The organism is Halorarius halobius, assembly GCF_024298865.1.
In the GTDB taxonomy this organism is placed as follows: Archaea; Halobacteriota; Halobacteria; order Halobacteriales; family Haloarculaceae; genus Halorarius; species Halorarius halobius.
This window is the reverse complement of record NZ_CP101163.1, coordinates 1-57,671: the sequence shown is the minus strand read 5'-3', so window position 1 is coordinate 57,671 and position 57,671 is coordinate 1. Positions and strand designations below refer to the sequence as shown.

General features: G+C 54.8%; 52 protein-coding genes and 7 pseudogenes (1 of these 59 running past the window's edge). 24 read left to right on the top strand and 35 right to left on the bottom strand.

Going from position 1 to position 57,671, the window contains the following annotated elements; translation table 11 throughout:
* The 11 genes from NL112_RS21470 to NL112_RS21420 all read right to left on the bottom strand — a co-directional run.
* On the bottom strand, positions 1-316 hold the 5' portion of the coding sequence (locus tag NL112_RS21470) for a hypothetical protein (RefSeq protein ID WP_254841544.1). The gene continues 197 nt to the left of window position 1, outside the view; the window shows 316 of its 513 coding nt (coding positions 1-316); it begins with the start codon at positions 314-316; the stop codon falls past the left edge of the window.
* A gap of 87 nt (positions 317-403) precedes the next feature.
* Positions 404-1,168 carry a CPBP family intramembrane glutamic endopeptidase gene (locus NL112_RS21465; RefSeq protein WP_254841543.1) on the bottom strand — a complete coding sequence of 255 codons (765 nt, stop codon included), beginning with the start codon at positions 1,166-1,168 and terminating at the stop codon, positions 404-406.
* Positions 1,169-1,224: 56 nt separating this feature from the next.
* Complete coding sequence (locus NL112_RS21460) at positions 1,225-2,310, bottom strand: hypothetical protein (RefSeq protein WP_254841542.1); 1,086 nt, start codon at positions 2,308-2,310, stop codon at positions 1,225-1,227.
* A 59-nt stretch (positions 2,311-2,369) separates the two neighbouring features.
* Positions 2,370-3,053: a hypothetical protein gene (locus NL112_RS21455; protein WP_254841541.1), complete on the bottom strand. Its 684-nt coding sequence runs from the start codon at positions 3,051-3,053 to the stop codon at positions 2,370-2,372.
* Positions 3,050-3,490 (bottom strand): N-acetyltransferase, encoded by a 441-nt coding sequence (locus tag NL112_RS21450; protein ID WP_254841540.1) that lies wholly within the window; start codon positions 3,488-3,490, stop codon positions 3,050-3,052. The genes NL112_RS21455 and NL112_RS21450 overlap by 4 nt, the downstream gene beginning before the upstream one ends.
* Positions 3,491-3,555: 65 nt before the next feature.
* On the bottom strand, positions 3,556-3,954 hold the full coding sequence (locus NL112_RS21445; RefSeq protein ID WP_254841539.1) for a hypothetical protein: 399 nt from the start codon (positions 3,952-3,954) through the stop codon (positions 3,556-3,558).
* Between the two features lie 70 nt (positions 3,955-4,024).
* A complete protein-coding gene (locus NL112_RS21440; RefSeq protein ID WP_254841538.1) occupies positions 4,025-4,411 on the bottom strand; it encodes a hypothetical protein in 387 nt (128 codons plus the stop codon).
* Between the two features lie 12 nt (positions 4,412-4,423).
* Positions 4,424-4,903: a hypothetical protein gene (locus NL112_RS21435; protein WP_254841537.1), complete on the bottom strand. Its 480-nt coding sequence runs from the start codon at positions 4,901-4,903 to the stop codon at positions 4,424-4,426.
* Positions 4,904-4,951: 48 nt separating this feature from the next.
* Complete coding sequence (locus NL112_RS21430; RefSeq protein WP_254841536.1) at positions 4,952-5,494, bottom strand: hypothetical protein; 543 nt, start codon at positions 5,492-5,494, stop codon at positions 4,952-4,954.
* Between the two features lie 79 nt (positions 5,495-5,573).
* Complete coding sequence (locus NL112_RS21425; protein WP_211087428.1) at positions 5,574-5,843, bottom strand: hypothetical protein; 270 nt, start codon at positions 5,841-5,843, stop codon at positions 5,574-5,576.
* Entirely contained in the window at positions 5,840-6,064 is a 225-nt protein-coding gene (locus tag NL112_RS21420; RefSeq protein WP_254841535.1) for a hypothetical protein, read from the bottom strand. Before NL112_RS21420 ends, NL112_RS21425 begins: the two co-directional genes overlap by 4 nt.
* A 330-nt stretch (positions 6,065-6,394) precedes the next feature.
* Between NL112_RS21420 and NL112_RS21415 the strand changes: the two genes are divergently transcribed.
* Positions 6,395-6,535, top strand: a complete 141-nt coding sequence (locus NL112_RS21415) for a hypothetical protein (protein ID WP_254841534.1) — start codon at positions 6,395-6,397, stop codon at positions 6,533-6,535.
* Positions 6,536-6,637: 102 nt separating this feature from the next.
* Here NL112_RS21415 and NL112_RS21410 read toward each other — a convergent pair whose 3' ends face one another.
* The 4 genes from NL112_RS21410 to NL112_RS21395 all read right to left on the bottom strand — a co-directional run bounded on the left by NL112_RS21410 (position 6,638) and on the right by NL112_RS21395 (position 10,316).
* Entirely contained in the window at positions 6,638-7,072 is a 435-nt protein-coding gene (locus tag NL112_RS21410; RefSeq protein ID WP_049984721.1) for a hypothetical protein, read from the bottom strand.
* Between the two features lie 217 nt (positions 7,073-7,289).
* Positions 7,290-7,643, bottom strand: coding sequence for a hypothetical protein (locus tag NL112_RS21405; RefSeq protein ID WP_254841533.1), 354 nt, complete (start codon positions 7,641-7,643; stop codon positions 7,290-7,292).
* A 155-nt stretch (positions 7,644-7,798) separates the two neighbouring features.
* Positions 7,799-8,278: a hypothetical protein gene (locus NL112_RS21400; RefSeq protein WP_254841532.1), complete on the bottom strand. Its 480-nt coding sequence runs from the start codon at positions 8,276-8,278 to the stop codon at positions 7,799-7,801.
* A 466-nt stretch (positions 8,279-8,744) separates the two neighbouring features.
* Positions 8,745-10,316: a PAS domain S-box protein gene (locus tag NL112_RS21395; RefSeq protein ID WP_254841531.1), complete on the bottom strand. Its 1,572-nt coding sequence runs from the start codon at positions 10,314-10,316 to the stop codon at positions 8,745-8,747.
* A gap of 841 nt (positions 10,317-11,157) precedes the next feature.
* Here NL112_RS21395 and NL112_RS21385 point away from each other — a divergent pair.
* Entirely contained in the window at positions 11,158-11,418 is a 261-nt protein-coding gene (locus NL112_RS21385) for a MarR family transcriptional regulator (protein WP_254841529.1), read from the top strand.
* A 7-nt stretch (positions 11,419-11,425) separates the two neighbouring features.
* Here NL112_RS21385 and NL112_RS21380 read toward each other — a convergent pair whose 3' ends face one another.
* Positions 11,426-13,195, bottom strand: a complete 1,770-nt coding sequence (locus NL112_RS21380) for a DUF262 domain-containing protein (protein WP_254841528.1) — start codon at positions 13,193-13,195, stop codon at positions 11,426-11,428.
* Positions 13,196-13,285: 90 nt separating this feature from the next.
* Between NL112_RS21380 and NL112_RS21375 the strand changes: the two genes are divergently transcribed.
* Complete coding sequence (locus NL112_RS21375) at positions 13,286-14,341, top strand: GNAT family N-acetyltransferase (protein WP_254841527.1); 1,056 nt, start codon at positions 13,286-13,288, stop codon at positions 14,339-14,341.
* 21 nt (positions 14,342-14,362) lie between these two features.
* Here NL112_RS21375 and NL112_RS21370 read toward each other — a convergent pair whose 3' ends face one another.
* Positions 14,363-14,800 (bottom strand): TIR domain-containing protein, encoded by a 438-nt coding sequence (locus NL112_RS21370; protein ID WP_254841526.1) that lies wholly within the window; start codon positions 14,798-14,800, stop codon positions 14,363-14,365.
* 128 nt (positions 14,801-14,928) lie between these two features.
* Between NL112_RS21370 and NL112_RS21365 the strand changes: the two genes are divergently transcribed.
* From NL112_RS21365 to NL112_RS21335, 7 genes are all read left to right on the top strand, one after another.
* Complete coding sequence (locus NL112_RS21365) at positions 14,929-15,870, top strand: TIR domain-containing protein (protein WP_254841525.1); 942 nt, start codon at positions 14,929-14,931, stop codon at positions 15,868-15,870.
* Positions 15,863-16,633 (top strand): RipA family octameric membrane protein, encoded by a 771-nt coding sequence (locus NL112_RS21360; RefSeq protein ID WP_144050371.1) that lies wholly within the window; start codon positions 15,863-15,865, stop codon positions 16,631-16,633. The genes NL112_RS21365 and NL112_RS21360 overlap by 8 nt, the downstream gene beginning before the upstream one ends.
* A 7-nt stretch (positions 16,634-16,640) precedes the next feature.
* The gene (locus NL112_RS21355) at positions 16,641-16,862 is read left to right on the top strand and encodes a DUF8139 family protein (protein ID WP_082226615.1); all 222 of its coding nucleotides are present in this window, start codon (positions 16,641-16,643) and stop codon (positions 16,860-16,862) included.
* Between the two features lie 91 nt (positions 16,863-16,953).
* The gene (locus NL112_RS21350) at positions 16,954-17,145 is read left to right on the top strand and encodes a hypothetical protein (protein ID WP_049908457.1); all 192 of its coding nucleotides are present in this window, start codon (positions 16,954-16,956) and stop codon (positions 17,143-17,145) included.
* Between the two features lie 3 nt (positions 17,146-17,148).
* Positions 17,149-21,450: an Eco57I restriction-modification methylase domain-containing protein gene (locus NL112_RS21345; protein ID WP_254841524.1), complete on the top strand. Its 4,302-nt coding sequence runs from the start codon at positions 17,149-17,151 to the stop codon at positions 21,448-21,450.
* Positions 21,443-24,412: a DEAD/DEAH box helicase gene (locus NL112_RS21340; protein WP_254841523.1), complete on the top strand. Its 2,970-nt coding sequence runs from the start codon at positions 21,443-21,445 to the stop codon at positions 24,410-24,412. Before NL112_RS21345 ends, NL112_RS21340 begins: the two co-directional genes overlap by 8 nt.
* Positions 24,409-24,957 (top strand): TATA-box-binding protein, encoded by a 549-nt coding sequence (locus NL112_RS21335; RefSeq protein WP_254841522.1) that lies wholly within the window; start codon positions 24,409-24,411, stop codon positions 24,955-24,957. The genes NL112_RS21340 and NL112_RS21335 overlap by 4 nt, the downstream gene beginning before the upstream one ends.
* A gap of 33 nt (positions 24,958-24,990) precedes the next feature.
* Here the strand turns inward: NL112_RS21335 and NL112_RS21330 are convergent, their stop codons facing one another.
* Positions 24,991-26,412: an argonaute/piwi family protein gene (locus tag NL112_RS21330; protein WP_254841521.1), complete on the bottom strand. Its 1,422-nt coding sequence runs from the start codon at positions 26,410-26,412 to the stop codon at positions 24,991-24,993.
* Positions 26,409-26,765, bottom strand: a complete 357-nt coding sequence (locus NL112_RS21325) for a hypothetical protein (RefSeq protein WP_254841520.1) — start codon at positions 26,763-26,765, stop codon at positions 26,409-26,411. Before NL112_RS21325 ends, NL112_RS21330 begins: the two co-directional genes overlap by 4 nt.
* A gap of 1 nt (position 26,766) precedes the next feature.
* On the opposite strand from NL112_RS21325, the pseudogene NL112_RS21320 reads away from it, so the two are divergent.
* Positions 26,767-27,027: pseudogene (locus NL112_RS21320) on the top strand (IS701 family transposase); the annotation flags it as partial.
* Between the two features lie 214 nt (positions 27,028-27,241).
* On the opposite strand, the gene NL112_RS21315 reads toward NL112_RS21320, so the two are convergent.
* From NL112_RS21315 to NL112_RS21285, 7 genes are all read right to left on the bottom strand, one after another.
* Positions 27,242-27,685 carry a MaoC family dehydratase gene (locus NL112_RS21315; protein ID WP_246989449.1) on the bottom strand — a complete coding sequence of 148 codons (444 nt, stop codon included), beginning with the start codon at positions 27,683-27,685 and terminating at the stop codon, positions 27,242-27,244.
* Positions 27,686-27,695: 10 nt separating this feature from the next.
* A complete protein-coding gene (locus tag NL112_RS21310; protein WP_246989448.1) occupies positions 27,696-28,901 on the bottom strand; it encodes an acyl-CoA dehydrogenase family protein in 1,206 nt (401 codons plus the stop codon).
* Positions 28,902-28,931: 30 nt separating this feature from the next.
* Complete coding sequence (locus NL112_RS21305; protein WP_246989447.1) at positions 28,932-30,581, bottom strand: long-chain-fatty-acid--CoA ligase; 1,650 nt, start codon at positions 30,579-30,581, stop codon at positions 28,932-28,934.
* A gap of 148 nt (positions 30,582-30,729) precedes the next feature.
* Positions 30,730-31,902 carry a thiolase C-terminal domain-containing protein gene (locus NL112_RS21300; RefSeq protein WP_246989446.1) on the bottom strand — a complete coding sequence of 391 codons (1,173 nt, stop codon included), beginning with the start codon at positions 31,900-31,902 and terminating at the stop codon, positions 30,730-30,732.
* Positions 31,899-32,333 (bottom strand): Zn-ribbon domain-containing OB-fold protein, encoded by a 435-nt coding sequence (locus NL112_RS21295; protein WP_246989445.1) that lies wholly within the window; start codon positions 32,331-32,333, stop codon positions 31,899-31,901. The genes NL112_RS21300 and NL112_RS21295 overlap by 4 nt, the downstream gene beginning before the upstream one ends.
* 110 nt (positions 32,334-32,443) lie before the next feature.
* A complete protein-coding gene (locus NL112_RS21290; protein WP_049987710.1) occupies positions 32,444-33,769 on the bottom strand; it encodes a hypothetical protein in 1,326 nt (441 codons plus the stop codon).
* Between the two features lie 689 nt (positions 33,770-34,458).
* Positions 34,459-34,638, bottom strand: a complete 180-nt coding sequence (locus NL112_RS21285; protein WP_246989444.1) for a hypothetical protein — start codon at positions 34,636-34,638, stop codon at positions 34,459-34,461.
* A 225-nt stretch (positions 34,639-34,863) separates the two neighbouring features.
* Between NL112_RS21285 and NL112_RS21280 the strand changes: the two genes are divergently transcribed.
* Positions 34,864-35,160, top strand: a complete 297-nt coding sequence (locus NL112_RS21280) for a hypothetical protein (protein WP_246989443.1) — start codon at positions 34,864-34,866, stop codon at positions 35,158-35,160.
* 370 nt (positions 35,161-35,530) lie between these two features.
* Entirely contained in the window at positions 35,531-37,504 is a 1,974-nt protein-coding gene (locus NL112_RS21275) for a 3-hydroxyacyl-CoA dehydrogenase/enoyl-CoA hydratase family protein (protein WP_255152960.1), read from the top strand.
* A 542-nt stretch (positions 37,505-38,046) separates the two neighbouring features.
* On the opposite strand, the pseudogene NL112_RS21270 reads toward NL112_RS21275, so the two are convergent.
* A pseudogene (locus NL112_RS21270) lies at positions 38,047-39,025 on the bottom strand (transposase).
* Positions 39,026-39,338: 313 nt separating this feature from the next.
* Between NL112_RS21270 and NL112_RS21265 the strand changes: the two are divergent.
* The 3 genes and pseudogenes from NL112_RS21265 (at position 39,339) to NL112_RS21255 (ending at position 42,653) form a co-directional block, all read left to right on the top strand.
* Complete coding sequence (locus tag NL112_RS21265; protein ID WP_246989507.1) at positions 39,339-40,481, top strand: acyl-CoA dehydrogenase; 1,143 nt, start codon at positions 39,339-39,341, stop codon at positions 40,479-40,481.
* 576 nt (positions 40,482-41,057) lie between these two features.
* Positions 41,058-41,692: pseudogene (locus NL112_RS21260) on the top strand (IS6 family transposase).
* Positions 41,693-41,903: 211 nt separating this feature from the next.
* A complete protein-coding gene (locus NL112_RS21255) occupies positions 41,904-42,653 on the top strand; it encodes an IclR family transcriptional regulator (RefSeq protein WP_246989506.1) in 750 nt (249 codons plus the stop codon).
* A gap of 416 nt (positions 42,654-43,069) precedes the next feature.
* Here NL112_RS21255 and NL112_RS21250 read toward each other — a convergent pair.
* The 3 pseudogenes from NL112_RS21250 to NL112_RS23005 all read right to left on the bottom strand — a co-directional run.
* A pseudogene (locus tag NL112_RS21250) lies at positions 43,070-43,398 on the bottom strand (transposase); the annotation flags it as partial.
* Between the two features lie 37 nt (positions 43,399-43,435).
* Positions 43,436-43,909, bottom strand: a pseudogene (locus NL112_RS21245) (IS1595 family transposase); the annotation flags it as partial.
* A gap of 1,216 nt (positions 43,910-45,125) precedes the next feature.
* Positions 45,126-45,719: pseudogene (locus tag NL112_RS23005) on the bottom strand (M48 family metalloprotease); the annotation flags it as partial.
* A 99-nt stretch (positions 45,720-45,818) separates the two neighbouring features.
* On the opposite strand from NL112_RS23005, the pseudogene NL112_RS21235 reads away from it, so the two are divergent.
* Positions 45,819-45,953, top strand: a pseudogene (locus NL112_RS21235) (DUF7567 family protein); the annotation flags it as partial.
* Positions 45,954-46,019: 66 nt separating this feature from the next.
* The gene (locus NL112_RS21230) at positions 46,020-46,307 is read left to right on the top strand and encodes an amphi-Trp domain-containing protein (protein WP_049987556.1); all 288 of its coding nucleotides are present in this window, start codon (positions 46,020-46,022) and stop codon (positions 46,305-46,307) included.
* Between the two features lie 47 nt (positions 46,308-46,354).
* On the opposite strand, the gene NL112_RS21225 is transcribed toward NL112_RS21230, so the two are convergent.
* Positions 46,355-47,419, bottom strand: coding sequence for a CNNM domain-containing protein (locus NL112_RS21225; protein ID WP_049987555.1), 1,065 nt, complete (start codon positions 47,417-47,419; stop codon positions 46,355-46,357).
* A gap of 221 nt (positions 47,420-47,640) precedes the next feature.
* On the opposite strand from NL112_RS21225, the gene NL112_RS21220 reads away from it, so the two are divergent.
* Positions 47,641-48,969 (top strand): hemolysin family protein, encoded by a 1,329-nt coding sequence (locus NL112_RS21220; RefSeq protein ID WP_255152963.1) that lies wholly within the window; start codon positions 47,641-47,643, stop codon positions 48,967-48,969.
* Entirely contained in the window at positions 48,962-49,570 is a 609-nt protein-coding gene (locus NL112_RS21215; RefSeq protein ID WP_254841518.1) for a YqaA family protein, read from the top strand. Before NL112_RS21220 ends, NL112_RS21215 begins: the two co-directional genes overlap by 8 nt.
* A gap of 238 nt (positions 49,571-49,808) precedes the next feature.
* Here NL112_RS21215 and NL112_RS21210 read toward each other — a convergent pair whose 3' ends face one another.
* Complete coding sequence (locus NL112_RS21210; protein WP_254841517.1) at positions 49,809-50,678, bottom strand: universal stress protein; 870 nt, start codon at positions 50,676-50,678, stop codon at positions 49,809-49,811.
* A gap of 759 nt (positions 50,679-51,437) precedes the next feature.
* Between NL112_RS21210 and NL112_RS21205 the strand changes: the two genes are divergently transcribed.
* The 4 genes from NL112_RS21205 (at position 51,438) to NL112_RS21190 (ending at position 55,483) form a co-directional block, all read left to right on the top strand.
* The gene (locus NL112_RS21205) at positions 51,438-53,021 is read left to right on the top strand and encodes a transposase (RefSeq protein ID WP_254841516.1); all 1,584 of its coding nucleotides are present in this window, start codon (positions 51,438-51,440) and stop codon (positions 53,019-53,021) included.
* Positions 53,022-53,496: 475 nt separating this feature from the next.
* Complete coding sequence (locus NL112_RS21200) at positions 53,497-53,766, top strand: AbrB/MazE/SpoVT family DNA-binding domain-containing protein (protein WP_254841515.1); 270 nt, start codon at positions 53,497-53,499, stop codon at positions 53,764-53,766.
* Positions 53,766-54,167 (top strand): PIN domain-containing protein, encoded by a 402-nt coding sequence (locus tag NL112_RS21195; protein ID WP_254841514.1) that lies wholly within the window; start codon positions 53,766-53,768, stop codon positions 54,165-54,167. The genes NL112_RS21200 and NL112_RS21195 overlap by 1 nt, the downstream gene beginning before the upstream one ends.
* A 26-nt stretch (positions 54,168-54,193) precedes the next feature.
* Positions 54,194-55,483 carry a tyrosine-type recombinase/integrase gene (locus tag NL112_RS21190; protein WP_254841513.1) on the top strand — a complete coding sequence of 430 codons (1,290 nt, stop codon included), beginning with the start codon at positions 54,194-54,196 and terminating at the stop codon, positions 55,481-55,483.
* A gap of 146 nt (positions 55,484-55,629) precedes the next feature.
* Here the strand turns inward: NL112_RS21190 and NL112_RS21185 are convergent, their stop codons facing one another.
* From NL112_RS21185 to NL112_RS21175, 3 genes are all read right to left on the bottom strand, one after another.
* A complete protein-coding gene (locus NL112_RS21185; protein ID WP_254841556.1) occupies positions 55,630-55,785 on the bottom strand; it encodes a DUF1931 domain-containing protein in 156 nt (51 codons plus the stop codon).
* Positions 55,786-56,301: 516 nt separating this feature from the next.
* Positions 56,302-56,874 carry a DUF8160 family protein gene (locus tag NL112_RS21180; protein WP_254841512.1) on the bottom strand — a complete coding sequence of 191 codons (573 nt, stop codon included), beginning with the start codon at positions 56,872-56,874 and terminating at the stop codon, positions 56,302-56,304.
* The gene (locus tag NL112_RS21175; RefSeq protein ID WP_123538933.1) at positions 56,871-57,671 is read right to left on the bottom strand and encodes a ParA family protein; all 801 of its coding nucleotides are present in this window, start codon (positions 57,669-57,671) and stop codon (positions 56,871-56,873) included. The genes NL112_RS21180 and NL112_RS21175 overlap by 4 nt, the downstream gene beginning before the upstream one ends.

Genomic DNA, 57,671 nt, shown 5'->3' with positions numbered 1-57,671 from the left:
CCTCCTGGTTGTCAGCCCAATCGGCGAGAACATCGAAGTTCGCGGGTGAGAATGGATCAACGGGGAGCGTATTCCGGACTTCCGTAATGATGTCGCGGAGTTCGTTGGGGTAGAAGACGACGGGAGTCGGATCGGGGTGGTCGTTGACGGTTGGATCGTATGTGGAGTCGAATTCGTAGCCGATTTCAGCGGTTTGATAGCCCGTTGCGGCCCGGCCGTACTCTGAGGGCCGATCGAGGTCTGTTGGTGTCACGATTGCGAGCGACGTGGTGCCGTCGTCGTCTCCCCAGTTCGCTTCTGCTAATGCGAAACGCATAGCCCACTCGTCGTATATCCGATATTAAAAAATACCGGTAGAATAGGTGTGAACAGCGGGATGGCTTGGGTGAGACCGGGACGGCCGTTAGTAGAGGTTACTGAGGCCGAGATTGGCGAAGAGGATAGCGTTATAGCTACCGTGAATGAGGATCGGGACGAAGAGTGAGTCGGTACGCTCGTAGGCGAAGCCGAGGATGAGTGATAGCGCAAAGAGTGAGAGGAGGACATTTCGGATGCCGCTCAAAGATCCCTGCAAGGCGAAGAGATGCACGCTCGCGAAAAAGAGGCTGGCGAGGAGTATTGCTCCGATGGCAGAGAAGTGCCTGCGGAGATACCCTTGAATGAGGCCGCGAAACAGGATTTCCTCGCAGGGTCCAGTGATAAGAAGGGATAGGACGATGAGCCCGCCGAACATCGAAAGGGAGGCGTGTTTGGTGGCCTCGATCGCAGCCGCGTTCTGTGCAGTTGGAGCGTTGAAAAACGTGAAGAGGGACGTGAGTACGTATTCTGTGACAATCATCACGAGAATGCCGCCGAGTATCCAGCGGGCGTCGCGGTGGGTCGGACGACGGAAGCGAAGGCCTGCGGGGAGGAGGTCCGTTTTCCAGTAGAGGAGACCACTGACAAAGATCGCATATCCGAGTTCACTAAACGCGGCGGAGGCGAGGAAGCGTGCCGTCTCTGACTGCTGGGCAACTGGGGAGGCCTGATCGAGAACGACGATGCCCACATAGCCGACGATGAGACTGGTAATGATCGCGCCGAAGATGAAGACGAGTACGAGGACGATGGAGCGAAGCGTTCGCCAGAGGTAGATGACGTCCTCTTCGAATGTACTATCTGTGGCCATCGCTATTCGCGTCGTGTGTATCGGTTGCAGGCTCGCTGGTATTAACGGTCGGTGATTCAGGCAGTTGTGTAATCGTTGGGTTCGCTCTGTTGAGAGGAAATGTCAGGATACGTGTCGGAACAGGTTGGGCCAGTCTGGTCGACAATTGCGGTGAACGCGTCTCGGTTGAGGCTCCAGCCGAGAGCGCGGTCGTAGTCCGGCGTGGGCGAGCCCGTTCCGCCGACGAGCTCCTGAAACTCGACGGTCATCCTCGCTTGACTCCCTGGTGCGTCGCGCCATCGGATGACTGTTCCCCCAGTGCGGTCGTTGGTGTCGACGGTGACGGTACCGAAGCGGTTGTCGGGATCGTCGTGATCGAGCTTTGGGTTGCAGAACGCGGCGACTTCAGAGGCTGAGTAAAAGCCGTCGTCGCGACCACGGTTCGTCTCGACGGGAAACTTGAAATCGTCCTGCTCGGTACAGCGGAAGACTCCTGAGAGTTCATACTCGTCGACGGTTTCACTCGTGGTGTATCCCGATCCGAGCGCGGGAGAGTCCACTGTGCCCGTAGAAATGAGGAGGGCTGCGGTATCCGGTTCCGGGAAGGGTCGAACGTACCGATAGATGTGTTGGCAGTCGGTGTTCGTACACTGTCGGAGTTCGACGGCCTTTCCGGCCTGCTGTTCGATACGTATCGGTTCGCCACTGCGTTCTTCACACGCGGGGCAGACGCGATGATCGCTATCGGGCGTCCAGGTGTGGAGACAGTCGAGGCGGTCTTCCTCGAGGCGGTAGACGCGGTCAAACCGCGCAAGCAAGTCACTCGGCTGCGGGGCGCGATCGTCGTCGTCTTCGGGGAGGTCGTGTGTCCACGCGATGCCGGCTATCGACGACTGCTGGTTGATGGTGCCCCCGATGAGCCGCCCTTGTGTGCCGTCTTCGGCGACGACTGAGAGCGGGCTGTGGAAGATCCCGAAGTTTCGCTTGACGACCGCGTATTCGGTGCCATCGATCCAGAGAAGGTCGCCTTCGTCTGCCGCGTAGAGGTCTTCGGCTGTCTCCACGGAAGCCGTTACTCGCTCCGCAGGAGGTTGTTCGAGGACGTGTCCCTTGTAGTCGAGCCCCGTGAGCTGCGCTTGAGGAGTTCTGGTTGAGTCGGTCATAAGAGGCGCTCGCTGTCTATCGGCGACGAAAAAACTCCACCTCCCGGCAGTGCCAAACGTCAGTTGTCTCCGCGAACGTGGTCACGGAACGCAGTTCGAGTCTGTCCCTTCTCGAGCATCTTCCGAGTGAACGCGCGATACTCACAGCGTGCGTGGCCGAGGACTTGCGGATCGAGTGATCCGTCCCACTTAACGAGTTCGCGGATGTCGACACCACTTCCCATCGAGAGAAAGACTGTGACCATATTTTCGGGCCCCCAGAGTTCATCTCCAGCAAGGATGGCGTTCGCCTCCCAAGGGACGCCTGTGATCTTTTCGGAGAGTTCACGGGGGTTCCAGGGTATCCCGTCGTCGGCCGACGAGACGTCCGTAACCTCGGGATTCGACATCGTGCGATCCTCTTCGAGGGTGAAGAACACTCGGGCCTCGTTGAAGCCCTCACACGGAAAGTAGAGGCGGCGCGCGGCGCAGTCCTCGCAGTAGGTCGCGAGTGGCGTGAGCGGGCGCTTCCCAGGATGCTCGCGTATTTTGGACTGCCAGACGGGATGGTCGGGATTGAGGACGCGGTCGGTAACGTACTGTGCGACACGGGGAGTGCTCGAATAGGCGACGCCAGCGGCGCAAAAGTCGCAGATGAAGCGGTCGGGATGGTCGTGCTTCGTCTCGTACGTATGGCCGTCGTAGAGATCGAGGAGCTGTGCAACGGTCCAATCGGGGTTGATACGGGTGTCGTGGTCGATCATCGGTTACCTCCTGATCGGGACGCCGTTGAAGCGGACGTTGAGGATACTGCGGTAGTGTCGCTCTCCATGTCGAATTGGTCTCCCTCCCCGACGTCGTTGACCTGTATATCGTACCACCGAAGCTCGCCGTGGCGACCCTCCTGTTTCCGGTGGAACGCGGTGGATTCGACGAGTCTGATACCTGCCAGATTTTCCTTGTGAACGCGACAGTGGAGGCGCGAATACTCGTCTTGGAATCTGTCCAGAATTGCGGTCGCGATGCCTACCCGTCGTGCGATCGGTGTGACGGCGAGTCGACTCACGAACGACATCTCGACGGTATCGACGACTGCCATTCCGAGTCGGTCGTCGTCGAGAAGGGCCTCCCACGCCTCTCCCTGTTCTTCGGCGGCGGCCAGATTTGGGACATCGTCTATCTCGTCGAAGAAGCACCACACGGCGTTTGGCGAGGGCCGTGAGTATCCGACAGCAAGTCGGGATCGGTGTCGATGGATGCCATCGGTCAGGTGGTCAGATTTTGGTACGGGACGTGCGAGAGGTACGTCCGGCACTCGGGGCAGATCACCGAGAGGACGGGACCGTTCGCGTCGCCAGTCTTGACGTACTCGAACTCGCCGTGACTCGAGTTATAAATGTCTTCACTGACCGTCATGGCGCTCAGGGCTTCGGTCCCACAGATGGGACAGGGCTCTCCGAATCCCCACTCTGGTTCGTGAATTGATTGCCGGATTTTGAGTGCGTCGGACGGAAGCTGACGGAGGAGTTTCTGGACGTATTCGGGACAGACAGTATCATCGTCCGGCGATTTGGTGGGGATGAGGAGTGACTTAAGAACGTCTGAGGGGGATTGATCTTCGGAGTCGATTCGCTCTTCTTTGATGTTGATGACGATGACTGTCATGGAGGGCTTGAGAAGAGAGCTGCCTGGTTTGACACCCCGCGGGGCTACTAGCGGATTTGGACGTGGTGGGTTAGTCCACGTCGATAGGCGTGTCGAGACGGGCGGCGGCGACGCGATACGCGGCGACAATCTCGTCGACGGTGATGTCGTCGTCTGCCTCGCGCTCGATGGTGATCTCGATCTCGCGGCGGACGGTGTCTGCGTCGTGGCTGTATCGCCAGATACCTTGTTCGATGCGGGGGTGGGTTAGGATGTTGTTCGGAACTCCGAGGTCGTCGACGTCGCGGAGGACTTCGGCGGTTGCGTGAACCCGGTCCCCGTAGCCATCGATCCCTTCGCGGAGTGCCTCGATGGCGTCTTGGAAGGTGAGGTCACTGGCCTCTTCACTGGCGGCGATGTGTGCGGAGACGGCGTCGGACGTTTCGGTGGGAAGCTGGCGCTGGGGTTCTGAGGTCATACTCACTTTTAGTTAGTGCGAGAGACTTTGATCGAGCGGAATACTCGTGACCTCGACGAGTTCGAGGTGGCTGTCCGCTTGTGCCTGCTTGGCCGCCTTCTCACGGTTCGTTGTGAGTGTCGGGCCGAACTGACCGAGCTTGAGGAGGATGTCTCGTTCCGTGTTGAGCACACCGTATTGGGTGATTTCGTCTCCTGCTTCGGGCTCGCCGGGGCGATCGATGACATTGATGTTGAGCGACTGCCACGGCTTCCCGGTGTACTCGACGTGGACGTCCTCGCCGTGTTGGCGGGCGATGTAGTCCCACGCTTGGACGAGTCCCTTCAGGGCATCGTGGCGTTCGCCTTGATCACGACCGAGTATGTCGACCGTGAGAGCTGTCGTCGCAAACGCCATATGGACTCCTTGTCGGTTCTTGAGCTGCTGTTCGACATCGAGTCTCTCAGGCAGGTCCGAGAGAGCGAATTCTGACGGTGGAAGGAACGATCGCATTTTGTGCACCTCACTTCAGATGGAGGTGAAAAACAACAGGTGGTGCGGCTACTCGTGCCAGATTCGAGCATCGAGGAACGGGCCTTCGCGATAGATCTCGGCGTCGTCGAAGACGCGGTCAAGCTGGCGCTTGACCCGGCGGAGGCTCGGGGCACGCTCCGGGGGACGGAATTGGAACGCGGAGTACCAGGTTGCTTGGTCTTCTTCGATACCTTTCGGGAGGAGGACGGGTGTAAGTGCATCCGACCAGAGATTCCGATCATCAAGGATGGCTTCGAGTGTATCGTGGGAGAGGGATTCACCGGAGGCATCCTCGGCGTAAACGAAGACTGTCTTTGGATATGAGCTACCGACCTTGTAGTCGCGGTTGTACTGATGGTTGAGGCCACCGAGAGCGCGGTATTCAGCCCCGGTCTTGGGGTCGATCGGGCCGAATTCGCCGGGTTCGCCGACAGCCTCGAAGTTGCCCGAGGGCATATAGCGTTCGTGGAGCGGGGAGTGCGTCACGTGGGCGTACGCAAGCCGGCTGAGAGTGGTGAACGGTGCGGCCGAATCGGTGTCGTCGGATGGCGTGGTGGATGCGTTGGACATAGTATCGGATCAGGTTACGACGGAAGTCCGGGGGTGTTGGTGAGTCAGGACTACTCCGGCGACGGGATGAAAGGGATAATCACGCGCTCTCTTGGTTGATGGCGGTCTCCTCGTCGGCAGGAACGAGCTCGTCGCGATCGCGGCGCTCATCGCAATTCGTACAGTAGACGCCTTCCTCTTCAACGTCACTTCCGACAACCTCACCGCGCTTCATACCGACCTCTTCGAAAGTATCGTTCTCGTACTTCTGGATGTCGCCGAACTGGACTTCTTCGATGATCCAAGAGAACGACCGGCCGCCGCACTCTGGGCAGGCCATCGGAACCGGCGTGTTCTTTTCAGACGTCATACGTCGACCTCCACGTTCTCTAGGGCCCGTTCGTACAGGGCATCAGTGATCTGCGTCTCGGTTTCAGAGATTGCCGACTCGAGTGAGCGTTCATCTAGATCGTCGATGTCTGGATCTGCGCGCTCGCCGTCGATGAGGTGTTGCGTTGCGACTGCCGTATGGGCTGCGAGAACGGTGATAGCAGCTTCAAAGGCTGGGCCACTGAGGATGTATGTTTGCATCTCTCGATAGGCAGCGTCGTAGTCTTCGGGCGAGCCGGGAGAAGGAACAATGTCGTGAGCGAATTGGTCGTGGTGAGGTCGTACGCGATGGCGTCTTGGGAGTCGTAGCCATCGCGGAGGGCGATACCAAAGCCGGCACGTTCCAGCGTGTCGAAAAGATCAATGAGTGCGGCTTGTGAGGTGTCGTCAGGGACGAGGAGCGAGGCAACGGCGTCCTCGTCTCGAGTGCTGTCTGTCATCTGTTTTTGAAACCTCTTCGCCTCTGTAACGGAGGAGAAAAAATTGGGCTCGAAATAGTAGTTACTTGGGGCGGTAAGCGGGGCCCGATTCGTGCCTCGTGACTTCGGTTACCGTGATGGCGTCGACGTCGACCCCGAGAACACCGGGATGGTCAGGGGTGGCAGAGAGATCGGAGAGCGCCTCATTGAGGCGTTCTTGAAGCCAGTCGGGGTAGATGTCGGCTGGAATTGATTCGTCGAGGTCCTCTGTTGCACCAAGGGGAATCTGCACGTCGATGGTTACCGTTCGATCGTGGTGAGTGGACGAATTCATAGGTGTGGAGCTGTAGGTGATCTACCGCTGGTCTCGAATCGCGTCGAGACTAAAGTCCTCGTCAGGGTTGCGGATGGCCTCGAGCGTGTCGGTGACGAATTCGAGCGCCTCAATCTCTGACTGAAGCCGGGCGATTTCTTCCTCGCGGTCTTGGATGGCGTCGATGATGGCGGCTTCTGCCTGCTGGTAGTCAGCGTCCTCACGGACGTCGTTGTCGTCGTCCTCTTGGATTGATGTGGTGAGTGCCGATGACGGGAGTTTCCCGTCGGGGCGGGGGACCGTCTCTTCTTCAACTTCGATAGCGACACGTCGGACGTGCTTACAGCCGCCCTCTGGATCGCGATCTTGGTAATCCGGACAAGTACACGTTTCGTCGATGAGGTCGATAGTGTAGGTCTCCCCGGACTCGCCGGTTACTGAGTAGATGCCGCCCTGCTTGAGGAGCGCGACATCCATCGTTTCATTACGAGCGCGTTCGTCACGTCGGTCAGTACTCTGAGGCAGCGTTGGGGACGAGTCGGATGCGTCCCTGGCCGATGCGGTGGAGTGTGAACTCACGATGCGATTCCTCCACCTGCTGGCAGGGGAGTGAAAAACGCCCACGTCTCTGATCGCTAATCTATGCTTGTGCTGGCTGACGATGCTCTTGAGGGCGTTCTGTAAGTCGAGAACGCTATTCGGGTGTTTCGGAGCAAGGTTCTGAAGATCGAGTTCCCGTTTCTTGGTCGTTCTTCTTGACCTGGGTGGTGAGGACTCGGTGGGTGTCGGAGTCGTGGATGCGACGCTGGCGCTCGAAACCGTCTTGAGGGTTCGGTCCTGCGAGGGCGATGACGAACCAGCCTGAGTCAGGTGCGCCACGAGTTGCGTTGAGGACTCGGTAGATACGGCCAGACTCATCATCGAGGAAGAGAACTTCCAAGGTCTTGCCCTCTGAAGAGTCTGCTTGATCAAGCGCGGTGAGGACGCACTCGTCTTCGAATTGGTCGCGGAGCTGCTCGACCGAATGTGGGCTATCCATGTCGATCATCGGTTGTTCTGTCCTCTACTTCTTGAGGGGTCGAAAAACGCTGGTAGGGATGCTGGAAGAAGATGTTGACTACGTGCTTGAAGCCGAGGAGGGTTTCGGGATCAATCTGATCGCCGATGAGTCGCCGTTGTCACTAACGGATTTCTCAATTCGAGCTAATCGTGAATCTCTATCCACTCTTGATACTCTTCGGTAGAGAGCAACCGATCACACTGTGCGCAGTAATGTAGATCGCGTCCCCCTTGCTTTCGCTCCACAGACAATCGGGTGTCGCTCTCAATTGAAGCACAATTGTCACAGGTTTCGTTGGCCCGTTGTTCCTGCCGTCGCTGACGTGCTTCATCAAGATGCTCCATCATTTCATCAATCTCGGTGCGATTCTCCTCATCTTGCTGGATGAACTCGGCGTCCAGCACTTCCACCGTGATTATCGTTGGCTCCGTCTCGGTGTTGACATCACTAATTCTGGCGGTAAAGATACACATGTCGCCTGGAGCAATTCGTGTCTTGACCGCCTGTTCATATCTAATTTGGACCTCTTGAACGGCCTCTAAGAAATCAAGATCAAGGAACTCGGCCTGTTTATTTGGAAGGACTCTGACGGGCATTTCGCCCACCGCGCCAGTGTCAGTCACCCATCGCCAGTCCGTCATCAATTGCGTATAATGCTGGAAACTTGTTAGTAATTACCGGGCCGTGGTTGATGACCCGACTGATCTGTACGTCTGTGTTTGGTCAGAGTTTGCGAACCTGGTCGTCGAGTGAAGCTCCACACGACCAGCAATCTCCTGTCGCCCCGGCATTTGCGGTGCCACAGGCTGAACAGACGTGGAGGGGGATATCCACATCAATCCGCAGTTCTGCGGTGCCACAGTCCGGGCAGGGACCAGCGTCGTGGGGGAGCGGGCGGTCGTATCGACGACAATCTGGGTTCGTGCAGTAGCGCACCATCCCATTGTGTGATTAATTCTCATTCATCAAATAATTAAGCTCTCAAAATTGGGTGACGGAGTCCAGTACTACTTCGACGGAATCGACAGTGAGCGACACAACGTATGATCCTGCTGACTGGCCTATTTCAGCGTGGTTGTGTAGCGGATTTCACGTCCGAATTTCGAAGCGAGCGCCCCCGTCTGTGCCATCGGTGACCTCGATCGACCAACCGTGGGCCTCCACAATTCGGCTGACGATCGCGAGCCCGAAACCCGTACCGTCTTGGTTTGTTGTGTACCCGCTCTCGAATACATCTTCGCGATCGGATGTCGAAATCCCTGGTCCGGTGTCTTCGATAAAGAAGCCATCACCATTCTCAAGGCTTCCAACACGAATCGTGACGGCCTCGCCGCCGTGGTCGATCGCGTTTCGATAGAGGTTCTCGAACATTTGGAGGAGGCGACTGCGATCAGCGTTGAGACGCAGATCCGTCTCGACTTTGAGTGTCGCAGTGTCCGTATCAACGTTTCGCCAAGCCTGTTTAGCAAGAGTATTGAGGGAGATCGTCTCTGTCTCGCCGACTGCTTCTCCCTGTCGAGCGAGTGTGAGCATATCTTTGATGAGGCGTTCCATACGGTCTAACGCACGCTCGATGGCGTCGAAGTGTTCACTGTTATCGGTGCTATCGATGAATTCGAGCCGTCCTCGGGCGACGTTCAACGGATTCCGGAGATCGTGCGAAAGGATACCGGCAAATTCCTCCAGCCGGTCACGCTCTCGCCGAATCGTCGCCTCTGCGGACAGTCGCTCGAGAGCTGTCACGACGTGAGTCGATAACATCTCCGCGACTTCCTCGTCGCGCTCGGCGAACGCGTTCGCCTCAAACGAAAACACCTGTAGTACACCATATTCTCCGAGTGGAATACTCAACAATGCGCGAGGGTCGTTGCTGACCTGTGGTTCGGGGTGTACTCCACCATCGCGGATTGGCGACGCCGTAACTCCCCGAGTCTCCCCGAGGTCGTCGACCCGGACAACCGTGTTCGATTGGTAACTCTCCCCGGCGTATCCGAAGGAGGTTGGTACCGGGTCATAACCATCTACACTACCAGGGTTTGAACTGGTGACCGGAACCAGTTGGTCACCTTCTACTACTGCGAGGTGGGCGACATCAGCATCGAATAACTTGACTGCGCCGTCAGCAGCGTGTTGACGTATCGCTGTCGTCGAGTCCGCTCTAGTGATTTCGGTAGCGAGCTCGTGGAGCTGTGTCACCTTCGAGGTGTGATTACGGAGTTGTTGCTCTGCCACTTTCCGATCTGAGACGTCCTGAATGATCCCCGTAAAGAGATGATCCCCGTCAATAGGATACTCCCCGAAGCTAATCTCGATCGGGAATTCCTCTCCGTCGGCGCGAAGGCCGTGTGCCTCGAGTCCGTTCCAGTCGAACGTTTGTTCCCCCTCTGAGAGATATTTGGCCAGCCCATTCTGATGCGATTCCCGCAACTCCTCGGGCATTAGCTTCGTTAGTGGTTCGCCAACTATTGCTGACTGTTCATATCCGAAGAGTTCGTTGACAGCGTCGTTCGCATACCGTATTGTGCTCGTCTCGTCGATAGTCACGACGCCCAACGACGAGTTCTCCGTCAATGCTCGGAACCGTGCCTCAGACCGCGCCAGCTCCCGTTCGCGCTGCTGTAAACCAGTTGCGTAGTAGCCCAGGAGGATGCCTGCTGCCATGAAAATCCCTGCTCCATTGAGGGCGAGTTGCCCCGGCTCAGCGGCTGGATTATGTTCGAGCGAGATAACGAAAATGAACCAGATAATAACCGCAACACCAGTGATCGCCCCACCACCTGTCCAGAGTGCCAGTTGACTGATTCGGGACTCTTGGTGAGTTCGTTCGAGCCAAATCCCGCCGATAAGCAAACAAATCCCGATTGTGGCTGGTAGTGCTACTTCGAGAAAGTCGACTACGGCATCGTCTCCATCGATAAGGACCCAGCCAAGCGTACAGATGAAAAGTAGAAGTCCGGAGAAGGCAATCGACCACCTCCGTATCGGACGATACAAACCTCTCATCTGCCGTCAATAATCGGAAAGAGATCGTTAATTCGTATGATTTGGAAACTGGGCGTCATTTCTCACTCTAGGTGTGGGAGGGGGTACGTACTTCTATGGCTTCCGATGCTGGGTGTTCTATGATTCGTCTGGGTTCGAAGAACCCTCGGCCGGTACTCGAATGTCGTCGGGTGTCGCGATGAGTTCTACGTTCTGAACAGTAAACCGAACCGAGACGTCTCCCTTTGATGAGGTGAGGAGCTGTAATAGTGCATCGACGTCCACCCAATCCTGTAAATTATAGTCGTCGTCTTCGAGCCCACGCGTTTCCAGTGTCTCAATAATTTCAACGAGGCGGTCACTCGTTCGGTCCGGACTGTCTGGTGGTGGGGAATTCATCGGTATGCTCTACGCTTAGGATGGAAGCAATTTAAAAGGTTGTGAGTCAACTGCAGAATCTCGTCGCTTTTCTGCTTGACTTAGCGCGTTTGGGATAGCACCGGCGCAACCACAAGCGATTATGCGCTTTGATGCGGACTGGATGTCTCGAGCTGATGATCGGATTCTAGAACATCTCTCTGAGGAGGGACCTGATACCCCGAAGGAAATGGCAGATAGCGACCGCGTTCGCTTTTCTCGCCAACACATCAACGCTCGGTGCAAAACACTCGTCACCTACGGACTTCTCGTCCACTTAGGCAACGGTGTCTACGATATCACCAGTGAGGGTGAACAGTACCTCAACGGCGATCTCGACGCACGAGACTTGGATGCAGAATAAAGCATATTTAAAATGGTTGGTGTTCGAGGATGTGCTCCATAATGAGCTGCTCCCGAGCATCAACGAATTCCTCAAAGATCATCTCCTTGGCGCCCTCTGGGATATGGTGAGTCTGCTTGTAGTCGTCCGTTCGGGAGTTCATCCAGTCCTCGAAGTCGTCATCGGATTTCATCTTGTTCGTCTTGTCAATCAGCAGCTGGAGGTTCCCCACTCGGTCGGCATCTGCCTCCTCCGGGAGGACTGACTTCGGGATAATGTGGTCGATATCGTAGTCTTTGCCCCGTGCCGGTTCATCGGGATAGTGCGACAGCTGCAGAAGGAACTCGATGTCGCGCTTCCCGTACTGGAGCTCCTCGAAAAGCGTGGTCAACTTTTCTTCGGTGAAACGGAGGGAGGTTCCGTAACTGGATGCCACTTCATCACTGATCCGCTCAAGTGGGAATTCCGAGGTCTCCTCTTCCTCTCGGATAACATCCCGGACGAGTTCTGCGATCTGGTTCGATGATTGGCTGGTGAATCCGTTGAGTCGGGCCGCACAGATATAGTAGAGAATGTCACGACGTCGCCCGCGTCCTTTTATAGAGGTCGAATCGAGCGATGGATTCTCGTTCTGGTAGAGGTAGTAGGCGATAGGTGTGTAGAGGGCGGGACTGAGGATGTAGGTCACCGTCGGATAGTAACTGTTCAGAAGCTCAGCGAGTTGTTCCATCGTGTTCGAGAACGTATCGGTAAGCCAGATCTCCTTCAGATTCCGCAGCAAGTCGAGTGTGTAGTTGTCGAACCGATACTGGATCTCGTTGCCGTTGATTGCGAGCAGTACCTTCTGGACGTGCTTCGTAGCAAAAGGAGCGTTCCCACCGTCGATGATCCCGTTCAGTTCGTCGACCATCGAGTGCACCTCGTCCCGTGCGTTGATTTCCGGCGGCTCCTGTTGCCAGCTACTAGTCATCAACGACAGGAGGATTTCGGCACGATTCGGTGTCACCCCTCCCTGATTGATCCGTACGAAGACGTCGCGAACACGGGTGATGTCGTTCTCGTCTTCGGTAAAGAAGTGGAGCTTCTCGTCCTTGTGGACCGCTCGATAGAGATCCTCGAAATTACGCTGAGCGTTGAGAATCAGACTATCTGAATTCTCTATCTCGGGGTGGTTCTCGACCAGCTCCTGGATCTCTCCCTCAATTTCCTGGCGTTCTGCATAGAAATCGTCGTTGTCAGAGATGGACATGATTCGGTTGACTGGATACCAGTATGCATTCGCGGTTGCGGACTTCTCAGAGCGGAAGGAGAAGTCGTATTTATTGCCGAGTTCCGAGTCCGCTGTCTGCGGGTCCGAGAGGAGGTTGAGATAGAGTCGCTTCTGAACCCACGAACTGGCCTTGTTCCGAGGGTGGTTGTGTTTCCGCTCGTAGAATGATCCGGTCAGACCGATATTGAGCGCGGTCAGTCGCTGCTGGCCGTCGAGGACTAGTTTCACCGGTGACGGGAGTGGGTCTTCAGAATTGTGCGGGGGGTTTCGATGGGTCGGTGTTGTGAGTGACTGGGGAAAATTCGGTTCGTCGACGTAATGGGTGACGAAGCGATATTTGGGCTGAGCCTGTGCTTCCTCAGCCGAGAGGTTCCACTGAAGGAGCGCACCGATTGGATAGTCCCGTAACAGGGAATCAAACAGATCCACGATGTCACTCGTTTCCCAGACGAACTCCCGCTGAATCGCGGGTAAGAGATAAGAATAATTTATGTTTTCCACGACCTCAGCGATCCGCTTGGTTTCCATATTCCGTCTTGTGGTATGCTGGTTTTATATATCTACATAGTGGTGGTCGCCTATCATTTATAACGTCACAGAGCGATTTCTGATACGGAAATGAGTTTGAATATTCCACTTCCTGCGGGTCTCGGGGACTATGCTTGGCTCGAAACTCTTGCTCAACGTGAGGAGATTAATCAAACGATTCCTCTCTATATCGAAGCTGATGACGGGATTGAGGTCGTCGCTGTTTCCCTTCTCTGTGAAGATGATCTTCGGATGATCTACCGGGCACCCGGTGGTTGGCAATTGCTCACAGAATATGAGTTGTCCGAGGACCCGATTATTCACGTAGACGATCTCCTTGATGCTGTCGTTGCATTTGTGGGAACAGACGCGAGAGTCGTTCAAAAACTCGCTCAGGAACTCGGTGAGAAGTTAGAGGAGCATTGGATGATGGGATTTGTTCCGTATAGTCAATCTGGGAAGGGGGACAAATTTGAGGAACTTAGACAGGACTGCAATTGCTCAGGGATTGACGACCCGTCAATTGAGCGTGTTCCGGGAATGTCCGAAATCGAGGAATCAGCAGAATTTCGCTGCCATAACTGTATGAGCCTATACGGTATCGAGTATCAGGGTCGTAGAATCGATCTTGATGAGGTGTTCAGTGCTGAGTGGCTCTTCACGAATTCGACTCCGGATGACATCGTGGAGATCGGTGCCGAAGATTCATTTCTCGTGTATTCTGATGGTCGACCAATAGACAAAACAGAACGAGTCATCGGCGCGATGACTAGCTATGGTGGTGACACGAGTTCTTCTTTTGCCCGATATATCCCTGAAAACCACCAGGGATTGCTCTATATTCGAGATGACGACGCGGCTGGATACGTCACTTGGGAAGAGCTGGATGGAATACAGGTTCTTCGACAGCTGTATGTCCGGGATCATTACCGGCGCCGGGGGATTGCTGAGGAGTTAATTCAGACTTGGTGCCAGGAGTACTGCGAGGATGGTGTCTACTCCATCGACGAACCGAACGACAAGAGCCGATCTCTGTTTTCAAAACTGGGGCATATTGACGGTGATGGTGAGTACGAAGCGATTGAACTCTACCCGATTCGCGGCGTTGGGAACAGTCTTGATGCCAGCCAGACTCTTCCTCAATAGTTCATACACACTCTCACCGATTTAATCAGCCAGATTTCGAATCCCCTCTACCACGCTCTCTCCTTGCCAACCCACAATCTGATCTGCGTGGTCTTCAACGAAATTGGGCATCTGCTCGTTTCCGCGCGGTGTAACACCCAGAATTGGCTTGCTTTCGATTTCAGCTAAAATAGTTTCTTTCTTGATCCATTTGCTGTGAGCTACGTACATCCCTCCAAGTATTATTACGACCGTAGCTGGCTTGATCTGGTCTTCCCGGAGCGCCTGTTCCAGCTCCTCTTCGGTGTCAGCATCTATCTCATCCACCTCGGGTACTGAGTAATTCCGGAAACTGAAATTCGGGTAGTCGCGAAGTAGTTCTACCATCCGATTGTACTCGTCGCTGTACTCCCAAGAGTGCGAGATGAACAGTCGGTATTCGCTCCGACGGTTGCTTGAGGATCTGCTGTTGAAGCTCATAACTATATGCGAATTATTGACGGCTTACCCGTTTAGTACTATGGTCCTCTCTGATGCGGAATCCAAATCTGCCGATATTCCAGGGGGGAAGAACTTATACTATTTAAAAACGGATTGTTCATACGGTTATGAGCCAAGACACCTCCTCCCCATTGAAAACCACCTGGGAGGCTGCGTTTGATGATATTCGTGGCAGTCCAAACCCCGAATTAGCTGTTCGATTCGTTCTGAAGTCAGCCGTCAACGGTCTACCTACCGGATTCTATCGCGATGATGGAGATCGCCTACTACCGACCTATAAAGGGAACGATCTCGGAAAGGAGTTCACAGTTCGAGAACTCGGCCCCGTTTATACAGTCACGCAATCTGGGGATAACAGTCTCCCTGAGCTCAGTTCCTCTCAACCGTCGCTCTTCGAGCCGAATGACCAACAGTCGGGCCTTGTCCCGACCGACGATTCCCTGAGCCGCAGTTCTACCGATACTCAGAACCAGCAGGGGCTCTCGTCTGGGCAAAAAATCGCTGGCGGTGCTTTGCTCCTATATGGTGCCTACAAAGGGCTGGAAGCCTTGGCCTCTGCAGGCTCGTCGACTCAAGAGTCCTCTTCCTCCTCAGGCGGAAATACTGGGAAATCACTCCCTCGCTTAGCACGCGCTGCAACTCGACTTGAGGACAAGCGGTACAACGTTTTTGTCTCCCATTCGTGGGAGTACGACGAACACTACGAGCGTATCGTTGATTTCCTTGACGAGGTTCCGTCGCTCGAGTGGCAGAATCATAGTGTCCCCTCAACTGACCCCCTGCCCGTGGATACCGAGTCTGCCCTTCGCTCTGAACTCCGGAACCAGATGAAAACGGCGTCGGTTGTCGTCGTAAGTAGTGGAATGTACGGTGCTCACAGCACTTGGATCCCGGAGGAGCTGGAACTCGCCGATGAACTGGACAAGCCGGTGATCGCAATCATTCCAGAGGGACAATCGAAGGTCCCCGAGAAAATCCAAGAAGTCGCAGATACTCAGGTAGGATGGCGAAAGGCCTCGCTTGTCGACGCACTCGCTGAATATGCCTGATTCAACCGACGAAGCGGCGGTTGATCTCTCAGAGGATGGCGCCGATACTGACGATGGAGACACGCCCGAAACAGAACCTGAACACTCTGAAGAGGTCACCGGAGGGGACCCTGCTGAGCCATCTGAGGAGGAAGATGTTACAACTGGACCGCTGGCTAATCTAAGTGAGGACGAGAAGAATCGACTGATGGAGCAGTACATACATTACGGGGAGGTTGCGATCGAGACAGCCAATCAGCGAGTCCAGATGAACCGCTTTTTCGGTCTGATTTTAACCTCGATACTGGCCGGTCTCTTTGCCCTCGCCCGCGGCAATCTCACGACCACTAACGCTGCGATCGTTCTCTTCGCATCAGGATTCGGTAGTCTGATTTGCTACTTTTGGTATCAAAGTCTTCAATCATACCGCCGGCTGAACAAAGCGCGGTATGCTATCTTGAATGAGATCGAATCGGTTCTCCCTGTTCGCATGTATCTCGATGAATGGCGATACTTGAAGCGAGAGAAACCCGACCCAGAAATCGTTGATCCTCGTCCAGCTGAAGATGCTGATCACCGCTCGCATACAATTGTGGAACAGTGGTTCGTCCGCCTATTGGCTGCTGGATACATCTCCGTCGGAGGATATGCCGGCGGGTTCATTCTTACTCCTCAGGTGAAGAGGTTCATTCCATCACTACCGGACCCATCGATGGTTGGTTTTGGTGTTGGTGGCGTCCTCTTAATCGGCTTAGCCATCTTCTTTAGGATTCAAACCCGCTGAAACCACTATGAGACGCTTCGACACCGGTGATTCGGTTCGAATTGATATCCCTGATGAGACGGATCCTGATCACGATCGACTCCATGGGCGTCGCGGAACAGTTGTTGAGATCATTTCTGACGATGCAGGAGCTGTGACCGATGATGAACGGGAGGGGTATCTCTTTCGCGTTGAATTGGATGATGGCGAAACTGTCGACGTGCGCTGGCGTGATCTCCGGCCTGCTTGACGTGACTTCGATGCTGGTAATCGTATCAACCGAGACGGAATAGTCTAAGTAAAGACTATATAATGGCGGTCAGTTGGGCAAAGCATCGCGAATGACTCGAAAAACAATCGCCCGGAATTCAGGCAACTCCGGGCGGGTGAACATCTCGGGTTCTGAGCTCGAAATGCTTGAAGCCGGGATCGGCGACGATGTCGACGTCGACGTTGCCGATACGAAGGACGTCGCTCACGCTATCATCGACAGCAAGGACACGGACCAGTTCCTCATCGTCACTCCACTATAACGTATGCAAACGGCACTCACCTACCGGACGAATCGCGACCTGTTCTCGAACTACTACCTGGACGAGCACCTCCCCGAAACCGAGGTGTGGGACGAGCTTAGCGACGAGGACCTCCGCGAGGCGAAAGCGGACATCATGGACCTGTGGGAGCGCGAGAAGGGTACGGCTCCCAAGCGTAACGAGTCCCAGCTCGAGGAGAAGTTTATCCGGCCGATGTTCCGGAAACTGGGTATCCCCTTCGAGGTCGAAGAGAGTACCAGCCGGACCCAGCGCCGTCCCGACTATGGCTTCTTCGAGACCGAGGACGCCGCACGCGGTGCGTTCGAGCGCCGCGAGGAAGGTGGCGATTTCTACAAGGACGCCGTCGCCGTCGCGGACGCCAAGCGCTGGGGTCGTCCGCTCGATACCCGCGGGAGCGGGGAACACGAGCGGGACTTCGAGAACCCGAGCTACCAGATTCACGTCTACCTGCAGGAGACGCCGGCGCGGTGGGCCGTCCTCACTGACGGGAAGAAGTGGCGGCTCTACTACGGTCCGACGAGCCACCGCCTCGACTCCTACTACGAAATCGACCTGCCGACCGTCCTCGAAAAAGGCGATCTTGAAGATTTCAAATACTTCTACCTCTTCTTCAGGCACGGCGCATTCCTCGAGGACTCCAGCGGCGAGTGCTTCCTCGACGAAGTCTACGACGAGTCTAATGTCTTCGCCCAGGAGTTGGGAGCGGACCTCCAGGACAACATCTACGAGGCGATCAAGGTGCTCTCGGAGGGATTCATGCAGTACCCGGACAACGACCTCTCCGAAGAGGATCTCGACCTCATTCACGACAGTTCGCTCATCTACCTCTACCGGCTCATCTTCGTGCTCTACGCAGAGAGTGAGGGTCGTGACCTGCTCGATACGAACAACGAGATCTACGAGGAATCCTACAGTCTGAATACACTCAAGCAGGACGTCGCTGAAGAACTCGACAGCCCGAATCCGAAGTATCGCGACTGGCAAGACAACCTCTGGGACCGACTGGACGAGCTGTTCAAACTCATCGACCAGGGCAGTCAGTCGCGCGGTATCCCTGAGGAGGACCTTTACATCCCAGCGTACAACGGCGGACTGTTCAGAACTGACCCGGACGAGGACGACAGCGTCGAAGCCCGGTTCCTCGCGACCCACCAGGTCGGGGACGCCTACCTCGCTCAAGTGATCGAACTGCTCACCCGGAGTCAGAACGGCAACGGCGGCGGGAAGATCTTCGTCGACTACTCGTCGCTGGACGTCCGCCACCTCGGGAGCATCTACGAAGGGCTTCTCGAGTATCAGCTTGACGTCGCCGACGAACCGCTCGCGCTGGAGGACGGTGAGTACGTTCCCGCCGACGAGGGTGACGAGGTGATCGTCGAGAAGGGGGAAGTCCACCTTACGACCGGGTCTGGGGAACGGAAGGCGACGGGGTCGTACTACACGCCGGAGTACGTCGTTGAGTACATCGTCGAGGAGACGCTGGAACCGCTCGTCACGGACATCCGGAACGACCTTATGGCACAGAGTGCCCGAGGTGAGCGTGGCTTTGCAGCGGAATTCGCAGAGCGCATTTTCGACCTCAAAATCCTCGATCCTGCGATGGGAAGCGGCCACTTCCTGACGAGCGCAATTGACTACCTCGCTCGTGAGATCATCGATGCTCAGGAGCGGCAAGCTGCACAGCAAGGGATCGAGACTGTCGACGAGGAGCACGACATCAACTGGGCCCGTCGGCAGGTCGCACAGCGCTGCATCTACGGAGTTGACCTAAACCCGCTGGCCGTCGAGCTCGCGAAAGTGTCCCTCTGGCTTCGGACGCTCGCTGCTGAACAGCCGCTCGCGTTCCTGGACCACCACCTGAAGACGGGGAATTCGTTGGTCGGGAGCGACATTGAGGAAATTGAGGAACTGGAGTCCGATGCTGGTGGTGACGGGCAGAACGCGACACTCGCTGACTTCGGTGTGGCCCGGAAGGGGACCATCGAACAGCTAATGCGAATCTATCAGGACTTCATCGCCATCGAGAACCAGGATCTCGCTGATGTCAAGCAGATGGAGGCCAAGTACGACGAGTTTGAGCGGAATAAGCTTCGACAGCGGCTTGAGGCTATGGCGAATGTCCGTACAGCGGAAGACTTCGGATTAGACAACATTCCAGATGATGCCTACGAAAGAATGGCAGCTTCACTGGAAGATGATGAGGAATGGAACACGCTCGCTGAAATGCAATGGTATCAAGATGCTCAAAAGTGGGCAGATCTTGATAACTACTTCCATTGGAAGTTAGAATACCCAGAAGTATTCTATACTGCGGATGGGGAAGATGCTGATGATCCTGGGTTTGATGCTGTTCTCGGGAACCCGCCGTATATGCGGATTCAAACGATCAGAGAGGCAAATCCTGATGTTGCCGATTATTATATATCACGCTACGAATCTGCGACTGGGAACTTTGACATTTATGTTAACTTCACAGAACAGGGATACGACCTCCTTTCTGAAGACGGTATATTGGGTTATATTGAACCTCACAAATTCTTCCAAGGGGACTTTGGTGAGGGCCTTCGAAGTTACCTTTCTGAAGAACAGGCACTCTATCAAGTCACTTCGTTTGGTCACAAACAAGTATGGGATCAAGTTTCCGTCTATACCTGTATCCTATTATTGAGGAAGGGGAATAACGACACCTTCCAATACGCACAAACAAACCCTGAACAGCTGATTACAGACAAGTCAGTTGAACACCGAGAAATCCCCGCAGATTATTCAGAAGAGCCATGGATATTCCGTACTGAGGAAGTTAAGGAAGTACTGGATACCATAGAACAGGCAGGACCAACGTTAGAGGAAACTACGGACATATTTGTCGGGTTACAGACAAGCGCAGACCGTATTTACCTCTTAGAGCAAACTGGAGAGACAACAGATGATGGGCTAATCGAAGTAGTGGATCAAGTTGATGAGGAGACGTGGCATCTTGAACCTGATCTATTGAAACCGTTTCTTAAAGGAGAGGACGTACATCGGTATGAGCCTCTGAATCCGCGATACTGGGTGATCTTCCCGTATCATATCGATGGCGACAATTCAGAATTTGTTGAAGAAGATGAATTGGAAAAGAAGTATCCGAGGACCTACGAGTACCTCAAGCGACATGAGGAGGATCTTAGAGGGAGGGAGGGTGGCAAAATGGACCATAATCGGTGGTACGACTATGTCTATCCAAAAAATCTGACGGAGTTCCAGAAAGAAAAGATCGTCACGCCAGAGATCAGCTATGGCCCCAACTTCACGTACGATCCTGATGGGACTTACCATACTACGAAGGTTTATGGCCTCCTCACGCAGGAGTCAACACAGCTCTCACCAGAGTACATATTAGCAGTCTTGAACAGCCCCGTTCTCTGGTTCTTCCTAAGTAACACGGGCTATACTCTGCGAGGGGGATACTTTACCTTCAAGACCAACTACCTCAATCCCTTCTCTCTCCCAGAGATCTCAACTGATGCAGATGAGGCTGCTTTGAGTCGGTGCCACGAGTGGTATGACGAATTCGTTGAGGGCAGTACTCAGGTGAGATGTCCGGTGCTGACGGATGAGCTTGAAGTTAGTAGTGGGGCCACCCATGATTTCCTCGGCTTCCTGGTTGAGGAAATAATCCGTCTTAAAAACCAGCACCATGAGCTGAATCTGAATATTTTAGACTACTTTGGCTCCTATTCAGACGGAGATCAATTAGGTGAACTCGCTGAGTATCAACCTCCGACTGGAGTTGGCGATTCAATCATTTCGGAGACCACTGAGACACAGGACAGCCTTAGGGCTGAAGACGTGAGGGTCAAGGAGTCGGGTTCCAAGATTACGATCGATATTACTGCACGGTACAAACCCGAAGAACCGGAGGAATATGAAACCGATCAGTGGGGGTACACAGAGACTGATTACTATTCGGCAATGGAATTTGTAGGCTTAACTGAGGAGAAAGCGACTCTAATCAAGGAATTCGTTCCTGTGGCCATTGAGAGAGGTGACGGATTCGCTGGCTTCCGTGAGACGGCAACGAAAACCAACTCGCCTGTTGATAGGCTCGAAAGTCTCACACTCCCCGAGTTATCTGATATTTCCGATGGCTTAGATCGATATCTTACGACTAAGGAACGAGCTGATGAACTGAAGGACAAAATTGAGAAATCAGATAATCTTGTAAATCGTATTGTTTATACTCTCTATGGGTTTGAGGAGGATGCGGTCGAACGGATTGAAAATACATTAGAGGATGACTGACTTTGAGGTCGGCGATCAAGTCAAGTACGCCGGCGGACGTGGAGAAATCACGAAAATCGAGGAACGGCCCAACGGCGGGCACCTCCTCCATGTCTACACCTCGGAGGGCCAGCTCCGCAAACTCCCCAGCGGCCTCCCTCACATCGAGAAACTCGATTCGCTTGTCGACCGGCTCGCAGCCGGCCAATCCGACGCCCCGCTCCATTACGATCTTCGGGAGCGGGCGATCCGACTCGATCTCGCCTACAAGTACGACCGATTCCTCTCGCTGACCAGCAACCGCATCGAGATCGAACCCTATCAAGTCCAAGCCGCCTACGAGATTCTCAACTCCTACGACCACCGCTACCTCATCGGCGACGAGGTCGGCCTCGGGAAGACCATCGAAGCCGGGATCGTCATCGAGGAGCTCATCGCCCGCGACCGCGCCGACCGGGTGCTCATCGTCGCGCCGGCCCCGCTGACCGTCCAGTGGCAGGAGGAGATGCGCGAAAAGTTCGACCGCAACTTCGTCATCTACGACCGTGAGACGGTCCGTACACACCGGAAGTCCCATCCCAACCAGAACGTCTGGAAGCAAGAGGACCTCATCATCACCTCCATCGACTTCGCGAAGCAGACCACCGACGACCCCGAGTCGGACCGCGTCTCCGTCCTCGATGCCCTCCAGAATCTCGACGAGGAGTGGGACGTTGCGGTCTTCGACGAGGCCCATCACCTTACAGCCAGACGGTCGAGCGACGACTCAATCGAGCGGACACAGCGATACCAAGTCGGTGAGGCCGTCGCTGACAACTCCGATGCGTTGCTGCTGCTCACCGGGACCCCGCACAAGGGGAAATCAGACCAGTTCTACTTCCTCGTGAGCCTGCTCGATCCGTATCGCTTCAGCCACGAGTCGCAGATCAGTCCCGAGGCGCTTGAGGACCTGATGATCCGCCGTCTGAAGGACGATATGTACGAGACCGACGGGACCCGAATGTTCCCCGAGAAGAACATCGAGGCACTCCCGGTCGAGATGACTCGCGAGGAGCGGAAGCTGTACGACGACGTCACCGAGTACATCCGCGAGTACTACAACCTCGCCCAGCAAGAGGAGAACCAGGCGGCGGGGTTCACGATGGTCATCTACCAGAAGCGGCTGGTCTCGAGTATCTACGCGATTCGGAAGTCCCTCGAAAACCGGATGCGGGCGATTCAGAACGACGCCGTTGCCGAGGACCTCCCCGATGAGGTTCAGGACCTCATTCCGCGGTATAGTACCGAACCGGAGACGCTGACCGATGCAGAACGCGCTCGGGTTGAGGAAGCGCTTGAAACGGTCACGATAACGCTCAATCAGTCGCAAGTCCAGCAGGAACTGGACCGCGTGAAACAGCTCTGGCAGCAGGCCAAGAACATCGAGACGGACTCGAAGGCCCGATTGCTCCGGCAGTTCGTCGACCGTATTCTCTCAGAGGACCCCGACGAGAAAATCCTGATCTTCACCGAGTACACGGACACGCTGGAGTATCTACGTGACGGGGTCTTCGCTGACCACGACGTCGCCCAGGTGTACGGCGACCTCGAGCAGTCCCGTCGACGGGAAGAGATGAGCAAATTCGAGGAGGAGGCCAACCTGATGCTCGCCACCGACGCCGCACAGGAGGGACTCAACCTCCAGTTCGCCCACATCATGGTGAACTACGACCTCCCGTGGAATCCCATCAGGATCGACCAGCGGATGGGGCGGCTCCACCGCTACGGCCAGGAGCACACGGTCGAGATTCGGAATCTCTTCTTCGCCGATACCCGCGAGAGCGAGATCCTCAACCTGCTCATCGAGAAGACGAACCAGATCGAGTCGGACCTCGGGATGCGCTCAGATGTCCTCGGTCGCGTCCTCGAGGACGTCGACCTGGACGAGACGATTATGGCGGCCATCGCTGAAGGGGAGCCGACTGAACGTGTCGTCGCCGATATCGAGGCGACCATCGAGGAGAAACGCGAAGCGATTCAGACCGTCGAAAACGAGTTCCTGATTCGCGACCGTTTCGACCTCTCCGGCAAAGACGATGAGATTCTCGACGTGATCGAACGCAGTCAGCACGGCGAGGTGTCGGAGGACGATATCGAGACGCTCGTGCGTGTGTTCTTCGACGAATTCGGCAGCTCTATTAAGGGTGTTCGACCCGGACCGGCCCGGATGGAAGGGGACGTGTTCCAGTTGGATGTCCCTGAGGTGCTGAGTGGAAATCAGGTAGCACGACAGTACCCACGCGCCACGTTTACCAAGGATATCGCGATGGAGGAGGATGATGTCGAGTTCATCTCGCTTGACCATCCTCTCGTCGAGTCGCTCATCGAGTTCTGCTTGGACAGCGACCGGATCCAGGGTGAAATTGCGACGAAGGTCGCTGCGACGGCGTCTCGAACCCCTGGAATCCTGTTTAATTACCGCCTTGGCTACGTCTCCGGTGCCGGCGACGTGGTGACTGAGAAGTTCGTTCGCCTCTACGCTCGCCCGGATGGCAGTGTAACGACGGATGTTCCCGAACTCTCGAAGACGGTCGCTCCCAGTGACGTCTCGTTGTCGCACGAGGTTGATCGGCTCTCGAGTATGGCTGAGGACCTCTACGATGCCGCAGAGATGGAGGCGTGGACGCACGTTGAGTCGTTTGCTGAAGAGGCCCGAACCGAACGAGAACGGGAGATCGAAATCAAACGTGAGCACGCTGAGCGATACTTCGAAGAGCAAATCGAAGAGTGGGAGGAGCGGTTAGAGCAGTACCAACAGCGGGCTGAGCATGGTGCGGATATGTCTGCGCCGATTGGGAACGCGAAGCAGAAACTCGAGAGTCTCCGACGAGAACGTGAAGAGGAGCTATCCAGGCTTGAGGAAGAGAAGCACGTTACTCCCCAAGAACCGGAACTAGTAACAGCGGCGTACGTCGTCTCTCCTACAGAGGCAAAGGACGAATGATCTCTATTGCGAACGCTGTCGGGTCGGGAGATTTGGGTGTGGAACTCGACGTCGCCGAGGTCGAGTCCGATTTGGATCTGCCGTACACCGAATACGACCCTTCGAACTACCATGGTCTCTACCTCCGGCTTGTTGAGGGTGGTCCGCTTATCACGGTTTATCGGAGTGGGAAATACATCATCAGTGGGTGCTCTACGTTCGAACAGTTGTACGAGACGAACGACACCTTCCTCATGTCACTATCCGACCTGGACATCGTAGACGCAGAGACTGAAACAGGATTCACGGTACAGAACGTGGTCTGTACGGCCCAGCTGGATAATCCGGTAGATTTGAATACGCTCTCTATCGCGTTAGGTCTGGAATCGGTCGAATATGAGCCTGAACAATTCCCGGGTCTCATCTATCGGCCTGCCGATTACCCAGCTGTCCTTTTGGTATTTGCTAACGGAAAGGTAGTTGTCACAGGTGCCTCTGACGTTGGTATCGCTGAAGATGTGTTCGAACATCTCCAGAAGCAGGTGACCATCTATCACGAACAGTAACGTCTATATTGATTCTGTTATTGTTTGACGAATTTACATATAGTAGTAATATTGCTTGTCGGCTTCAACAGGGTCAATCCCTTGTTCAGAGATTACGTTGCTAACTTTCCGCGGAACCTTGAGAGTGATCGGTTCCTTGACGGCGAAATCGGATGTATTCCAATCTAACTTCGTCAGGAAGAGGATTTCTTCGCAGAGTGTTTTATAGTCGCTCTCGGTTTGGATATCTGGTCTGATTTCAATCGGTTCAGGAATGTTACTCCCTTCATAGGTCGCCACCTCTGGGACATACCCCGTGGTGTAGAGGTAGTGGACGTCGTCGTCAGGAACGGAAAGCAACGTTCCTCGAAGTGGCGGGAAGTCACCGTCCGGGAATAATCTCACTCCCGTCCCACGGGTTCTGATGTGAACATAATCGTGCAATCTGACCTCTTCCGCACCGGCCTGGAAGCCTTCGCGTTCCTCGTCCCAAAACGGAGAGGACTTGTGAATGACTATCCGCTCAGGAACCGAGCCGCGGTTCCGTTTTTTGTAGTAGTTGACAATCTGTTCAGCGATGTTCTCAGCTCCCTTTTTCGAGACGTGTGGTTGCCCGTTTTCGTCCTCTGAGATGTCTTTCAATGGCTCGCTCTGGATGATGTTATAATCTTTCCTGGCGAACACGTGCGCTAATGCCGCACGAACAACGTTCCCATCTCCATCCTTGTCACGGTAAAACGAGAGCCCAGCATAGCAGGTACCGTGGTCCATCTTCTTAGTTTTCCACGGGTGCCCTCGTTGTGCCTTGTAGAGCAATCCGAGACTGAGATTCCATGCTTTCGTCGCTCTGTCCTGCGGAGACGTTGTATTCAACGTCTCTGGCTTGATCAGTTGTGTCGGGATGCTATTCTCCATCCCGGCGATCTTGATTTGGCTATGGAGGTTTTTCCCACCAACAATCACGTCACCGTGTTTGCCGTCTCGTAATTCCTCCATGATTCCGTCTGGAATGCACACAACGATGACGTCGGGTGTCGGGTCATCATCCGATAACCAATCGATCTCCTCTCGAACTAAACTCAGGAACTCTTGGAACTTCCCTTCCTTCGTATTATGTGCCTGCACCGACCGGATCTCGCCCTTCAGAATACGGTAACGCCACCGCTCAGGAAAGGCGATTGATGTGTTCAGGTTGGATCGAGAATTCAACCCAGGAAATGGGATACGCCAAGGACGGATCTTATCGTCGTCTAAATCGGGGTGAATGACAGTGCTCCAATCAAGGAATAGGTCGTCAAGCAATCGAATAGATTCGGCATCACCGATGGCAGCTACGTTGATTGCTTGATGTTCGTTATTCTTTAATCGAGGTCCGTATTCCATCAACCCACGCTTCGGAGAAACGTCCGAGCCTCCGTTGAAATGGATCTCTGGCTCCTCCAGACGAGTGATCTCAAAGGTACCTTGCTCTGTCATTCTGTATCCTCCGGATTGATTGCCCCTTTCAACTGATTTTCAACGAGTTGATTTCGCTCATCACCTGATTCCGGCGGTCGAACGCCCTCTAGAATGAGATCCTCAACCCGCTGGATTTGTACTGTCTGGAGGTTGCTCGGCAGTTTGAATCGGGTTAGAGATTGTTCCAAGGCCAGCTCTGATAACCAGATTTCGACGGTGCTGCTCTTTCGATTGTTCTGTGGGAAATTCCCCGGGTTGAACCGATCTGAGAGGTACTTCTTGCGGTGTCCAGAAACTAACTCTTGACCATCTTTGGTGAATTCCGTTGTCGGGTAGAGGCCGAGATAGTAGTGCTCAGTGAAGAATTTCACAAAGACGGTGACTGAATACAACTGGGATGAACAGCAATTCAACCACGAACGCCTCGAAGAACTCCAAAAACACGGTGAAACGCGCTGGTCGAAGGATGGTTACATCATCCTTGACGACACCTTCACCGAGAAAGCCGGGGACGAAGTCCCCCGCATTGGCCGCTTCTACGATCACGCTGAAGGTGATACTGTCTGGGGCCAAGACCTCATCTACGCCTTCTACGCTGACGACAAAACAGTCTATCCGCTTCGAGCGAACCTCGAACATTCCCTGAAGGAAGCAGTGTACAACCTTCTCTCGTGGGTTCGAGACAACGATGATTGTGGCCCTTATGGAAGAGATCGACCACCTCTTCGTTCACTCAACCGCCGACGCTAACGTGCAAAGCTGAGTATAGGACCGCTAAACCGTATTTTGACGAGTGTCTAAACAACCCCGTCCTTCAGAATAGAACGGTGGACCAACCATGCTATTCCTATTGCCGTTCTACTAGAACATTATTGGTTACCCGAAGGACAACGGAGTCGTGTTGATTAACGACCTTCCGCATAATCGTCACGAGTCCTCGGGAAGGATTGGATTTTGATGGGCGCTTCTCAAGGATTTCAAGTGTCGTGGAAAGTATATCTCCGGGACGAACAGGATTCGGGAACTCTGCTTCGTCAAAACCGACGCTCCCCAGCAGGTGGCTTTCTCGAAAGAAACTATCGACAACCTGTTTCTGGGAGAGTGCAAAGGTTTGCAGTCCACTGGCGATTACGCCATTAAACGGCGTTTTCGCTGCTGCCTCTTCGTCAATATGGAACGGAAGCGGATCGTATTTCTGCCCGAACTCAAGGATTTCCTGCTTGGTGACTTCGACATCATCGGTTTTGTGAGTTTCGCCGACGATGAAATCGTCGTAATATTTATAATCCATCTTATTTTGTCTATAGGAGATCATTTTGCTTAGCGATCGTGTTGAGTTGGATCTCGTCAGTTCCTTCTACGATCCGAAGCACTCTAGCTAGATGGAGATGATCAACAAATGGATTGTCCTCTGATAGGCCGTTTGCGCCGTGAATCTGGACCGCGTTGTCCGCAATTTCCCAGAAAGCGTTAGTCGCGAACCAATGGAAGATCGAGACATCCTCAACGATGTCATTACCCTGATCCAGATTCCATGCAGTTCGTAGGCCCCCAGCGTCTGCCATATACGTTTTTGCACGTCCTCGTGCATACATGCTTGACACCTGCTGGAATGACCCGATGGACTCCCCGAACGCCTCACGTTCCCGTGCATACTCCCTGCTCTTCTCAAGCAGATACTGCGAGTAGCCAACAGCTTCTGCTCCGAGTTCGAGTCGACCCATCGTCAATAGTTCCATTGCATCTCGAAATGCGCCATGCTTGGGGCCAAGAACGCGTGATTCAGATACGGCAACGTCGTCCAGAAGGATTTCGGCTTGCCAACCCTCCAAGCCAATAGCGTTGTTGACTGATCCGACTTCGAACTCGTCGCGTTCGACGATGAAACAAGTGATACCATCGTATCGCCGATCGACCTCCGCCAGCGGCTTTGTCCGAGCCAGCACAAGGGCGAAATCGCAGAATGCCGCGTTCGTAATCCACTGCTTTCGGCCGTTGATTATCCATTCGTCGCCGTTCTTTTCAGCTTCGGTCGACATCGAGGGTGAGTCAGAACCGACATCGGGTTCAGTTTGACCGAATGCAGTCGATTTCTTACCACGCACGACTGGCTTGAGGTACCGTTCGACCTGTTCACCCTCAGCAAGACCCAATAGCGCATTTGGCCCCTCCGGCCCCTTGAGGACATGCTCAGAGAGCCCTCGTCCCTTCGAAGCGACGTGGCGCTTCACTGCGTACCACGTTATTTTTGAGACCCCTTGGCCACCAACCTCTTCGGGCATATGCATGGCGTAAAACCCCGCCTCACCACTCTTTTGACGAATACTCTGAATCGCTTCGAGTATCTCCTCGGTGGGTTGACCGTTTGCTCGTCGACCCAAGGTGGGATTGTTAAGTTTCGATTCAAGGCCACTCGCTAAGGGGGCGACCTCACGCTCAATAAACTCATCAAGGCTGTTCAATACGAGCTGCGTCTCTTCGTCAACGTCGAAATTAATGCCTGTCATATCCCTGTTTGAATGTCGTCTAAGATGCTGTCAATCGAGATATCGACCTTCGTACTCTTCGCGGATTACTTTCTTGTTGTTTTTCCCCACACTTGTTTTTGGAATTTCATCGGTAAACTCAATTTCATCGGGGAGCTGCCAGTCGGCGAACCGCTGGGAAAGAATTTCATCGAGTTCTTCACGATTGAAATCGTCTTCGACCTCAACAAGTGCGAATGGGCGCTCTTCCCATTCCGGATGTTCAAGGCCAACAACGCACGCGTCTCTGACATTCGGGTGTTCGATGAGGAGGTTTTCCATGTCGACAGACGAAATCCATTCCCCACCGCTTTTAATAACATCCTTGATACGGTCAGTAATCTTTAGATATCCTTCCTTATCGATTACCCCGGCGTCGCCGCTTTCCCAGAACCCATCGTCAGTGAACGAATGTTCCGTTCGGTCGTCGTCATAGTAACTGCTTGTCACCCATGGACCACGGATGAGAATTTCTCCGGCGGATTCACCGTCGTGTGGCAGTTCCTCGCCTGTGGTAGGATCGACTATTTTCATCTCGATACCCGGGACAGTCAGTCCCTGCTTGCGCCGCATATCGAGCTTTTCTTCCTCAGAGAGGTCTTCTTCAAGCGACGGCTTGATGAAGTTCATCGTTACCAGCGGGGTCGTCTCAGTTGCGCCATATGCATGGACGATCTCTGCCCCCGTGAGTTCTTTGTATCCCTGCATCATGTCCAGCGGCGGCTCTGTTGCTCCAGACATCATCTGTAGATCGTTCCAGTTCGGGATATCGTCGAGATCTCGAATGTAATCGAGCATCGGCATAAAAATAGCTGGTGCCCCGTTTGTTACGGTCGCGTCCTCGTCACGGATGAGATCAACCAGCGGTTCGGGATTTTCCGCCTGATATCGGCCCGGGAACGCGAGCTTTGCGCCAGCGTACGTCGCAGCGTAGGCCAGTCCCCAGCCCTGTCCATGGAACATCGGCGTGATTTGAGCGACTGAGTCCTCATGTGAGATACCGACGGAGTTCGCCAACTGCATCGTGTGTAGGTAGATGTTCCGGTGGGAATAGTACACTCCTTTGGGACGCCCCGTCGTTCCAGTCGTGTAGCAGGCACTGTATGCCGATGTTTCGTCGATGTATGGCCAATCGTACTCCGGCTCCGCCTCAGTTAATATATCTTCATAGGAGAACGTCGGCTCGAGATCGGTTTCGACCTCGTCGAGATCGTTATCAGTCATGACGACGAATCCCTCTATGGAACTGACCTCGTGGGCGACACCTTCAGCGACTTCCAGAAGGGATTCGTCGACCACTAAGAATCGCGGTTCCGAGTGATTTAACACATACTGTAGTTGATCTGAATGCAGTCGGAGATTGAGCTGAAGGAAAACGGCACCGGTTCCGGGAATACCGAAATAGCATTCATAGTGACGGTGATCATTCCACGCAAGTACACCTACGCGATCTCCGGCCTCAACACCCAACTCTTCGAGGGCATTGGCCAAGCGCTGCATCCGTTCGTACGCCTCTCCGTAGGTGTACCGGAACTGGTCTTCACCTGTCCCTGAGACGATTTCCCGATCAGGAACGTTTCGTGCTGCCGCCTCGATGAATCTTGTCGTGTTGAGCGGATATTCGTCTCCACTAGTCGATGGGAATCCATCTATGACCTCCATGAATTCTTGTTATGTGCCCCCATATATATAGGTTCGGGGTAACAACCTATTCTGCTGTTGCCGATTGGGAAACAATTTTCAGAGGTGTCTACCGACAGATCTTCAGATAGGAAGGTGAAACCGAATATCTAGTAAAAACGAAAAAAGTTCAGCGGTTACTGAGGATCGTTACTGTCGATACGCCGCCTTCACCTACAAGTGCGCCACCCGAGTTCTGGGCTAATCCAATAGACGGATTTTCAACCTGCCGGGCTCCCGCCTCGCCACGGAGTTGCCAGACGAGTTCACAGATCTGGGCCACCCCCGTTGCTCCCACGGGATGACCGCGTGACTTGAGTCCACCACTTGGATTAACCGGAGTACGACCATCGAGCATAACGTCACCACTCCGGACGAGTGAAGCACCTTCCCCTTGATCCGCTAACCCGAGTCCTTCATAATGCATTAGCTCGCCGATGGTAGCCGCATCATGAACTTCGACAACATCCAGATCATCCGGGCCGATACCAGCCTCACTGTAGGCCTTTTGGGCCACGCGTTCGTCAAGTTCTTCACGCCAGAATTCGACCTCCTCAAGGTAATTGCCGCTCAACATTTCGGCAGCATCGACGTAGATTGGTTCTTCAACCAACTCTTCGGCGATTTCGGTGCGTGCGATGACTGCTGCTGCTGCTCCATCTGACATTGGACAGGCATCAAGCAGCCGGATAGGATCGGAGATTGGGCGGGATTCAAGGATGTCGTCGCGGTCAACGTTGAGCTGAAGATGTGCCCGTGGATTTTTAAGCCCATTGTCATGATTTTTGACCGCGATGTCGGCCAATTCCTCGCGTACATTACCGAACTGATTCATGTAGGCGTTAGCGCGCATCCCGTAGAGACCCATGAACGTCATCCCCATTGCACCCTCAACTTCTGCGTCCGCCGCACCAGCCATATCTTTGAGAGCAACCTCCGTCGGGACACCAGTCATTTTCTCAACACCCATAGCGAGCACGATATCGGATTCGCCTGATTGAACTCTCTTATAGGCCTCTTGGAATGCACAGGTTGAGCTGGCACACGCGTTCTCAACTCGGATGATCGGGATACCTGTTACCCCTACTTCTCGGAGTATTGCTTGGCCAATAACACTGGTTTGATCCTGAGCAGTAGTAGCGACATTACCGATATACGCTTCCTCGATATCATCTGGTTCAACGCTCGAAGACAAGAGCGCTTCACGAACGGCTCTGCTCCCAAACTCAGTTACGCGCTGTCCCTCCAGTTCGCCGAAGTCGGACTGACCGACGTTGACGACAGCTACTTCGTTTTCAGTCATTGTTCTTCCTCCATGGGGCGGAACATATGGCCAAACAACGGTTCACCGGTCTCCGTATCTGTCTTGATTTTTTCAAGTACCAGTTCCACTTGGTCGCCAACTTCGAGTGATCTTTCTTTCCACTCGGTGAAACGGGAGTAAATCTGTACGTTTTCCAGGTTCACAAAGCCGAATGCGTACGGCGGTTCGATTCCTTCTTGACCAGTATGTGCGACGGTGTAGGTCTCGAGTTGTCCTGTTCGTGCAAGTTCGACATCAGAGACGTTGTCCGAAAGACAATTGCGGCAAAACGGCCGAGATGGAAAGACAACGTACTCGCACTCGGAACATTCGGTCCCTATCAGCACTGGATTGTCATCGGCGGCAATACGAATCGACCCGTCAACGACGAGTCCCGACGACTCATTATAGTCGGGATGCACTTGTCGCATACGCTCCCAAATTGATGCTGTGCATATAAGTGTTTGGCCGGTAATGCGGGGTGCTGAGGAGTACTCGGGTGAAACGCAGAGCCTTACCCGCTGCTTCCTCCTTCTGATTCTTACGCCGCCTGAGTTACGTGATCTTCTTTCCGGGGCGGTAGCGGCTGTGTCGAGGACTCACCCAACACCTGCTCAAAGCTAAATGAGCCGTGGCGGTGAGCGAAGCTCTCCGCCGGCTCGCCGTTTGTGAACGTCGACATCGATTCACGCAGCGCCAACAACGATGTACGCGCGCGTGCCGCATGGCACCGCGCGTACGGGACTCCAAGGCCGTATTTCAGCCGCCAGTTCCCCCCTTCGATTGCATTCGTACTCACTGGCCCATTGAACTCTTCTTCGTCCTCGTCCCAGAACGATGGGTGCTCCTCACGGAGTGTCGCCACTATCTCCTCGTACGCAGTCTCGTACTCGTCTTCGAGATACTCCCGCAACTCCTCTAACTCGCCCGCCTCGTGCAGTTCGGACACGCGCTCGTCGCTGCGAGCGCGTGTCCGGAGCTTGTGGACGAGACACTTCACCCGATCCGGCAAGATGTCGTTGTAGCAGTCGTTGTCGTCGGTGAGCCAATAATCCACACCCAAGAGCGGGAAGACGAGCGCGAGCGCCAGCGCTCGCGCGAAGGCGGTGTTCCGACACTGGAGTCCGGCGAAACAACCCAGCTGAGTCAGATAGGAACATCCGACAGTGAACCCTTCCGGCCACTTCTTCGGGTTTTCTCCCTCCTGTTTCCGGCGCATATTTTCCTCGTAGAGGTCTTTCTTTGCGCCCTTCTTCGCCGGATAGGTCTCGTCGGCGACCCCGACGAGACCGTCGATGTCCTCGGCAGCGAGTTCGTCGGCGAACTCGGTTTTGAGTTCGTCAACGGTGCTGACACCGAACAACAGCGAGAGGAAGTTCATCGAGAGGATGCAGCCGGCAATCGTGACGCTGTGCTGCTCGGCGACTTCGTCGCCGAACAGCTCGGCATAGCGTTGGATCGTATCGCGGTCAACCTGGAGACCGTACTGATTCTGAAGAATCCGTTCGCACGCGTGGAACGGATTCTTCGCCGCATGGAACAGGCAGAGATCAACGACTGGTTTGGCGTATTCACAGTCCTCGTAGAACAGCTCCCCGATATCGCCATCGTAGGAATGTCTGCACTCGGAGCACTGATACCGCTGAATCTCGACAGTGATCTCGTCGAAGCCATCCTCGGTGATGAGGATGGCGAAGAGCCGATCCGTTCGGTAGCCGTTCTTCCAGACCGTGGTTTCACCGCACTTCGGACAGGGCCGCGGGTCTCCGACCCGCTGGCCCTGAAACCCGCGAAACCAACTCTGAAACGCATGAATTAGACCGAGTGGTACGAGGCTGTTCAGCGTCTTTTCTTCGGTTTCGTGCATGAGTAGTGGCCAGTAAGAGAGGGTGGTATTTCACTCCCGTTGCAGACACCACCGTAATGCGGTGGTGCAGTATCCATTGGGGGAACGCGCAGTCGCCCTGTTTCTGCTCGTTTCGGGACGCTATGCTGCTCCTTTCGAGAGACCGTGCTGACGAGACGGGCCAGTCGGTGACGCCGACTGGCTCATCACATCCTCGCAGGTGAAGTTCCCAAATCATTGGGTGAAACTTACCTGAGGACGCCTATTGCGGAACAAATCGTACATCGCGTGGAGCGCGAGTAGAGCCGTACGCACGTTTGGTACCGCGTGTACGGCGTTCGGAGTCCCGTATTTCAACCGCCAGTTGCTGCCCTCAATCGCATTTGTACTGACCAGACCACTAAACGTCTCGATCTTTTCGTCCCACAACGCCGGGTACTTCTCGCGGAAGACCATGACTCATTCCGCGTACAACTCTTCTTACACTACCGGGAGATAGCTGTGGTACTTCTGAACCTCTTGACAGCTCTGGGGGCTACGACAGCCCGTCCGATTATACGAACTGTCGCAACTCGTGGACGAGACACGACTCTTTGTGCGCAACCGTGTCGTTGTAGCTAGATTCACCACTGGCAATCCATTAGTCAACTCCCTCAAGTGGAGGCGACAAGCATGGCTGTGAGCAGCCACGCGAAGTCGGTGTTACGACACTAGAGGCTGGCGATACAGCCCAGTTGCGGGAGATAGCTGCCGGCGACGCAGAAGCCGTTGCCGGACGGCTTCTTCGGCTCTCCGGGTGTCTTTTGCTTGGCGTGCTCCTCGCGCGATGGCTTCTTCGCTCCCTTCTTAGCCAGGGTAGTCTCGTCCGCAACCCCGACGATACCGACCACGTCTTCGGCGGCCAGTTCGTCGGCATACTACTCACAGAATTCCACAGCGGTTTCCGTTCCAAACAGAAGCGAGAGGAAATTCAGCGAGAGTGGTTCGTCGGCGACCGTCACCCTATCGATGTAGGAAACATTTTGAGAAATTGTCGTTTTGAGTTGGTGAGTGTAAGTCGTTAACGTTGCGTTACGGGCACGGTTCCTCAAGATCATGTCTGAGTTACTACCGTGATGGTCGTTGACTCGGCCACTAAACAGTTCAGCGTACCGCTGGATTGTATCCCGGTCAACCTGGATGCCGTAGTGGATGTGGGGAATCCGTTTACTCCGGTTGAACAGATTCTCCGAGGCATGGTAGAGCCAGAGGTCGACGATTGGTTTGCAGTAGAGACAGTCCTCGTAGAACCGTTCGGACATCTCTGCGTCGACCCGTTTCTCGTACTGCTTGCACCAGTATCGCTGGATGGTAACCGTTACGTCCTCAAAGCCGTCCTCAGTGATGAGGACGGCGAAGCGCCGTGGGCGTGAATCATGTTTGCGGTAATCGCTTCCCCTGTAGTGTGGACAGGGACGCGGCTTGGCCAGCTGCGTCCCTTCGTAGCTTCGTATCCCGTCGTGAATCGAGTGGGTTAGCGGTAATGACACTAGCGCGTCGAGTCCTCTTCTCTGCCGGCTGTTTCATGCCCTCTAGAAGCCCACCGAAGATCGCACTTTCCACTACATCACCAGCAGCACCCGGTAGTACCTCGAATGAGATTAAACCACTAGAACGTGATTTTCCTATGGTATTGTGAGAGGCCTCGGAAGAGCAATAGAGCCAACCAATGACCGATGAAGCATTAGAGACTAGGGAAAATTATAACAAGGCCGGCGGAGACATCTTAATCACGGTGAAAAAATGAGTGCGTCACTAACCGAAAGTGTAGAGACTGTGACTGTCGTCGGAGGCGGAACAATGGGCCATGGTATCGCTCAAACCTTTGCGATGTCTGGATACGACGTTACGATTATCGACATCGACGAGGACGTCTTGCAAACCGCTCTCGAAAAAATCGAAGGAAGTCTCGAGAAACTCACTGAGGATCCGGATGCCGTATTAGCACAGATCGAGACGACGACATCAGAGGAAGAAGCCTACGGTGATGCCGATCTTGTCGTCGAAGCAGTGCCTGAGAACATCGACTTGAAACAGGATGTTTTTGGTACGATCGATAACCACGCACCGGAAAGAACGATTCTAGCGACCAATACTAGTACTCTCCCGATCACCGAAATTGCGTCCGCGACGGATCGACCGAGCAAGGTCGTCGGCCTGCATTTTTCCAATCCCGTTCAGCTTATGGACATCGTCGAGGTTATCCGGGGTAAGGAAACGGCCAACGATATATTTGAGGCGGCTGAAACAATCAGCGAGGCGATTGGCAAGACCCCAGTACTCGTTGAGAAGGATATCCCTGGATTCCTTATCAATCGGATCAATCTCCGATTCTGGCTTGAGGCAGTTCGTCAGGTTGACCAAGAGGGGCGAGACAGGAAAACAATAGACGCCGCGATCCGGCGAATCGGCCTTCCAATGGGGCCGTTCGAGGTTCTCGACTTCAGTGGTATAGATGTCGCTACCATGGCTGCCCACTCGATGCAAGATCGAGGGGTCGACCTGCACATCCCCGATCTGCTTGAAAAAAAGGAGGAGGCCGAGAATTACGGTATGAAGACCGGTGAGGGTTTCTACACCTATCCAGAACCAGGGGAGTACTCACGTGTTGAGATTCCACAGGAGCGTCGCAATGACTTCGATCCGAAACATCTCGTCGCGCCTGCTGTTAACGAAGCGGCGTGGATGCTGGCGAACGACGTGACCACGAAGTCAGAGATCGACAAGGCGATGCAAATCGGAATGAACTGGCCGCGAGGCCTCCTCGAGATGGCTGACGAGTACGGGATTGACCGACTTGTCGAGACGCTGGAAGAATTGCATGCCCGGTCGGGTTGGGATGAGTATGAACCCAACCCATCCCTTCGTGAATTGGTGGCGAACGAGGAACTCGGGCAGAAGACAGGAACCGGCTTCTACGAGTGGGAATACGAGCAGGCGGAGTTCGAGACGGTTAGATATGAGCGACGCGAATACGCTGCATGGATCACGCTCAACAGACCAGATCGACTCAACGCGCTTGACAAGTCGAGCTGGAACGGTCTGAAGGCCGCTCTCGAGAAGGCAGCGAATGACGACGAAGTGCGAGCGACAGTTCTGCAGGGAGCAGGACGAGCATTCTGTGCTGGCGACGACATCGCGGAGATCCAAAGCCTTGAGTCGACAGAGGACGCCAGGGAAATGTTCGAAGAGGTCCTAGGCCCGACGGTACAAACGGTTCGCAATCATCCGAAACCGATAATTGCGGCAGTTGAGGGAGCTGCTAACGGCGGGGGGTGTGAGCTCGTTCTACTTTGCGATCTTGCAGTCGCCTCTACGAACAGTAGCTTCGCGCTTCCAGAAGGACAGATCGGGGCGCTCCCGCCAATCGGACTCACATACGGTCGGATGAGTCTCGGAAAGAAAGAGATCATGGAAATGTCGTTGACAGGCGATCAATTCACCGCTACTGAAGCGGAATCGATGGGAATCGTCAATTACGCAGTTGATGAAACGCAGGTAGAAGATATCGTTCGTGAACTCGCTCATTCGACGACTGCATCGGGACCGAAGTCTATTAGCGAAATGAAAGACCTATGGACAGGGATGGAAGACGATCTGCTGGAAACGTGGTTTGACGAGGCGATGGACCGACTCGTCAAACGGACGCAGTCGGAAGAAGCTGAGAAGGGACTCGCGGCGTTTCTCGAAAAACGCGAAGCGGACTGGAAGCGATAGAGAGGCCCCGACGGAACTGCACGAATATTGACTGGTGGATACTAACGAATTCGGTCCCGGTGAATCGCTGGATAGCGTCGGTTTCTACCGTTAGAACTAGGGAGATAAAGCGGGAAACCGCCGATGATTATGTCAAAGATCCCCCGCTTCACGAAAAATATACGGAAAGTTCCGCGAACTCGACCTGATATGTACGGTTCACAACATCAGGCAGGCGGTGGCATAGTGAAATTAAACTACGTCCGACGATTCATCACAGCCATTTTAACTAATACCACAGGGGGTGGATTGAATACCGCATCAGGTCGCACCCCCTTCGTATTACTAAAGACTAATTTGCGCATCGTCTGATGGCAGCGAATAGGCTCACTACAACAATGGTCGGACCCTAGATTGTTGATATTATCAACACCAGCTATGGTCGGGGGGTGAATCTGTGGAATAACAATAGTACATTTGTTATTCTATGCCCATAGATGAGAAATCTCTAAGCTACTATTGTCGATATCATCAACAGCTACGAGCGTGCCATAGAATCCATCTCATAGCTTCTCACAGCCCGGTTCGTTTCCTCGCTCGGAGTTTGTGATCGCAACAACGAGTCCGAGGGACAGCGCAAGGAACACTTCTGTTCGTGCGTGGACGCGGCCTCGGGCTCGCGCGAGCCCGAGGCCGCAGTCCTTGACTACGTCGCTGGTTCGTTCGACCCCTATCCGGTTGTTATACGTCTCGTCCAAGATGGATTTTCAGCTGAACATCCTCGACTTGGTCTTCGACCCTGTACTCGATGGCTTTCGGGTCGTCAGGATTTCGCGGATTGTATGGAGCGATTGGCACGACCCCTGCGGCCAGCAGGTGGTCGTGCCAATCGAGGATGTCGTAGGCGCTGTCTCCAAGCATCCAGATCGGTGTATCGACGGCGAGCGCGTCACACGTGACGCGCATCGCCGTCTCTTGGTCTGCTTGTTTGGCCTGTGTGAACTCCGCCGCAATTGGGATCTTTGAACCGGTTGAGACGATCGTACAGCCGAAGCCGTAGTAGTACTCTTCAGTTGTTAGATCGTAGTTCCATGAGGCAGCGTCGTTGTACTGGACCGCCTCGATGTGCGCCGAATCGATGGAGTACGTCGAGTCGAGCAGGCTGCGGGCGGCGGCCTGCTCGACGAGCCTCTCAAAGATATCGTCGACGACGTGTTCAAGGTCAGTGAGAAACCGGTCAATCGTGTCTCTGGATGGTGGTTTGTCGAGTCTGCAGTAGTACCAGACGAGGCCGTGCTGGAGTTCTCGTGCAACCGGACGTGTGCCGTAGATGTCCTTGTAGTAGCAGTGCAGAAAGCCGCGAAAGAGGTCTGGTGGCTGGTGAACTCGTGTTCGCCCACGCTTCGAGGGGGCGAACACATCGTACTCCAGCAGAAACTCGAACTCAAGGTGCTCGAACAGCGGTACCGTCTCGGTAGCCGCGACATTCAAGAAGTCGTCTACCGAAGCTACGTCTTGCAGGGTTGCGCTTGTGTTGGACACACTTCGCGCCCCCTGCTACTTCGTACGTGACGCTTTCTATGACACGCTCTACAGCTCTCCAATCGTTCAACCGGATCGACCAGTCTGATTGCAGCCGAGGTCACCGAGAGCAAACAAGCCTCAGAAGAGGGCGATGCACGTGACACTCGACTCGCTTGCCGGTTTCTTACGCTGTCCTTTCGACTCGTCGTCGCAATCACCAACTATGAACGCGGAGAAAACTTGGCTGGGAGATGCTCAAAGCATTGATAGAGTTTATCACACGTTCGACGTTATATTAAGATATATCATGAAGCCCTCTGCATTTAGATTCATGCATCTCAGTCTCTCGCCGGAGCAGAAGCAAATCAAGGACATGGTCTCCGAGTTCGTGGACGAGGAGGTCGTCCCGCGGGCCTCGGAAATCGACCACGAGGACGAGTTCCCGAGGGACCTCGTCGACGAACTCGCCGACCTCGGGCTGATGGGGATGCCGTTCCCCGAGGAGTACGGCGGCGCCGGCCTCGACTACCACAGCTACCCGATGGCGCTCGAGGAGATCGCCCGGGGCTCGGGCGGCCTCGGCACCATCGTCGCCGCGCACATCTCGCTGGCCGGCAACATGGTGTACGCCTTCGGCGACGAAGCCCAGAAGGAGGAGTACCTCACCCCGCTCGCGGAGGGGGAGGACATCGGCGCGTTCGCTCTCTCCGAGCCGGGCGCCGGCTCCGACGTCCCCGCGATGGAGACGACCGCCGAGAAGGACGGCGACGGCTACCTCGTCAACGGCAACAAGCTCTGGATCTCGAACGGCTCGGTCGCGGACACCGTCACGCTGTTCGCGAAGACGGACCCCGACGCCGGCAACAAGGGCATCTCCTCGTTCGTCGTCCGCCCGGAGGAGGACGACGGCTTCATCGTTGAGGGGACGGAGGACAAGGTCGGCGACAAGGGCTGTCCGACCGCCGAACTCCGGTTCGACGACATGTGGATTCCCGAGGACCGGCTGCTCGGCGAGGAAGGCCGCGGGTTCGTCCACGCGCTCAAGACACTCAACGGCGGGCGCATCACCATCGCTGCCCGCTCGGTCGGCATCGCACAGGCCGCGCTCGACGCCGCCCTCGAGTACAGCCAGGACCGGGAGCAGTTCGACCAGCCCATCTCGAACTTCCAGTCCATCCAGCACAAACTCGCCGACATGGACACGAAGACCCGCGCCGCGCGCCTGCTGATGCACGACGCCGCCGACAAGAAGATTCGCGGGGAGAACTTCATCAAGGAGGCCGCACAGGCCAAACTCTACGCGAGCGAGGTGAGCCGCGAGGTCGCCAATGAGGGCATCCAGATCCACGGCGGCTACGGCTACACGAAGGACTTCCCCGTGGAGCGCTACTACCGCGACGCGAAGCTCAACGAGATTTACGAGGGCACCAGCGAGGTCCTCCGGAACACCATCGCAGAGCAACTTTTCCATTAATAAATGAAGCCGTGAGTTTCTGTTGGGACAAGATGGGGGCCATCCGTTCTATAGTAACCGTTAGAATTTTTTCTCGTAGATTGTCGTGCTGCGTTGAATAGTTGTTAAGTCACGGTTATAGAAGCTCAAACAACGGTTCGGTGTTCGAGATGGCGAACACCAGGATGATTCCCGGAGCTGGCCATTTGTGTTCGGTTAATCTTACTTCCGCGGTTCAGCTACTCAAGTCCAAATAGGCGATAGAACCGTGATTCAGCCGTATCCGAACGAAAGATGCCGCTTGCCGTCCGAAGCAGTACCAGTCATTCAGCAAACTAACGGGTATTTCTTCCGCTCAACAGATGTGTTCGCTCGGGCAAACGTCAGTTGCTCAGCTCGGTGGATACAGTACATTCGATCGATTTTACAGTGGCTCGGACGGATCAAGATTAAACCCCCGAAGTAGGATTAAGGCAGTAAGTGCCGATTTGCCAAGTCTCGAACTCTAACTGCAGGCGACCAAATAGCCGAAAGCAAGATTCTAGGCGGTGTTCGAATAAGGATGAAGAGTGAGGCGGAGCGAACTTCTAGTGGTCAATGCCAGAAATCGCCCGCCTCATCAGAGGTAGCGCCTGCTTCGAGTTAGATTTTCTGGAGCGAGAGGCGACACCCGAACCCGCGAAGAAGCTCGGTATCCGACTCCATCTGGCCTGACTATCACATTCTATTATAGTTCAATTCTTGACATATTGGGTGTCAAACGCTGTCGAACAACCGTTCACAACTGGGTGTAAAAGGCCAAACTACAGCCGCTCGATGGCGCGAACCCGGATCATGTCGCGGTTGACGAGACCGTGATCCAGCTGAACGACGAACGGTCCTGGCTGTACGCTGCTGTCGATTCCAACACGAACCGCTTGCTGAACGTCAAGCTTTCTCCGACTAGAAATCAAGCGATTATCGAGATATTTCTTATTGAACTCCGCGACAAATATCTCGTCGACGACGCGGTCGTTCTCGTCGATTCTGCACCGTGGCTGCAAGCAACACTGCACCGATACGGCCTCAATTACAGATACGAAAAACATGGTAATCGGAACAGCGTCGAACGTGTCTTTCAAGAACTAAAACGACGAACAAACCAGTTCTCAAACTGCTTCAGCCACTCCAAAGCAAGCAGCGTCGAAAATTGGCTTCAAGCGTTCGCTTTCGCATGGAACCAACTTATCTGAACACTACCGATTTCAGCTGCTGAGGTCAGGGTGGCATCCACCTTGGAAATATTACTGCCAGTGTTAACCGAACATCGATAGTGTGACCAGTATAAGTTCGTCTGCTGTTGCTAGTATATTTGATAATCATCCAGCGTTTGAACTCAAGTATCTAAACACTGCCTTGTCGACATCATCAACACTTAAATATTCACCACTGATAGAATTCCACATGACCTCCTCAAAATCGATAAAGTCGGTCCGAACCGCATTCGATATAATCCAACTACTCTCGGAGTTCAGCAATCTAACAGCTACGAAGCTTGCTGATGAGCTAGAGATGAACCGAAGCACTGTCCACGATTATTTACGGACCCTCACAGAGGAAGGTTATGTCATCAATTTGAATGGTGAATATTGTCTGAGTCACAAATTTTTGAACCTGGGAGGAAACCGACGGAAACGAAATGAGTTGTTTCGAACGGCTAGACCGGTACTTAGAGATCTCGCTACCTCAAAAGGTGCACCAGTAGTACTGACTATCGAAGAACGCGGATACGGTGTTGTCCTTTATACAGTAAGCGGAGAGAATATGCAGAACGCACTAATCCACGAAGGAACACATTTTCTTCTTCATTCAGCTGCACCTGGAAAAGCAATTCTCGCCCATTCCCCAGAAGAAAAAGTAGAGGACATAATTGAATCTCGGGGGCTTGCAGCGGTTACTGACCAGACTATTACTGATGAAAATGAGTTACAAAGCGAACTGAGAAACATAAGAAACCAAGAATACGCAATTGATCGCGAGGAGATTGGTATCGGATTACAAGGAATAGGAACAGCAATCACTGACTCAGAGAGTGGAGAAGTCGCGGGCGCAATATCAATGTATGTCCCTGCTAAGAAGTCACACCAGAAGGACATTATTGACTCTTTGTTAGAGGCCGCAAATGTTATTGAAGTCGAACTCTATTATCGTTAGTTCACATCGTTCCTGACGGCTAACTCGATTTTCCGGGGAAGAGAGGTTGGGTCCTCCCAGAAACTTGGACGACGGATGCGGAGATGGTTGTCTCACAGTAGTGAGAGCACAGTCGTCACATGTGAGAGTCAAAGCGGTCGCTCTCCAGAGAGCTACAACTGGATGTGGAGTGACTGACCCCCCGTTCAGTAGGCTATATATCGTAGGAACCCCAACACCATCGGTCAGAACTTCCCACTTCCGACGAAGCATCTCATCGAGGGCGTGGTCGATCCACCTCCAGAATACCTCAAAGCAGACGGATAGTGCTCGCCCGCCCCAGCGGGCAATCAGCCACAGATTCCGCAACAGGTAATTCACCAGTGTGAACACTAACCGAACGACTGGAGCGTCTCACCCAATCACTATAGTAGTCATTAGAAATAGCTACTCACTTTTGGAATAGAGAGTTGGTCGAGAGCTGTATCAATCGCTGTTGTCAGCTCGTCGAGTGACTTAAAGAGGCGGTTGCTAAGAGACGCTTGAAGCTGTCTCCAGCACTCTCCGACCGGGTTCAGTTCTAGCGAATAGCCGGTAACGTCACGAAGGCGGGGTCACGGGTGGTTAGGTCCGTGACGGCCGACGCCTAGAAGTACAGCGCTTCATCCAGCACCACGAGCAGGTCATCTTCGAACTCTTCACTTAATATAAGCATGATATGTTCGGCGTGGAAGGCGGTGACGTACTCTTTGAATTGGGAGAAAAAAAAAAAGGAACGCTCTTGTGAAGCACGTTGTTGATTTTCAGAGGGCAGCGTCGAGAGCATGTTTGAGTGCTTCGTCACCTGGTTTTCTGTAGAGTTCTTGCCGGAGCTGAAAGGCTCTGAGATACGGTGTTAGTTTGTCTTTTGACACTCCTCGGTGGGGCGAGAGCCACCGTCGCGTCAGCGACGCGTGGCTCTCGCAGGTATTGACGTGGATGTCGCCGTCAGCGTATTCTCCATCGCCGTGGACGACGTATTTGCGGGTGAAAGCGTCGTCTTCTTCGAGCGGATCGTAGGCCCGAAATCCGTCCGTATAGACGGTCAGCGACTCCTCGTCGTGGTCAGCAAGCAGGAGTCGAATCGTCGATTCGTCGGCGGATTTCGCTGGCACGACGTACCGGTCGCCAGAACCACGATCGGCCAGCGTAAACACCGGCGGTTTATCGCCGTCGTACGATCCTCGGCCACGCGTGGACAGGCCACGCGAGCGCGACTCCTGGTCGCGCTCGCGACCGCACCCACACGCCCGACAACACCGTGGCAGATCTGGCTTCACCTCGTTCATCCCGTTCTCACCGCTGTCGGATGGGAGGAGTGGCAGCGCGACCGAGACGTCCGGGAGTGGACGGTCACGTACACCAACGAGACATGCACTGTGACCGTCACCTGCCTCTCGCCCGCTCGCTGGCAGCAAGTAAGAGATGCACTCGGGGAATCGGCCCACCTCTGGAATCCGCAGGATGGTGAGATTGGCATCATCACCGACGGGTATCGGTGGGCGGTCGCGCGAACGGCAGCGGGGTCGGTGGAGCGACTGGCCGACATGGATCTGGCCGCGAGCTGGCATCGCCTCCGCCAGCGCGATGAAGCGATGGGCTACATGGCTGCTGTGACACATCACGTGTCACTACAACAAATCCGAGATCTCCTCTCTCCGAGTGGCTTAGGTCAGTGGCACCAGCGGAGTTGAGTGTATCTCCAAGCACCGGAACGACATCGCTGTTCGACACCCTCCTGCACAGGAACTAGCTCAGGTATCTTGAGCGCTTTCCACGAGGGAGTTCACGCAAGTATTCTTCCCATAGAACAAACATACTAAACACCTAATTTCCCAGCTGGTGTCAACCGACATTGCGAGTCTTCTACTACCCTACGGTGACAAACCGAATTATTACACGCACCCAGCGCTAGACGAGTTCTCCGGTCTCCATTGCCTGCGGATGACGACCCGGAATGACGGTCACATCGTGCGCTGGTAGGGTAAATCGATTGCCGATGATTATCTCGTCACTGACACTCGAAGCTTCGATGGTCGATTTATCGAGATTTGCGCTCGCAGCATGGGGCTCAACTCTGGACCTGAGGTAGTTGTCCCACAGTGGAGCACCAAGCCCAACAAGATAGTCGGAATTCAGTGCTGAGAGTTCTGCGTCGAACCAGTCGACATGTCCGGAGAGATTTGGCGAGGAATCGCCATCAAATCCAGTTGTCGCGAACTTGTAGAAGTTCGTCAGATATGCGTATTCTTCGCCACTAGTCTTCAGTTCGTCAGCAACGGTACTCGTACTGGTGGACGCATGTGGATTCGGAAGGTTCCCCTCAATGATGGCTTCTGCGAGTCGGTTGCGGAGTTTTGAGGCGTTCGCCTTCGACTCCTGTCTAAAGTATGAACTTCGGAGACATTCCTGCTCGCGTGCACGCATATCTGTTTCTGTGGCAAGCCGGTAGTTATCACTCTCAGCAATCCCCTCCGTTGCCAGTTGTGGATTGGTTAATGCCACCATCACAGATTTGTTGCCGACGACGATGGCGAGGAAGAAGTCTGCGAGGTCGTTGTCGCCCGTGAACAGGACAGCGAACTGCGCGACGATCGCCACGATCGAGGCGATGCCCTGTCCGAGTTGCATCGTGATGACGTCGCGGTTGTCGATGTGGGCGATTTCGTGGGCGATGACGCCCTCTAGTTCGTCGCGGTCGAGCAGCTGGATGAGTTCCCGAGAGATGACGACGGTACCGTTGCCGCGACGGCCAACCGCAAACGCGTTCGGTACGCCCATGCTGGCGATCTTCAGCGACGGTTTCTTCATATTCTTGTCGCGGCAGACCTGCTCGACGAACTGGTGAATCTGCGAGTACTGGGTCTCGGAGAGGTCCTCGGCACCGACGCTTCGTAAGGCAGCCCACTTCCCGATTTTGTACTGGATGCCGATGAGGAGGAGACTGCCGACGATGGCGATCGGGAGGATTCCCTGGCCGAACACCACCATCGCGACAGCAACAGCGACGAGATAGAACGCTGCGAGGATAGCACCGACGAATGCCATCCGGATCTTGAGCCCGAAATGTCTCATACGGGTTGGTTACGAAGTCAGTCTTATAAACCCGGTTACTACATAACGATTAGATCATCTATTGCTACGTCAGTGAAGTTCCTCGGCGCACCGGGTGCCTACGAGGTCGACTGGTGGAGTCCAGCACCCAGAGAGGACTGGGAGCCGGTCGAGTGTGGCGAGTTTGACGACTTCGAGGAGCTAGAAGACGTGTCACATCTGGCTTAGGGCGGCGGATTCCCTTTGCTAGATGAGAGGGCCACTTATCCGAGCAGGAAATGTAGAGCGTGGTGTATGCCCGAAGAAGTGCTGTTCAAATCCGAAAGCGCCCAGAGCCGGGACGAAATCGCGTCGTACCTCCGGAGCGTCGCCGAAAAGCTCGAACAGGGAGGTCCGATCACCCTGAAATCGGGGGCAGAGTCCGTCACGATGGATCCTCCAGCACGGCCGACATTCGAAGTGAAAGCCGAACGCGAAGGACCGACTGATGGCCCTGGAGAATTGAGCATCGAGTTCGAACTTGAATGGGACGAGAACAGTAAGGGCGGCGAGGGCAACTCTGGGAGTCTCGAGATCGAGTAGGTACGGCAAGGAGGTTCTAACGACCTTCACATCTCCGTTATATCAGTTCAGGTCGACACCTGCTGGTCGAGCGGGTCTTCGAGTTCGCCCATTACCGTTTCCAGAGCGTCGGTTGCGGTGAGGAGTCCCACGACGTCACCATCTTCGAGGACGAGCGCGAGTTCCTGGTCCTCGGCCTGGAACTGATCGAATGCATCGCTGACGTTCGTTTCCGCCGCGAGTGTCATTGGAGGGGCCGCGATCTCTTTGAAGGAGATGTCGCTGTCTACGAGATCCTCATAGTGGTCGATGATCGACGGTGCGTACACGATTCCGTGGAAGTCGGTCAGCTCCTCACCAACTAGTGGAAATCGGGTGTGTGGCGTGTTTCGGATGCAATCAAAGTTCTCGTCGACTGAGCGGGTGGTTGAGAGGGAGATAATGTCGTCTGCTGGAACCATAATCTCGCTGATCGAGAGTTCGTCGATGTCGAGTGCGCCAAGGACTTCGTCGCGGCGCTCCTCCGGAAGTTCGCCCTCTTCGAGAAGCGAGTGCAGGCGATTGCGGAGCTGGGCTCGTGATTCGAGGACCTCTTCTTCGGTTTCGAGCCACGCACCGGTCATCTCGACGCCGAACAGCTTGAGCGTGGCCTTGGCGATCCAGTCGCCGAATGTAATGAGCGGAGAGATAAGCCAATTGAACCAGTACAGAGGTGTGGCCCCGTACCGACACACCATCCGGGAGCGTTCAACGCCGAGATACGTCGGTGTCTGCTCGCCGTGGGTGAGATGCAGGAGATTGATGATCGCAAAGGCGATGATCGCACCTGCACCGATGGACGCCAGTGCGGTATTGGCAAAGTACGGTTCGAAGAGCGCGGCGAGAGCCGGCTCGGCTACGATCCCGACTGCGATACTGGAGGCCGTAATACCAACCTGGCACGTGGTCAGATAGATCTCCAGATTATTCGTCATCTCCCAGGCCCGTTCGAGAGTCGGATTTCCGTCGACGAATTCCGCTTCACTAAATTGACGCGCTCGTGTCAACGCGAACTCGATCGCTACGAAAAAGCCGTTGGTCAGTATGAGGAGAACGCCAGCAACTAGGCGGAGCGTCAGCTCAAGCGGGGTCATTACCCCACGCTACTGGATCAGGTGGTATATAAGCACAGGAATCTCAGCGAAATTCGGTGATTGAAACTAATGGCACCCTCTCACGTTTGATCCATCAGAAGGGCTATACCAGCTTGTTAAACAATGAGCAACGTAGGTATATGGTAGCGTCACTCGACACAGCCCACTTCGATATTGGATTCTATGCTCTCCAGGCCACTTCCAGAAATCTCTACTCCGAGATGTCGATCACGCTCATTGGAAGTGTGGTTCTCTTCGTGCTCCTCGTCCTCTCTGCGTTCTTTTCGTCCTCGGAAATTGCGTTGTTCTCGCTTGCCAAGCACCGCATTGATGCACTGGTCGAAAAAGGCAGCCCTGGTGCCATCACGGTTGCCGATCTGAAGTCGAACCCCCACCGACTACTTGTGACAATTCTCGTGGGCAACAATCTGGTCAACATCGCGATGTCCTCGATATCGACCGCCATCGTCGGCTTCTACTTCGACCCGGGGCCTGCGGTGCTCATCTCAACGTTCGGGATTACGGCAATCGTCCTGCTTTTTGGCGAAAGCGCCCCGAAATCCTACGCTGTCGAGAACACCGAATCGTGGGCGCTCCGGATCGCACGCCCGCTCAAACTCGCCGAGTACATCTTGTTCCCACTCGTCATCGTGTTCGATTACCTCACACGGCTCGTCAATCGCGTGACGGGCGGACGAGCGGCAATCGAGGACTCGTACGTGACTCGCGATGAGATCCAGGAGATGATTCGGACGGGCGAGCGCGAGGGCGTCATCGACGAAGATGAACGAGAGATGTTTCAGCGTATCTTCCGCTTCCGAAACACGATTGCCAAGGAGGTCATGACTCCACGGTTGGGCATCACTGGAATCGAGAAGACGGAGACGCTCCACGATGCGATCACCAAGTGTCTCGAAAGCGGGCACAGGCGACTCCCTGTCTACGCAGAAACGCTCGACAACATCGTCGGAACTGCAGACATACACGAACTGACCCGGGCACAGCAGCGTGGCACTCCCGGAGAGACGCTCGTTGGCGACCTCGAACTACTGGACCCGCCCCAGCATATGCCTGAGAGTAAGTCCGTCGACGAACTGCTCGAAGAGATGCAGACGTCGCGAACGCAGATGGCGGTGGTCATCGACGAGTTCGGGACGACGGAGGGACTCGTGACGGTCGAAGACCTCACGGAGGAGATTGTCGGTGAAATCCTCGAAGGCCGGGAACAAGCCCCGATTACGGAACTCGACGACACGACGGCGCTCGTGCGTGGAGACGTCGACATTGGCGAGGTCAACGAGACGCTCGAACTAGAACTGCCGGATGGGGAAGAGTTCGAGACGATCGCGGGACTCCTGTTTAATCGGGCGGGCAGGTTAGTCGAGCAGGGAGAAACGTTCGACTGTGATGAGGTTCGACTACGGGTCGAATCAGTTGACCAGACCCGCATAACGCAAGTTCGGATTCAAACGGGAGAGGTGGACACCCAATCGCGTGGCGGAACCGAATCCCGAGAAAAACTGTCCGTCGAGCGTTCGACCGGTGAGTAACCAGATGTATCCGTCACTCACCGTTGTGAACCGATTTTCCGCGAATCCGCGCCCACTCTACATCTCATTGAGTGAGGTTACAACCGTACTGCTGGAGTACGGCCACGCCGCCATTGATAGCGCGACGGGCTGGCCGGGATTGGGGATTATTTTCGTCTATTCGTTTTTGATTGCATTCGCGCTTCCCGGCCCAAGCGAGGTTGTGCTTGCGGCACCACTCGATCTCGGGCTACCCCTCTGGACTCGGTTGGGTGTCATCATGGGCGTAAGCGCGACGGGAAAGGCCGTTGGTAGTCTCGTTGCGTTTCACCTCGGTCAGGAGGTGAAACACGCGGGGCCCGTCGTTCGGTGGTTACGTCGCTCTCGGTTCGACATTCTCGAGTGGTCGGAACGGCGGACGATGACGCTCGCTCGGCAGTACGGATACGGTGGCTTAGCGCTCGCGCTGTGTGTACCCTTCTTCCCGGATACGCTGTCGATCTACGCGTTTTCGATCCTCGAAGAAGATTATGTGAAGTTCGCAATCGCGACGTTCATCGGTAGTCTTGGCCGACTTGTCGTCACGATAGGCTTCTTTGGCGGAGTTATCACCATCATCTAAGACGGGTATTTACGCGAATCGTCACGACTGGGAGACGTGAGCGACTGACGGCTACACCAGGAGGGAGAATATGGTTCATCGGTAGCCGACGGGGTGAGAACGAGCTGGAGCCTTCCATCGAGTGACCCCCAACGAACAGGGCATACTGTACAATTGCTCAGCTGTGGCTTTGGCGACGCAAAAAATCACGATCGCTGAGGCGACGCCCGGTGACGGCTATACAACTGAAGGCCGTGGTTTACGACTCCCTAGCGACCGTAATGACAGGTACCGGTGCAGACCGCGCTGTCTTCTCCGCGACGCTGCCGAGGAGGATTCGATCCGTCCCACGTCGCCCCGTGGTCCCCATCACGACGGCGTCAATGTCATTCGAGTCGATGCATTCGAGGATTTCCTCCGCAGGATCACCGTGTTCGATGTGCGTGACGGTGTTCCGGACACCATACGAGTCTGCTTCCGATCCCAGGTCATCGACAGCGTCGGTCGCGGCCTGTTCACCGTCCGATTCAGAGGCTGCTGAGCGGACGTCCAAGCCGAGTGAGGCGTCGTCCACGACCGACAGTGCGTGAACGGTCGCATCAACCGCCGCCGCGAGCGACAGACCGTGTTCAGCGGCATGTACCGCCCCAGTGCTTCCGTCCGTTGGAATGAGGATATTCTCATACGGAAACGCCAGTCGTTCGTCGGGTTGCATCCGTGCCGTCAGGACCGGGACCGAAGACAGACGGATGACTTTCTCGGTGACACTGCCGATGATGTAGCGAGAGAGACCCTCGCGACCGTGCGTTGGCATCACGACCAGGTCATAGTCGTATCGCTCTGCATACTCGGCAATCGTCGGTGCTGGGTTCCCCTGGATGACGTCCGTGTCGTAGTCGACACCTCGGGCTGTTAGTGCATCCGCCGCTTCCTCGACCGTGGTTTCGCCTTGCTGTGCGAGTGCGTCGACGGTTCGTCCCTCAACGACAGTCACGGAGTCGCGCGTCGTGTCTGCGACAAAGAGGACGTGAACCGTGGCGTCTACCCAGTCTGCGATGTCAGCGGCGTGCTCAAGGATGGCTGATGCACCGTCGCTCCCATCGTACGGGAAGAGAATGTCCTCGTACATAGTCCAGTACCGAGGGCTATGATGGGACATCGCTAATGGTTTTGCATCAACTGACCCCCCGAGACGTCATAGAGTCCATTAGCTGTATATCTCTTCAGGAGCAGAAGGAACTTCACAGAGAGCAGACTGTGGTATGTGAGGCTCTATTAGTCTAGAACGGAGAATATCAGTACCAATGGCTCAGAACGCGACATTCGAAGTGTTTCAGGACAACGCAAACGAGTGGCGGTGGCGCCTTCGAGGCGGCTATCGATGGCGGTATATCTTTGATCGCGATCCCAGTCGAATAGCCTACGCTTAGTCTCATTTTTCGACGTGGTGTGGTCCGCGATGAGTTCCAGGGAATCATCACGACGACGTGCTACTCCAACGACAGGGAATGGAGTCTGTAGGCCGTCTTCTGGTGGGACGAGCTACCCATATCCACGCGCTCGTCTATCGCCTCTGGGATTTCGATACAGTCAGGGTGGTTAACGCTCACATCTTGTTCTCACAGATCAGCGACTGTCATCACACGCATTGAGCAGTCGATCTCATCTCCCGAAGGGGCGTTGTTGCGGGGCAGTACTGAACTCCCACTCTTTTTGATCGTAAGTAGTTTCCATAATTTTCTGCTGAGGGGCAATACAGTTACCTGAAACGCTTAGCTCCAGACCAGCTGTTGACCATCATCAAGATCTCGATACGCTGATTTTGTCATCGCTATCGCAGTCTTGTATGAGTGGTTCTGAGACCCCCCGTACTAACTCGAGTCCTCGTATGCGCTACCTGTGTGAAGCGTACCAACTTGGGATTGCCATCCGCAATGAACTCGAAGGCACCGACCTCGTTACGGCGTTCGAGAACCTCGATCAGTCGATTGATGCTATCGAAGACGGGTATCCAGCGTGGCATCCTGCCCCACTCTCCTTACGCGCGATGGTGCTCTCGTTCATCTTCATGGAGATCACGGGCGACTCGTACGCAGCCTTCACCCGACGACTGAAGCAGCAACCGGAAGTAGTCAATCTTCTTGGGTTCAGCCGTGTGCCTGATGATTCGGCCTTCTCGCGGGCGTGGCGCAATCGATTCGACGATGCTGTCCAGGAATACGTGCAGACTGCGGCTCACTTCGTCGTCAAAGAGGTCCACGATTTCGACATCCCTGCACCCGAAGTGCGCCCCAAGGCAGAAATCGTCGACGAGCCTTCAGTAGAGGAGGACTCAGTAGAAGAAGAGTCGTTCTCCCAGGACGAGATTCTTCAGACGACGCGACTCGCCCGTGATCACGCTTTTGGCTACTTCGAGTCTGGCCGGGCCGCGAACGCATCTTACGAGGACACGCGGTTTTTCGAGTTACAGACCTTCATGGGGATGGTTGGATGTGGAACCGCCCAAGGCGCTGCCCGCTTCCAGTATCGACGAGGCGCAGACTACGGCCCGCATGGCGATACCCACCTCCGTGCAGTCAAACAGTTCGCTCCCGAGGAACTCGTGACCGGATTCAATGAGACGACTGATTGCTTGCTCTCGGTCATCGCCTCGGAAGCCTCGTTCCGCCGGCCAGTGACCGCTGCGATCGACATCACCACCATTCCGTACTACGGCGGTGTCGAGGAGATGCCGATGGTGAGCGGGACGAAAGATGATGGGAGTCGCGCGTTCAAGTTCGCCACACTCTCGATTGTCGGATGGAATATCCCACTCGTCCTGGCTGTCGAGCCGGTGCGAGAGAGTTCAGCGTGGGACGAGAACCCGCCGAACCAAATTCACCGGGTCGTCCGTCGGCTTGTCAAGCGGGCGAAAGAGCACGTTCCCATCGAGACGGTCCTGTGTGACCGGGAGTTCGATTCCATGCGCGTCTTCCAGACTCTCTCGAACCTTGATGTCAACTATCTCATTCCCAAGCGGATCACCAGCGCCGAACGCGAGGTGATAGAGCAGATGGACGAGGACGATCAGGAAGTCGCTGTTGAATCGGCGTCCGTCCATGTGGAGGCAGGGTCACACCCGATCCAGTTCCTGTACGTCCCGTCGACGAGTGGTAAGGGAACTACTGTCTTCGCAACGAACCTACGAGTAGGACCGGATGAAGCCGAAACGTTCTGTCGCCGGTACAGTCGTCGCTGGCAAATCGAGAACGAGTACAAGAGCATCAAGGGTGATTTCCTTGCGAAGACGTCCTCGAAGGACTATCGTGTACGGCTGTTCTATTTCGTGTTCGCGGTGTTGCTGTATAACATCTGGCGGCTGACGGACTTTCTCCTGAAAGCGGGCGTCGACGGAGAAATGAATTACGCGCCCGTACTGACGGCAGGTGAGTGTGTTGAGATCGTCGTTTCGGTGTTGATCCCACCCGACTAACCGGCTGAGTCCTCGTTGAGTCTGCTGCTTAGGAGTGGCGACACTATTCAGCAGCGCGTGAACCCATGCAATTTCTCACGTCTATCCGTTAGTTGCGCCCGTGAAGGTTCGATATCGACCCATAACCGTGAGAAGAATCACGAGTCGACGAAGATTTGAGCCAAATCTAGCCTATCCTCCGAAACTGTGGGAACCACAGGGCTGAATTTAGATATAGCGGTATATGGTTTATTCCCACAGAACATTATTCTGGTGGTTACTGTCCGGTTGTCGTTTTCTCACGCAGAAAACAGCACAGGACAACCTATAAGTAAATCGAACGAAACGCTCTATCCACCGAAACCACCTGACTTAGAATCGCTACCGCACGGAGCACGTCCGCTCCTACTGGCGGTTAACGCCGAGCGGGGATGAGCGAGATTCAAAACACGACTGGGAAAAGGTTCAAGGTAGTACATCGAATAGTAATACTATAATGAGTACAACCAACGAAGGCCGAATCGTGAACCTGAGTCAGAAAGGCCAGGCGACGATTCCCAAAGAACTTCGAGAGAAGCACGGAATCGAACCGGGCAGCAGGGTCCGCATCCGCGAAAACGAGCAGGGAGAGATCGTCGTTGAACCACTCCCCAGCCTCCAAGACTTCCGTGGAGCCGCAACCACGGCAGAGCGCGGGACGGCCATCCTTCGTGAGGAGCGGAAGGCCGACGAGGAGCGAAGTCAACGCCTCGAGAGAGACAACTAATGGATCACGTCGTATTCGACGCAGAACCGCTGATTGCCTATTACTGGGACGAGCCTGGGAGTGATGCCGTCGAAGCGATTATCGACCGCGTAGAAGACGGCCAGCTGAAGGGGTCAGTGAATACGGTGACGTGCACCGAAGTGCGATACGTATGCGGACGAGACGACCCGCAGACGGCGCAGGCATACGTAACTCGGATTCGAAACTGGTGTGATGTCGTTACCGCCGAAGACGTCTGGGAATCGGCCGCCGATTACAAACGCGACTACAACGTCGCACTCGGAGACGCCTTTACGCTAGCCACAGCAGCGATGAAAGAGGCGACAGCCTACACGGGTGCTGACGACGATTTCGACGACGTCGACGTGACTGTGAAGCGATTTCGCGAAGATGGTGTATGAGCGGCTCAAGTCCCTGACCCACACCAATGACCGAGGCGACCGACACCCCACGCTACAGCACGATGGATCTCGAGGACGCCGAGGCCTTCTACCACGACGAGATCACGCCGCAGATGCGCGCTGAGGCACTTGCTCCTGAGCACGAAGCCCCTACCTATTCGTGGCTCGAATCGCACTTTCCGGGGTTCATCAAACATCTCTCGCGGCGATTCGACCTCTCACCGGGTGACTTCTACGAGAAGATCGACGTTCCGGTTGAGTCCAAGCCGGAGGAGGGGCCGTTTGATTTCGTCGACGACGACGAGACGTGTGCAGCCCTCGAGGACTATCTCGTCGAGCTGCGCGATCGGCAGGGACGGGCGGAGTCGACGGTCGCCACACGCCGCTCTGCGCTCCGCCTGTACGTCCGGACGTACAAGGACGTCAATGGCACCGATGATCTGCTCGAACCACTTCACGACGACGCTGCGCGGGCCGACGAGATGGATCGTGTCGCGGATACGTTCGACGTCCTGCGTCGCCGCGAGGATACGCTGACAACGCACGCGTCGCGACGGAAGTATGTTCAAGAAGTTCGGCAGTTCTACACCCATCAGGTGACGTTCAAAGGCGCACGTCACAACCCGACCGACCAGCTGGAACGTCGCTTTGGGTGGGATTCGACGCCTGAGTGGGACAATCAGGCTCTTGAGGCTGATCAGATACGAACACTCTATCAGACAGCCACCGATCCGGTCGACCGCCTCATCGTGATTGGGGTCTGCGGGTGGGGGCTTCGACCGAGCGAGGTTGCGTCGCTACGCGTTGACCAGCTGGTTCTCGATCCACCAGAAGACGACACTGAGGCCGGACCGTACATCGAATTCGGGAGTGAGCGGAAAAACGGACCCGGGACGGTCGCACTCCTCACGGGTGTTGAAGATGCAACCGCACGGATCGACACCGTCGTTGAGGAGGCGGGCGACGACTGGATGGGCTCTGTGTTCCCGTCTTCATCTGCGGAGAGCGGGCACCTATCGACGTCGACGGTTCGACGTCGATTCAAGAACCTCGCAGAACGCGCTGGAGTGACTGTCGATGGGGAGGTTCCGACGCCGAAGATGGGGCGACGATACTGGTACACGGCGTACGGAGAGGCGGTACGCCGGGTGGCCGAGCGGTTTGCGGATGTCGCTGAGGAGCAGGGGTCGAAGTCGGCGGAAGTCGTCTTGGATAACTACCTCTCAGAAGCGGAGAAGCGCCGGCATCGCCGTGAGGAGATGCGAGAGGATCTTGAGGGCCTCTTCGCAGGGGCGGTGTTGGTCGATGACGAATAGAGATCGGAATAAGTACTCACACATTCTCCCAGCTTTTCTCTTCTCGCTTTTAGAACCGCTAAGACCGATACAACTGTCGATGTCGAGCTTGATCCACCCTGCAATCTCTTATTGGAAGAGGCTGCCGCACTCGTGGTGATGGATTTCTAAAGGTCCCTCGGTTGGACTGTCTTCCTGTTATCTTCTTCTGCACGTCGCGCAGCTTGCTCTATCAGTTCGGCTACTTCCTCATCGAGGGCCTCGTAGAAGTCAGCGGACACGTTGTGACCAGCCAGTTGCTCCTTCACGGCGGCTTTAACCACAAATCGCGGAGTTGCGCCGGACCCTGAGGAGATGGACTGCTTTTCCTCATATGGTCTGAGGTTCTCCTCCTCAATTTCTTGCTCGTCACCTTCTTCGGCGTCCACTTCTGCAGGAGTATGTGTTGGAGTACCAGATGTAGTGCCACCCGTTGGTTCTGGGTAGCCACCATCTCCAAGCAACGTCTCTCCATCGTAGATCTTGGCGACACCAAGGCCACCGAGTGCTATGAGGATCGCGCCTATATTGATCAAAACAGACGCGCTGATCAGGCCTTTATCTGGGAGAAGATCCATAATACCACCAAGAATCGAAAGAATGCCAAATACCTCTACTGCTATCATAAACAGCAGCAGACGGTTGGGATTGGCCATAATCGGATATGAGGTACTAACTCGTTAAATCCGTAAATATCTGTCTGATAGTCTATTTATTTGGCCGATATACGGACTCGCTGGTCTGAGGGATACCGGCTGAATCCCTTTTGTTGCTTTGCCAAAAAGCAGTGCCGGCGACAGTTAGTCGAGTTCTAGTTCTTCTTTCAGCTGAGGGCTCTGGAGTCCGGCCCGAAAGACGGCGTTGAAGAAGTCCTTGTTCTTCGAGAGATCCTCGCCATGTGCGGCGAAATACTCGGTATCGAGCTCCTTGTACTTCACACGCATCTCCTGATAGACGCTTTCGTAGAGATAGACGTTCACATTGTGAAGGTCGCGAACAACAAGACCCTTCGCGTCTGCGTCAAGGGCCATCTGCCGGACAGTCTCCCCCTCGGCTTGCATAGCAGTGTCGTCGATCTCATCTGCCGTGTCTGGTATATCTGAGGTATCTGCCGTATCTTCAGCATCTTCGACATCGGACGTGGCGGACGAGGATTCGTCGTCAGAGGTATCTTCTATATCTGAAGTATCTGACGTATCTGGGGCGTCTGCGTCTTCCGCAGTATTGGACGTAATGGATGCCGATTCTTCGTCGGCTGTATCTGAGGTATCTTCTGTGTCTTTCGTCTTTGTACCGCCGCCTCGAACTTCGTCCATACTCCAAACGTCGCTTTTCCGCTCCTCGAGTTCGTCGTCGCCGTCATTGCTGCTCATGCTTCCACCTCCGTAGTGTGACGTTCGAGCATTTTCGCGATCTCGGTGTAGGCTTCGCGTGCGTCCTCGGTCTTCGCGTCGTCCTCGTGAAGGAAGATAGAGACGCCGTTGTTCCAAGCACGCCGGATAGCGACGCGCTCAGGGACCTGGAAGACGTCGTATGGAGCGTCATTGAAGAACTCGATCATCTGCTTGGTATCGTTGTTCTGGACGCTCTCGACAGCGTTGATGACAATCCCAAGGATGTCGATGGTATCGATCTGGCCCGGGAAACTGTTTGAGAGATAGGCGATCTCTTCGTTCATCTTCTCGATCGCACGGATGGAACGTCGGGTTGGTTCAACGGGGATGAGGACTTGTTCGGCAGTGAGGAGGGCATTATCAAGGATTTGACTGAGATCAGGCGGGCAGTCAATGAGGATGAAGTCATAGTCGTGGTCAAGCTCGTCGACGGCAATTTTGAGTCGCATTTCGCTGTTTGCGACCTGAGTGACGAGCATATCTTTGAGCCCGTCCATTGCTTTATTGGACGGAATGACGTCGAATTCGTCGTGATGCTCGATAATTTCATTGATCTCCTCGGTGCGTGTTGGTTCGACCATCACTTGGTGGAGAGACGGGATCTTCTGATCGTAGAGGTCACGGAAGCCCGTGCCTTCGGTGAGGGTTCCCTGCGGGTCGGCATCGATGAGGAGGACATCGTGGCCTTGGTTCGCGAGCGCACCACCGAGGTTGATGGTGGTAGTGGTCTTTCCGACCCCACCTGCTTGATTTGAGATGGCGATTATCTGCGTCAT

Excerpts from the sequence above, each read along its gene's own strand:
- NL112_RS21465 (WP_254841543.1), bottom strand. The coding sequence starts at position 1,168 with ATGGCCACAGATAGTACATTCGAAGAGGACGTCATCTACCTCTGGCGA.
- NL112_RS21460 (WP_254841542.1), bottom strand. The coding sequence starts at position 2,310 with ATGACCGACTCAACCAGAACTCCTCAAGCGCAGCTCACGGGGCTCGAC.
- NL112_RS21455 (WP_254841541.1), bottom strand. The coding sequence starts at position 3,053 with ATGATCGACCACGACACCCGTATCAACCCCGATTGGACCGTTGCACAG.
- NL112_RS21445 (WP_254841539.1), bottom strand. The coding sequence starts at position 3,954 with ATGACAGTCATCGTCATCAACATCAAAGAAGAGCGAATCGACTCCGAA.
- NL112_RS21440 (WP_254841538.1), bottom strand. The coding sequence starts at position 4,411 with ATGACCTCAGAACCCCAGCGCCAGCTTCCCACCGAAACGTCCGACGCC.
- NL112_RS21435 (WP_254841537.1), bottom strand. The coding sequence starts at position 4,903 with ATGCGATCGTTCCTTCCACCGTCAGAATTCGCTCTCTCGGACCTGCCT.
- NL112_RS21430 (WP_254841536.1), bottom strand. The coding sequence starts at position 5,494 with ATGTCCAACGCATCCACCACGCCATCCGACGACACCGATTCGGCCGCA.
- NL112_RS21425 (WP_211087428.1), bottom strand. The coding sequence starts at position 5,843 with ATGACGTCTGAAAAGAACACGCCGGTTCCGATGGCCTGCCCAGAGTGC.
- NL112_RS21420 (WP_254841535.1), bottom strand. The coding sequence starts at position 6,064 with ATGCAAACATACATCCTCAGTGGCCCAGCCTTTGAAGCTGCTATCACC.
- NL112_RS21410 (WP_049984721.1), bottom strand. The coding sequence starts at position 7,072 with ATGGATGTCGCGCTCCTCAAGCAGGGCGGCATCTACTCAGTAACCGGC.
- NL112_RS21405 (WP_254841533.1), bottom strand. The coding sequence starts at position 7,643 with ATGATCGACATGGATAGCCCACATTCGGTCGAGCAGCTCCGCGACCAA.
- NL112_RS21395 (WP_254841531.1), bottom strand. The coding sequence starts at position 10,316 with ATGGCAGCAGGCATCCTCCTGGGCTACTACGCAACTGGTTTACAGCAG.
- NL112_RS21385 (WP_254841529.1), top strand. The coding sequence starts at position 11,158 with ATGCGCTTTGATGCGGACTGGATGTCTCGAGCTGATGATCGGATTCTA.
- NL112_RS21380 (WP_254841528.1), bottom strand. The coding sequence starts at position 13,195 with ATGGAAACCAAGCGGATCGCTGAGGTCGTGGAAAACATAAATTATTCT.
- NL112_RS21375 (WP_254841527.1), top strand. The coding sequence starts at position 13,286 with ATGAGTTTGAATATTCCACTTCCTGCGGGTCTCGGGGACTATGCTTGG.
- NL112_RS21370 (WP_254841526.1), bottom strand. The coding sequence starts at position 14,800 with ATGAGCTTCAACAGCAGATCCTCAAGCAACCGTCGGAGCGAATACCGA.
- NL112_RS21365 (WP_254841525.1), top strand. The coding sequence starts at position 14,929 with ATGAGCCAAGACACCTCCTCCCCATTGAAAACCACCTGGGAGGCTGCG.
- NL112_RS21360 (WP_144050371.1), top strand. The coding sequence starts at position 15,863 with ATGCCTGATTCAACCGACGAAGCGGCGGTTGATCTCTCAGAGGATGGC.
- NL112_RS21355 (WP_082226615.1), top strand. The coding sequence starts at position 16,641 with ATGAGACGCTTCGACACCGGTGATTCGGTTCGAATTGATATCCCTGAT.
- NL112_RS21350 (WP_049908457.1), top strand. The coding sequence starts at position 16,954 with ATGACTCGAAAAACAATCGCCCGGAATTCAGGCAACTCCGGGCGGGTG.
- NL112_RS21345 (WP_254841524.1), top strand. The coding sequence starts at position 17,149 with ATGCAAACGGCACTCACCTACCGGACGAATCGCGACCTGTTCTCGAAC.
- NL112_RS21340 (WP_254841523.1), top strand. The coding sequence starts at position 21,443 with ATGACTGACTTTGAGGTCGGCGATCAAGTCAAGTACGCCGGCGGACGT.
- NL112_RS21335 (WP_254841522.1), top strand. The coding sequence starts at position 24,409 with ATGATCTCTATTGCGAACGCTGTCGGGTCGGGAGATTTGGGTGTGGAA.
- NL112_RS21330 (WP_254841521.1), bottom strand. The coding sequence starts at position 26,412 with ATGACAGAGCAAGGTACCTTTGAGATCACTCGTCTGGAGGAGCCAGAG.
- NL112_RS21315 (WP_246989449.1), bottom strand. The coding sequence starts at position 27,685 with ATGGATTATAAATATTACGACGATTTCATCGTCGGCGAAACTCACAAA.
- NL112_RS21310 (WP_246989448.1), bottom strand. The coding sequence starts at position 28,901 with ATGACAGGCATTAATTTCGACGTTGACGAAGAGACGCAGCTCGTATTG.
- NL112_RS21305 (WP_246989447.1), bottom strand. The coding sequence starts at position 30,581 with ATGGAGGTCATAGATGGATTCCCATCGACTAGTGGAGACGAATATCCG.
- NL112_RS21300 (WP_246989446.1), bottom strand. The coding sequence starts at position 31,902 with ATGACTGAAAACGAAGTAGCTGTCGTCAACGTCGGTCAGTCCGACTTC.
- NL112_RS21295 (WP_246989445.1), bottom strand. The coding sequence starts at position 32,333 with ATGCGACAAGTGCATCCCGACTATAATGAGTCGTCGGGACTCGTCGTT.
- NL112_RS21290 (WP_049987710.1), bottom strand. The coding sequence starts at position 33,769 with ATGCACGAAACCGAAGAAAAGACGCTGAACAGCCTCGTACCACTCGGT.
- NL112_RS21280 (WP_246989443.1), top strand. The coding sequence starts at position 34,864 with ATGGTCGTTGACTCGGCCACTAAACAGTTCAGCGTACCGCTGGATTGT.
- NL112_RS21275 (WP_255152960.1), top strand. The coding sequence starts at position 35,531 with ATGAGTGCGTCACTAACCGAAAGTGTAGAGACTGTGACTGTCGTCGGA.
- NL112_RS21265 (WP_246989507.1), top strand. The coding sequence starts at position 39,339 with ATGCATCTCAGTCTCTCGCCGGAGCAGAAGCAAATCAAGGACATGGTC.
- NL112_RS21255 (WP_246989506.1), top strand. The coding sequence starts at position 41,904 with ATGACCTCCTCAAAATCGATAAAGTCGGTCCGAACCGCATTCGATATA.
- NL112_RS21230 (WP_049987556.1), top strand. The coding sequence starts at position 46,020 with ATGCCCGAAGAAGTGCTGTTCAAATCCGAAAGCGCCCAGAGCCGGGAC.
- NL112_RS21225 (WP_049987555.1), bottom strand. The coding sequence starts at position 47,419 with ATGACCCCGCTTGAGCTGACGCTCCGCCTAGTTGCTGGCGTTCTCCTC.
- NL112_RS21220 (WP_255152963.1), top strand. The coding sequence starts at position 47,641 with ATGTCGATCACGCTCATTGGAAGTGTGGTTCTCTTCGTGCTCCTCGTC.
- NL112_RS21210 (WP_254841517.1), bottom strand. The coding sequence starts at position 50,678 with ATGTACGAGGACATTCTCTTCCCGTACGATGGGAGCGACGGTGCATCA.
- NL112_RS21205 (WP_254841516.1), top strand. The coding sequence starts at position 51,438 with ATGCGCTACCTGTGTGAAGCGTACCAACTTGGGATTGCCATCCGCAAT.
- NL112_RS21200 (WP_254841515.1), top strand. The coding sequence starts at position 53,497 with ATGAGTACAACCAACGAAGGCCGAATCGTGAACCTGAGTCAGAAAGGC.
- NL112_RS21195 (WP_254841514.1), top strand. The coding sequence starts at position 53,766 with ATGGATCACGTCGTATTCGACGCAGAACCGCTGATTGCCTATTACTGG.
- NL112_RS21190 (WP_254841513.1), top strand. The coding sequence starts at position 54,194 with ATGACCGAGGCGACCGACACCCCACGCTACAGCACGATGGATCTCGAG.
- NL112_RS21180 (WP_254841512.1), bottom strand. The coding sequence starts at position 56,874 with ATGAGCAGCAATGACGGCGACGACGAACTCGAGGAGCGGAAAAGCGAC.
- NL112_RS21175 (WP_123538933.1), bottom strand. The coding sequence starts at position 57,671 with ATGACGCAGATAATCGCCATCTCAAATCAAGCAGGTGGGGTCGGAAAG.